A 54,576-nucleotide genomic window follows, 5' to 3' on the forward strand; every position below is an offset into this window, starting at 1 on the left:
GCGGAGTCATCGCCCTGCGCCAGAGGTGCACCGTGGTCGAAGGCACCGACGTCGCTGCGCCGGGTGGCCAGGCGCCCGCCGGTGCCCCGGCTCTTGTCGAAGAGGGTGACGGTCAGCCCCGCCCCGGAAAGGTCGTGCGCGGCGGCCAGACCGGCCATGCCCGCACCGATGACGGCAATGTGTTTCATGGGACCCCAACTAGCGCATCCGCGTTCACCCACAAACCCTTGGCGGGGCGCTTGCAAGGCCCTAGCCTGACTGAACAGATCAGGGAGATTTCCGATGCAGTCATTCAAACGGATCGCGGCGGCCTGCGCCGTCCTGGCCGCGGGCGCCGTGCCCGCACTGGCCGCGCAATGCGGCAACAGCGCGGGCGGCTACGGCGCCTGGAAACAGCAATTCGCGCAGGAGGCCTCCGCCGCCGGTATCGGGCAACGCGGGCTTCAGGCGCTGGCATCGACGTCGTACGCGCAGTCGACCATCAATGCCGACCGCAACCAGAAAAGCTTCCGCTACTCACTGGACCGGTTCATGGAAGTCCGCGGTGCGTCGACCATCGTGCGCCAGGGCCGCCAGCGTCTGGCCCAGAACCCCGGGTTCTACGGCGCGCTGGAGCGTCAATACGGCGTGCCGGCCGGCGTGATCATCGCGATCCACGGGATGGAGACCGGGTTCGGTCGCTTCATGGGCGACAGCAACGTGGTCGCCTCGATCTCGACCCTGGCCTATGACTGCCGCCGCTCGGATTTTTTCACGCCGCACGCGCTGGCCGCGCTCAGGCTGGTGGACCGCGGCGCGATCTCGGCCAACACCCGCGGCGCCAAGCACGGCGAGCTGGGACACACGCAGTTCCTGCCCGGTAATGCCCTGCGCTACGGGGTGGACGCCAACGGTGACGGGCGCGTGGACCTCACGAACATCACGGACGCCCTGGCCTCGACCGCGAATTTCCTGCGGCAGAAGGGCTGGCGCCCCGGGCAAGGCTACCAGCAGGGTCAGCCGAATTTCCGGGTGATCCAGGAATGGAACGCGGCGACGGTGTACCAGCAGGCCATCGCGATCATGGCGGCGCAGATCGACGGCGCGTCGTAAGCATACGGCCCTGCGCGCGGCGGGCTCAGGCGGCGTCGTCGCGCCCACGCCGCGCGCGCTCCCGGCGATCTGGGCAGGCGCCGCGTCCGTCGCCGGGATGCAGGCGGAAGCGGCCCCCGCCCGCCCGTTTCGCCGCGTAAGCGGCCGCATCTGCGGCCGCCAGCAACCGCGCCGCATCGGGCCGGGCATATCGGCACGAAATGGCGCAGCCGAGACTTGCGGAGACGACCCGATCTCGGTCGCTGTCCGGCAGCGGCCGGGCTATTTCCGACAGGATGCGCTCGCCCATCTGGGACACAGCGTCGGGATCCGTCAGCCCCGACGCGACCACGACGAATTCGTCGCCGCCGACCCGCACCACGGTATCGACCGCGCGCACGGCACTGCGCAGTCCGTGGGCCACGTGGCACAGCACCGCATCCCCCGCCGCATGGCCGTAATGATCATTGACCTGCTTGAAGCGGTCGAGATCCAGCTGGATCACGCTGAACCCGGGCCCCTCACCCAGCAAGCGCGCCAGCACGCGGTCCAACGCACGACGGTTGCCAAGGCCGGTCAGCGTATCGGTGAAGGCCTGCCGCTCCGCTGTCGACTTGGCACCGTCGAGACGGGCGATCAGGCGCCGCGACTCGGCCTGGGCGGCGGCGTTGGCCTCGATCAGGTACAGCATGTCCACGGTAGGGTCGGTCGGCGCGAAGTCCCGCGCCGTCAGGGGTGCACCGCCCAGGTCGGGCAGATCCGACAGGGCGAGCGACAGGCTCAGCATGCTGCCGCGAAGCCGATCGAATGTCACCAGCATTCCCTTCAGCCGTACCGGACGGCCCTGGGCGAACTGCAACCGCATGGCCCGTCCCTGCAGTGTCATCATATCGGCCATGGAGGTCACGCCATCGGGCCGCGTGACCCGAAACACACGCGTGACGCGATGCCCGAGCAGAGGCCGCGCGCCCGAAAGCCGCGCGAGACCGGGACCCACATGCAGGATTGTCCCGTCCTCGGCCAGCCGTGCGTGCATCGGCAGAAGCGCGTCGAAGGCTGCGCGCTCGGCCAGGATCGCGGCCTGCTCCGTCATGGTCTTGCCCGCCGCAATTCGAAAGAACGCCCCGGGGTGAAGGCGCTGGACAGAAGCGTGACCCGCACGCCCGCGCCCTTTGAGGCGGGCGCGGCATCGACCATGGCCAGTGCGCCGTAATCGTCGGCCATGGCCCGAAGCGCGCCGGTGAGCAGCGCCGTCAGGTCCATCGCGGCCCAGGCGCAGGAAACGATATAGAGCCCCGGTCCCACCGCCCTGACCTGGATCGCGGGCAGTCCGAGGTCCGGCATCGCCAGGTGCGCGCGGCCCACAAGGTCATCCAGCGACTCGATGAATTCGACGAAATCCGCGCCCCCGAACCGCAATAGGCGCCGGATCCGTCCCATGGACCGATGCGAGACGAGGTATGTCCCCAGATCCTCGAGCAGGCCGTCCACGGGCTTGTCCAAAATCTTGGCCGCGGCCGAGACCGTCCGCGCGAACACGTCGTCGGCATATCGCATCATGGCCTCGACATCCGAGGTGGGCAGATCGGCACGCGCCGCCACGCGCTGCCACTGCGCCGCCCCGTAGACATCGGTCACGAAGCTCTGAACCGATCTGACAATCAACCCGTGCACATACGTCCCCAGTCCCCCGGGCCGGGTGTAGCGCCAAATCGTTAAGGCTGTGTTCGCAGAGGCGGCCCGGTAGGGTGTTTCGCCGCACCCGCCAGTCCGGTCAGGTCCAGTGGACCTGCGCGCCCCCGGGCAGCGCCGCGCGGGCGCGGGCCGGCGCGTCGTAGGGCTGCCCGCGCGCGTCGCAGAACGCCACGATCCACGCGTCGTCCATCATCAGGAAATCAAGCACCGCGCCCAGCATCTCGGGGTCCTCGATGGCCTCGGTCAGCGCATCGCGGCCGATCCCGGTCGACCCGGTGAAGACATCCAGCAACTCGCCCTCGCCGGCGATCCAGGCCAGCGCATCGAGCGCAAGCACCTGTGCTGCATTTACGGCATCGGCGGAGTTTTGCTTCACGTCACTGACTCATAAAAGTCGAAAGGCTTTGTTAACCTCTCCTAATGATAAATGGATTTGATGATCGGGTTTGTCTAGCAAGGAGGGCCCTTTGGCGCGCCGCATTCTGATCGTTGAGCCGACAGCAACGCACCGGATTGCCCTCAAGGCGGCTCTCGTGGCCGCCCACTACGAAGTGCGCGCCGTGGCGACCGGCCAGGAGGGCGTTCGCCACATGCGCGGTGAAATACCCGATGCGCTCATCGTCAACGGATGGCTTCCCGACATGACCGTGGACAATTTCTGCGTCGCGGCCACGGCCCTCGGGAACGAGATCGCGCCGCCGGTGCTGACGATCATCGACGAAAAGACCGACGCCGCGCGGCTTGCGGCCCTGGGAGCGGGCGCCAGCAACGTGCTTGCCCGCCCCGTAGATCGGGGCTGGCTGCTGACCCATCTTCGGGCGTTGCTGCGCTGCCACGAGACCCGGGCCGAGCTGCGCCGCCGCATCGACACGGCGGCGCAATTTGGCTTCGCCGAGGACCCCGGCGCCTTTACCCGCCCGGCGCGACTGGCCATCGTCGGCGGCGACAGCCAGCATAGAACCGCCATGGCCCGCTCGCTGCGGCGGCGCACCGTCGATGAGGTCACGTTGATGACGGCCACGGACGCGATCAATGCGTCGGAACTGGCCGATCGCGGACCCGAGGTCTTCCTGCTCTGCCCCGCCGTCGACAGCGACTCGACCCTGACGCTGATCGCCGAGCTCAGATCCCGACGCGGGGCGCGACGGGCCTCGATCGTGGCGCAGTACGGGCCCGACGACCGCATCTTTGCCGCCCGCGCGCTCGACCAGGGCGTGAACGGCGTCATCCGCTCCGATGCGTCGGTCGAGGAACTGAACCTGCGGATGCTGCGCCACATCCGGATCAAACGGCAGACCGACGCGCTGCGCGACAGCGTGGATGCCAACCTGATGATGGCCGCCCATGACCCGCTGACCGGGCTGTTCAACCGCCGCTACGCGATGCGCTATCTGTTGAACCTCGCCAAGCAGCCCCATGCCGAGGATCGTGGCTATGGACAGCTCGTCCTCGACGTGGACCTGTTCAAGGCCGTGAACGACACCCATGGCCATGCGGCGGGCGATCAGGTGCTACGTCAGATCGCACGGCGCTTGCAGGAGAATGTCCGGGAAGGCGACCTGCTGGCCCGGTACGGGGGCGAGGAATTCCTTGTCGCCCTGCCAGATTGTAACCTGGAAGAAGCGCGGATCACGGCCGAGCGGCTGCGCGCCGCCATCTGCGGCGCGCCCATGAGCCTGCCGGACGGGTCGCACTGCCGGGTCACGCTGTCCGTGGGTGTTGCCTGCGGTCTGGGCGCCCCGGAAGCTCTTTTGGAACGCGCCGACACGGCGCTATACCGGGCCAAGGCCGCGGGGCGGAACCGCGTGGTGCTGGCCGACAGTTCTGAACCTGTCATCGGCGATGCATCCGGCCGGATCGTGCCGCTCGGCTCTCACCGTAACCGCGCGGTATAGCCCGGCGTCGATTGGGCGTGACATGGCGCCGCAAGATTCACGCGGCCCCTACCGTTGAACGCGTCGTCAGGTTACATCAACGCGGGGAACCCGAGGTACGACATGTTCGACGACAGCATCGCCAATCCACAGACCGAACGCAGCCTCAAGCCTGCGCTGCTGCGCGGATTCCGACGGCGGTGCCCGAATTGCGGGTCTGGCCCGATCCTGAAGGGCTATCTGAAGCTGAACAGCCAGTGTTCGGTCTGCGGCGAAAATCTGAGCTATGCCAGGGCGGATGATGCGCCGGCCTATGTCACGATCCTGGTGGTCGGCCACCTGATGGCGCCGCTGCTGCATTGGGGTTTCGTGCGCTTCCGGCCCGACCCGATCGTGCTGGCGGCGGTGTTCTGCGTGGGGTGCGTGGCGCTGTCACTGTATCTGTTGCCGCGGATCAAGGGCATGGTCGTGGGCTTCCAGTGGGCCAGGCGGATGCACGGGTTTTGACGACATCGGTCCCGATCCGCGACGCGGCGACGGTGATCGTGGTGCGGGACCCGGAAGAAAACCCGAGCGTCCTGATGGGCCAGCGCGGCAAATCGGCCGTGTTCCTGCCGGGCAAGGTGGTCTTTCCCGGAGGCAGGGTCGATCAGGGCGACGCGCGGATCGCCATCGGGGGGCAACTGGACGACCGCTGCAGGGCGCGTCTCAGCGGAACTGATCTGCCACGGCCCGAGACGCTGGTCGCCGCCGCCATACGTGAATTGTGGGAGGAGACTGGGCAAATCCTCGGGCAGCCGGGTATGTGGGCCGACGCGCCCACCGACTGGCAGAGCTTCGCGGCCACCGGGCACCGGCCCGACGCGGCGGGCCTGACCTATGTTTTCCGCGCCATCACGCCACCGGGCCGACCGCGCCGCTTCGACGCGCGGTTCTTCACCGTGAATGCCGACAGGCTGGCGGGCGATCCCGACGATTTCAGCCACGCCACTGACGAGCTGAGCCACCTGCGCTGGATCCCGCTGTCGCACGCCCGGCAGGCGGACCTTCCCTTCATCACCCAGGTCGCGCTGGCCGAGGTCGCGGGACGCCTACCCGACCTTTCGCCGCCGCCCAGGGTGCCGTTTTTCCACGGGCACATGGAAGACATCGCCATCGCCGACGCGCATCGCGACTAGCCCACCCAGATCAGCAGCAGGATCGACGCCGTCAGACCGGCGATGGCCCATCCCTCGCGCGCGCGCATCCGTTCGCCGAGCACCAGCGTGGTGACCAGGATGCTCAGGATGACCTCGACCTGGCCCAGCGCCTTGACCAGCGCGGCCGATTGCAGCGCGAAGGCCGTGAACCAGCCGTAGGAGCCCACCAGCGACGTGACGCCCACCAGCGCCGCCACCCGCCAGTGCCGGGCCACGCGTGTCAGCTCGCCCCGCTCGCGAAAGGCCAGCCAGGCACCCAGCACGCAGGTCTGCCACGCGGTGACGCAGGCCAGTGTCAGCCCCGCGCGCAGCAGGACCGGAAGCTCGGGGATCTGCAGCGTGGCACCGCGATAAAGCACGGCCGAGAAGCTGAAGAGCAAGCCGGAACCGAGACCCAGCGCGGTGGCGCGGCTGAGAAGCGCGCCCCACGACCAGCCTCGCGCGTCCTCCTGGCTGAGCAGCAGCAAGGCCAGCACGCCGATGCCGATGGCGATCCAGGCGCCGAGGCTCAGGGTCTCGCCCAGCACGACGATGCCCACCACGCCGGTCAGGACCGCCTCGGATTTCTTGAAGGCGATGCCGACCGCGAAATTCCGAAGCGAGAACATGGCGATGACACAGGCGGTCGCCAGGATCTGCGCGATCCCGCCGGGCAGCGCGAAGGCCCAGAAGTTGGGCGGCGGAACCGGTAGAGGCACCCGGGCCAGCCATGCGCCGGTCACGACGCCCAGCGCCACCAGAGGCGCCGAGAAGACGAAGCGCGAGAAGGTGGCACCGGCGACCGACAGGCCCGTGCGCTTCAGGTGCCGTTGCAGCGCGAAGCGCGCGGTCTGCGCCGCGGCGGCCACCAGCGTCGCGATGATCCAGGGCTCCATTCCTCTGACCTCAGATACGCGTCACGGGCGTTGCCCGACGAAGCGCCCCGCGCCCGCCGGCGCCGCAAGCGCCGCGTGCCCGGCCCCCAGCAGTGCCATGCGCTCGGCCACCGTGCCCTTCGGCGGGCCGGGCCGGCGGGTTTCCAGGTCCACATGCAGGAGGAAATGCTCGCCCGTGGCCAGCAATGTCTCGCCGCGCCACATCTGGTGGAACAGGTGCAGCTTGGCCCCCGCGCTCTGCAGGGCGTGGGTGGTTATGTGGAACACCTCGCCCGCCAAGATCTCGGACAGGTGGCGGATATGAGTCTCGGCGGTGAAGAAGGAGCCGCCGGACGCGATGTAGTCCGGCGTGCAGCCCAGGTCGTCCATCAGCCGCTCGGTCGCGTCGGCAAAGGCCAGCAGGTAGCGCGACTCGGTCATGTGGCCGTTGAAATCCGTCCAGTCGAGCGGCACCGCCCGCCGCGCCGTCTCGACCGGGCGGCTCCAGTCCGGTGCGGGTATGGGCCAGCGCAACTCGTCCGCCTTCAGATGAGCACCCAGCCCGCAATCGGCGTGGCGCAACGCGCGGAGGATGCCGACCAACACCGCATCGCCGCCGGGCTGTGGCGGCGGGCCGTCCGGGACCATGCCCAGTTCGGTCAGCACGGTCGCGGCATGGTCACGCGCGGCCGCATCGGTCGGCGCGATCGTGACCGAGGGCCAAATGTAGACGGGGTCATGGGCTTCGATCCCGACGGTGCCCAGGCGCCGTGGCGCTCCGTTTGCGTCGTGCAGGACCGGCGGCGCTCCCGACCCCTCGACCGATATCAGCGCCGCGGGATCAAAGCTGCCCACGATCACGACCGTATCGGTGGCAGCGTCCATGGCATCGAGTCCCGTCAGTCGCCCCTCGGGCGGCAAGGCCCGGTCGTAGAGCCCGGGCAAGGCCAGCCGCGCGCGTACCAGCACCGCGTCGAAATCGGGTCCGTGCAAGTCTTCGGGCACCGCCACGTCCCATCCCAGGATCAGCAGCCGGGCCGCCCAGCCCGCCGCGCGCGGACAGGTGCCGAGAATAGCGGCGCGCGGGCTCACGGTGCGGCCTGGGGCGTCATCCGCAGGCGCGAGAGGTCATAGCCGTTGAACGACAGGATCCGGCGCGCGGCCTCGAGCCGGTCCGGCGGAATCGTGGGCTCGCGGTTCAGGATCCAGCCGGCGCGCCCCGACGGCACGCCAACCACAGCGGTGCGATAGCCTTCGTCGACCCACAGCACCCAGTAGGGCGCACTCAGGAACGGAACGCTGTCGAACCGCACTTCCAGCCGTCCGGGACCGGCGGGCCTGGCCGTCCCCTCGATGCTGCGCAGGTCACCGTCCGCGTCGAGGCAGGAATTGCGCACGTTGAAGCCGTTGTCGTTGCGGGGCGTGTAGACCGCCTGCGTCTGGCGGCAGCCGTCCTGGAACGGCACCGGGTAGGACGCGATCTCGTACCAGCGCCCGGCGTAGCGGTCGGGCTTGAACGACGCGATCGACCCCATGGAAACAGTGGTGTCGCGGTACACCTCGGCGGGAAACAGCGGCGCCTCGGTCGAGCAGGCGGCGAGGACCAGCGCCAGCGCGGCGATCAGACGTCTTTGCATTCGGTGGCCCTTGTGCCGCTGTCGGTGAGGATCTCGTGGCAGCCCAAAAGCGGCGTGATCGGCGCGCAGGTCCGCGACCGGGCGAGGCAGGCGCCCAGGCAATCGCTCTCGCGGGTGCAGCTCTTGTTGGCGTCGCGCGGGGTGCGGTAGCAGATGAAACCGGACTCGCCGGCCCTGCCCCAGCGTCCGCCATCTTCGGTGCAGGCCCGTTCGGCCGGCGACGGGGTGCGTGCCGGCGGTGTCTGGGGCGTCGCCGTGTCACCGTTCGAAGGGTCATCCAGCGACTGCACACGGACGGTCTTTGGCGCGGCGAGCGATTCAGTCGGCGGCGCGGCGTCACTCGACGCCACAGCCGTTTCCTCAGGCTGAGGCGCGGCTGCGGGCAATTCCAGGCCTTCCGGCGCAGGCCGCACCGTCAGCGTCGGCGCTTCGACCTCTCCACCCCGAGGGTCGAGAGACTCGAGACATCCCGACAGGGCGAGCAGCGCCGCGAAGGCGAGAACCAGCGATCTCATGCCAGCCCCCGGATCACCGGGACCAGCGCGCGGCCCAGCGCGGCGTGGGCGGGCGCGCGGAAATGGACGCCGTCGGCAGGGTCGCATGCGATGACGCCGCCCGCGTCGAAGAAGGCCACACCCTCCTCTGCCGCCACGCGGGCAAGGTGCTCGGGCAAGCTTGCCCCGCGGGTTTCGGCGCCGCGATAGAGCTCACCGTAAAGCCCCGCCGCGTAAGGCTCCGGCGGCGCGATCCAGAGCCGGCGCGCCCCCGGCACGTGGCGCGGGATCTCGGCCAGCAGGCGGCGGGCGCATTCGGACACCTCGAACCCGGTGAAGCCGAACATGGCCTTCAGGTCGTTGGTGCCCAGCATCACCGCCACGATGTCGACGGGAAGGTGCGAGCCCAGAACGGCGGGCAGCACGCGCAACCCGTTGCGCCACGGCCCGGCGGTGGGATCGTCGCTGCAGATCGTGCGGCCGGGCAGCGCCTCGGGCGTCACTTTCCAGTCCGGCCCCAGCGCAGCGGCCAGAACGCCCGGCCATCGTTCGTCGTCGCCCAGACGGGGCAATTCGCCCCAGGCCTCGCGCGGCTGGGTGCCGAAGCTGTTGCTGTCGCCGTAGATCAGAAGATGGGGCATCGCGCGCCTTTCGGTTCTGCGCGCAGATGGCCCGATTTGCGCCGCCGCTTCAAGTCAGTAGGGCATCGGATGGGCCCGGTGGGTGGCGTCGATCTCGTCCATCAGCTCATCCGACAGCGTCACGTCCTGCCCGGCGATGATATGGTCGAGCTGCGCCATGTCGGTGGCCCCGAAGATCGGAATCGTGTTCCAAGGGCGCGCGCGGGTCCAGGCCATGGCCATGTGCACCGGGTCGACGCCGTGGCGGGCGGCCAATGCCTCGTAGGCCGCGACCGCCTCGAAAGCGCGGTCGGTCTTGCGCCCGCCGAGGTCGCCGTTCAACGCCATGCGCGAGCCTTCGGGCACCTGCCCGCCCTGGTATTTGCCGGTCAGCAGGCCCGCGGCCAGCGGCGAGAAGGCCAGCAGCGTCACGTCCTCGTGGTGGCTCATTTCGGCCAGGTCGCTGTCGTACTGGCGGCACATGAGCGAGTACTCGTTCTGCATGGTCGCCACGCGCGGCCCGTCCAGCCGCGCGGCGGCGTCGAGCCATTTCATCGTGCCCCAGGTGCTGTCGTTCGACAGGCCGAAGGACCGGATCTTGCCCTCGGCCACCAGCGCGGCCAGCGCGCCCATGACCTCGTCCACGTGATCCTGCATCTGGGCGGTGTCCTGCCCGGTCGGGTCGAATCCCCAGATCTGGCGGAAATGGAAGGACCCGCGGTTGGGCCAGTGCAGCTGGTAGAGATCGACGTAGTCGGTCCGCAGCCGCCTCAGCGAGTCCTCCAGCGCGCCGCGCAGGGTCTCGGCGGTGATCGGTGCGCCGTTGCGCACCATCTGCGACGGCCCGGCGCATTTCGTGGCCAGCACGATATCGTCGCGGCGGCCGGTTTTGGCGATCCAGTCGCCGATGATCGTCTCGGTGTCGCCGACGGTTTCGGCCAGGACGGGGTTCACCGGGTACATCTCGGCGGTGTCGATGAAGTCGATTCCGGCGTCGAGAGCGCGATCGATCTGGGCATGACCGCCGGCCGCATCGGTCTGCCGCCCCCAGGTCATGCTGCCCAGGCACCAGCCCGATACCTCGATCCCCGTGCGGCCCAGCGTCGTGCGATCCATGTCCCGTCCCTTCCCGTTGCGGCGTTTCGCACAGACCTACCCGGCCCACCGCGATTGACAAGAGGCACGCGCGGAATAGAACATAAAGAGAACAAACCGGAGCCCCCGCCATGACCGCCCTGCCCGCGACCCTGCTGACCCGTGGCCCCCATCGCCCCGACGCGGCGCCGGGGCTGGCGATCGCGGGCGATCTGCGGCTGGCGGCCGGCCGGGTGCACGAGCTTTGCGGGATCTCGCGGCGCATGCTGGCGCTGGCCATCGCGGCGCGGGCCACGGGGCCGGTGCTGTGGATCGCGCCGGGCCACGTGACGGTGCAGCCCAATCCCTGCGGCTTCGCCCCCTGGCTCGACCCCGCGCGGCTGCTGCACGTGCGGGCCGATCATGACCGCGACCTGCTGTGGGTGATGGAGGAATCCCTGCGCAGCGGCGCCGCCCCCACGGTGATCGCCGACCTGCCGGGGCCGCCCGGCCTGACGGCGGTGCGCCGGCTGCACCTGGCGGCCGAGACCGGCAGCAAGGACGGCGCCGCCGCGCCCCTGGGCCTGCTGATGACGCCCGATGGCGGCGCGCCGGGGGTCGAGACGCGCTGGCAGATGACCCCCGATTTCGACGGAGACGGCGCGGGGTGGCGGCTGGACCGGCAGCGGGCGCGGACCGCGCCCCCCCGCAGCGACCGTCTGGGCGCCGCGACACTGCTGGGCCATGCCCCGCTGCGGACGGACCGCCCCCTGGCGCGGGCGCATTGAGCAAGCCGCGCCGCATCCCGCGCCCGAATTATCCAGGATAATTCGCAGGAGATTATCCCAAGATAATCTCGGCCCGATCATCCCGGATGGCCTGGGACGGGACCCCTACTCGCGCGGCTCCCAGGCCGCGCCCGCCAACACCAGCAGCCCGCCCGCCACGGCCCAGTTCTTGACGAAGATGCTCATCTGCCAGCCATCCCCGGGCACGAAGTGGAACAGGCTAGTCACCATGCAATATACTGCCAGCGACAGCGCCACCGGCGCCAGCCGCCAGCCCGCGACCAGTGCCAGCGCACCCGCCGCGTTGAACGCGGCCGCGGGCCAGACCAGCCACACGGGCCAGCCGCGCCCCGCCAGCAGGTCCTGCACCAACTCGGGCGCCGCCAGCTTCTGCGCCGCCCCCGCCGCGAACAGCACCGCCAGCAGAACCCGCCCCACGGCCATCAGAACGCGCTGCAACATCTCTGGTCCTCCGGTCCCGCCCCGTGCATTCTGGCGCCGAACACGCCGCCGGGACCCACGCCCATGACCAACACCATCGCCATCCTGCTGGCCAGCCTGATCGTCACACTTTTCGTGCTGGACCGGGTCCTTGGCGACGGCGCCGGTACGCTCTTCGTGGCGCGCGAGCTGGCCGGTCTGATCGGTTGGCTGGCCTTCTGGCGCTAAGGCGGCGGTTGACCTCGGGGCGCGAATGGCTTTCAAAACAAGGCAATCGGCCCCGTCCACGCGGGCCGCAACCAGATGGAGAGACGACATGACAGTCAAGGTCGGCATCAACGGCTTCGGCCGCATCGGGCGCAACGTGCTGCGCGGCATCATCGAATCGGGCCGCACCGATATCGAGGTCACCCATATCAACGACCTCGGGCCCGTCGAGACCAACGCCCATCTGCTGCGCTATGACAGCGTGCACGGCCGCTTCCCGGCCGAGGTGACCACCGGCGACGACTGGATCGACGTGGGCCGCGGCAAGATGACCGTCACGGCCGAGCGCGACCCCAAGGCCCTGCCCTGGGACGGCGTCGACATCGCGCTGGAATGCACCGGCATCTTCACCAGCGCCGAGAAGGCCGCATGGCACCTCGAGAACGGCTCGGACCGCGTGCTGGTCTCGGCCCCGTGCTCGAACGCGAACAAGACCATCGTCTACGGCGTGAACGAGGGCACGCTGACGTCCGAGGACAAGGTGATCTCGAACGCGAGCTGCACCACCAACTGCCTGTCGCCCGTGGCCAAGGTGCTGAACGACACCATCGGCATCAAGCGCGGCTTCATGACCACGATCCACAGCTATACCGGCGACCAGCCGACGCTGGATACCATGCACAAGGACCTGTACCGCGCGCGCGCCGCGGCGCTGAACATGATCCCCACCTCGACCGGTGCCGCGAAGGCCGTGGGCCTGGTGCTGCCCGAGCTGAACGGCAAGCTCGACGGCGTGGCGATCCGGGTGCCCACGCCCAACGTGTCGGTCGTCGACCTGGTCTTCGAGGCCGACCGCGACACGACGGTCGAAGAGATCAACGATGCCATCCGCAAGGCCGCCGACGGCCCTATGAAGGGCATCCTGGGCTACACGGACGAGATGCTGGTCTCGGGCGACTTCAACCACGACCCGCATTCGTCGGTCTTCCACATGGACCAGACCAAGGTGATGGAGGGCACCATGTGCCGCATCCTGACCTGGTACGACAACGAGTGGGGCTTCTCGAACCGCATGGCCGACACCGCCGTGGCCATGGGCAAGCTCTAGGACCAACACGCGACGCGCGCCGTTCCCATGGGACGGCGCGCGTCATGCTTCCAAGGCGACCGCGTCATTCGGGGTGGATGTCGCGCGATGTGCAGCCCGCCTGGATCACCACAGCGATCCAGTTGACCGGCGCTTCCAGCCCCCTTTCCCGCAACCACTGGTCCTGAAGCCTGTAGGCGGCGAGCTCGGCAGCCTCGGGGCAGTAGAAATGCGCCCCGGCCTGGCGGTGGTGCACCAGTTCGTGCAGCAGAACGCTGGCATCCAGCGTCCTGTCCTGCCGCCAAGGCGCGACCAGAAGCACACGGGCCCGATCCTCGTCGTAAAGACCGCGAAGCTTGCCGTGGCCTCGGACGGCCGGACCGTGCAGGGCCTGCGCCTCGCCCGATGCGACGAGCGAAATCGACAGCGGATCGGGGTTACGCGGCAGGTCGCTGTGGGTGTCGAGCCAGGCTTCAAGCGTTTCGCGCAGGGCCGCGACATCCTCGGCGTGGCGCCATGCCGGGTCGGGATCGAAGCGCAGGTTCGGCGCGGCACCGGCCGAGGCCAGCGGCAGCATCAGCGAAAGGGCAAGGATCAGGGCACGACAACGGGAGCGGGCAAGGACCGGCATGGCAACCTCCTGGGCGTCTCGATTTTGGATTTCCTGCGATCGATGCTAGGCTGCGTGCCATTGAAGCTGCAAAAGACGGTTTTTCATGCCGGCATGCGGAAAATTCATCCCCCCAGGACGTGCCTGCCATGGGACGTAGGCTGCCCCCCTTCGCCGCGATCCGCGCGTTCGAGGCCGCGGCACGCCATCTGTCCTTCACCAAGGCCGCGGACGAGCTGTGTCTTTCGCCCTCGGCGATCAGCCACCAGATCCGCGCGCTGGAGGACTTCCTGGACACGAAGCTGTTCGAACGGCGCGCCAACCAAACGCACCTGACCCTCACGGGGCGCGGTTACGCGCGCCGGATGACCACGCTGCTCGACCGGCTCGAGGCCGACACGGCGTCGATCCTGACCCGCGCGGACCGCACTCTGCGCGTCCTGTGCACGCCCGGTTTCGCGGCCCGCTGGCTGGTGCCCCGCCTTGACCGGTTCGAGCATCCCGAGGCTGTTCGGCTGCGCGTGTCGACCGGCGCGCCCTCGACCGACTTCGCCAGCAACGACGCCGACGTGGTGATCGGATGGACCGAACCCACGGTCCCCGACGCCGACGTGGTCCCGCTCATGCGGTCCGGGCGGTATCCGGTGGCCTCGCCCTCATTCCTGGCCGCCAATCCGCTGAACCGCCCCGAGGACCTGTGCAACGTCACGTTGATGCACGACGAGACGATGGACCAGTGGAACGAATGGTTCGCGGCTGCCGGTGTCGCCGCGCCGCGCCTGCCCCGCGGCCCCGCCTTCCCGAATTGCGAGCTGGCCACCTCGGGCGTCGAGCAGGGACTGGGCGTCAGTCTCGGCTACGACATGATGGTGCGCGACACGATCAAGGCGGGGCGATTGGTGCGCCTGTTCGACACCGTGACCATGCCCTTCGTCATCTATTCGTTCATCTGCCAGAGCCACCGCGCGGACGAACAGATGATCTCGGCCTTCCGCGCCTTCCTGACGCGCGAGATGCGGGCGAGCGGCGACGCGGCCTTCGAGCTGGTCGCCGAGTAGACACCGCGCGCGGCCCGCGTCGTGCAAATCGCCGGTCCGCGACGTCTTGCCCTTGTCGCGCGGGCAGCCGATATCCCTGCCCATGACAGACCGGACCAACACCACCGCCCCGTCCCCGATGCGCGCCCGCGTGGGCCGGTTCCTCGACCGCACCGCGGTTCAGAACACCGTGCTGGGCGTGATCCTGTTCAACGCCATCGTGCTCGGGCTGGAAACATCGGACGCGGTCATGGCCGAGGCCGGGCCGCTGATCGTCGCGCTGGACACCGCGTGCCTGACCATCTTCGTGATCGAGATCGGGCTGAAGCTTTATGCCCGCGGGCTCGACTTCTTCCGGCGCGGCTGGAACATCTTCGACTTCGTGATCGTCGGCATCTCGCTTGTCCCGGCCGCGCAGGGGCTGACCGTGTTGCGCGCGCTGCGGATCCTGCGCCTGCTGCGCGTGGTGTCGGTGGCGCCGTCGCTGAGGCGCGTGGTCGAGGGGCTGGTGAACGCCCTGCCCGGCATGGGGTCGGTCTTCGTGCTGATGGGCATGATCTTCTATATCGGCGCGGTCATGGCGACCAAGCTCTTCGGCAGCGCCTTCCCCGACTGGTTCGGCACGCTGGGGCGGTCGGGCTACACGCTGTTCCAGATCATGACGCTGGAATCGTGGTCCATGGGCATCGTGCGCCCGGTGATGGAAGTCTATCCCTACGCCTGGCTGTTCTTCGTCACGTTCATCATGGTCACCACCTTCGCCGTGGTGAACCTTCTGGTGGGCCTGATCGTGAACTCGATGCAGGACGCCCACCACGAGGAGACGAACGAGGCCACGGGCACCTATCGCGACGAGGTGCTGGCCCGGCTGGCGGCCATTGAGGAGCGTCTGAGCGAGCGCGAGCGCGGCGGGAAATAGCCAGCCTCGCGTTGCGTTTTCTGCAACGCAGCATTGCAGGAACGACCGCTAGGCAGCAGGCTTATCCGGTTGCACCTTGGGGGTGTCCGCCGCGCGGGATGCGTGGCGGTTCCACGGCAACCAACGAGACCCCTCCATGACGATCTTCAACGACCTGCGGCTGCGCGCCCGGCGCCGGGCCGAATACCGCCGCACCCTGCGCGCCTTGCGCGCCCTGCCCATCGACACCGCCCTGGATCTCGACATCTACCACGGCGACGCCAAGACCATCGCCCGCCAGGCCGTCTATGGTCCGACCGGCGCGCAACACTGATCCAAGGGACACGCCGTAGTTAATTGTTTCGGAACAATTATTGCCTTGCACCCACCGCATAGCGGGCTTGCCGCAACGGCGATTGTGGTGCGCTAACAATGCCCCATATCCGTGGTGTAGCCGATGAGGCCACGACCCGAAACGCACCGACGAAGGACAGACACATGACCCTGATCGAACAGATCCGCAAAACCATCGAACAGCGCGCGCAATACGCCCGCACCCGCGACGCCCTGCGCGCCCTGCCCCTGCAGACCCAGATCGACCTCGACCTGAACGCACGCGACACCGACGCGATCGCGCACCGGGCCGTCTATGGACACTGATCCCTCGACAGCCTCGACCCTCTGAAAGGCGCAGCCACCGGTTGCGCCTTTCGCATTTGCAGCATCCCGCGAGGCACCCACACCTTGCCCGGCCCCGCCCGGCGGCGTATCAGCCCGGCAATTGTCGCTGACCCGCAGGTGCCGCCCATGATCCCCCGTTACGCCCGCCCCGAGATGACCGACATCTGGGAGCCCGCCACCAAGTTCCGCATCTGGTACGAGATCGAGGCGCATGCCTGCGACGCCATGGCCGACCTGGGCGTCATCCCGCGCGAGAACGCCGAGGCCGTCTGGAAGGCCAACGACGTGGAGTTCGACGTGGCCCGCATCGACGAGATCGAGGCCGTCACCAAGCACGACGTCATCGCCTTCCTGACCCACCTGGCCGAGCACGTGGGCAGCGAGGAGGCCCGCTTCGTCCACCAGGGCATGACCAGCTCGGACGTTCTGGATACCTGCTTCAACGTCCAGCTCGTGCGCGCCGCCGACCTGCTGCTGGCGGACCTGGACAAGCTGCTGGCCGCGCTCAAGAAACGCGCGATGGAGCACAAGATGACCGTGCGCGTGGGCCGCAGCCACGGCATCCACGCCGAGCCCACGACCATGGGCCTGACCTTCGCCCGCTTCTACGCCGAGATGGACCGCAACCGCGCGCGCCTTCAGGCCGCGCGGGCCGAGGTCGCGACCGGCGCCATCAGCGGCGCGGTCGGCACCTTTGCCAATATCGACCCCCGCGTGGAAGAGCATGTCTGCGCCAAGCTGGGCCTGACGCCCGAGCCGATCAGCACGCAAGTCATCCCGCGTGACCGGCACGCCATGTTCTTCGCCACGCTGGGCGTCATCGCCTCGTCCATCGAGAACATCGCGGTCGAGATCCGGCACATGCAACGGACCGAGGTGCTGGAAGGGGCCGAGTTCTTCTCGCTAGGGCAGAAGGGCAGCTCGGCCATGCCGCACAAGAAGAACCCCGTCCTGACGGAGAACCTCACGGGCCTCGCCCGGCTGGTCCGCATGACCGTGACTCCCGCGATGGAGAACGTGGCGCTCTGGCACGAGCGCGACATCTCGCACTCCTCGGTCGAGCGGGGCATCGGCCCCGACGCCACCGTGACGCTGGATTTCGCGCTGAACCGGCTGGCGGGCGTCGTCGACAAGATGCTGATCTTCTCCGACAACATGCTGGAGAACATGAACAAGTTTCCCGGCCTGGTGATGTCGCAACGGGTGCTCCTGGCCCTGACCCAGGCGGGCGTCAGCCGCGAGGACGCCTATTCCATGGTGCAACGCAACGCGCTGAAGGTGTGGGAAGAGCGGCTCGACTTCCGCGAGCTGCTGCTGGCCGATGCCGAAGTCGTCGCCGCCCTGGGCGAGGACGGCATCAACGAAAAGTTCGACATGGACTATCATACCAAGCATGTGGACACGATCTTTGCCCGCGTTTTCGGCGAAACCTGACCTGTTCCGATCTGTCGCAGGCAAAGGCGGCTTCCGGCGGTGACTTTACGTGGGGTCATGATACCTTGCTTCCTATCGCAACAGACAGGATCGGAGCATGATCATGACCCTCAAGATTGCCCTGACCACGGCCGTTCTGGCCATCGCCCCCGGACTGGCGGTGGCTCAATGCGAATGGTCGAAACAGGTCTCGATGACCTGCGCCGCCGGCACGGTCTACGACAGCGAATCGCAAAGCTGCGTCCCGGTGTCGAGCTGACCACCCGTCCGCGCGTTCCGCGCGGAATGGTATCGAAATGGCCCGCCGCGGTTCTCGTGGCGGGCCTTTTGCTGTGCGCCGCCACGCCAGGCGCCGCGGCGCGGGACACGCCCGCACATCTTGCGCAGGCGGTTGCCCTGATCGAAGACGGCGATGCCGAGGCAGCGCAGGCGATCCTGTCCGACACCGTGTCCGCGTCGCCCGATGACTTGCTGGCACGCGCCCACCTGGGCCGCGCGTTCATCGCGCTTGGAGACATCGAAGCGGCCCGCGGCCAACTGACCGAGATCCGGCGCCGGGGCGGCCGCGCCAGCTGGCCCGAGTTCCTGCTGCGCAGCGCCTTGGGCAACGGACCCAGCGCGGGCTACTGACCGGCCCGTCGTTACCGTTCCGTTTACCCCGGTGGCCTAGGGTGCCCGTCGTGACAGCCCAGCCACCGGAGCCCGCCATGGACGGACAGATCGCGCTCAGGCCCGAACCTCCAGACCCCGGCCTGCCCCGCCGGATCCCCGGCATGATCGACCCGCGCACCCTGACCCGCCGCCAGAAGGCGGCCATCGTCGTGCGCCTGCTGCTGGCCGAGGGCGCGACCCTGCCGCTGAGCGAGCTGCCCGAGCCGTTGCAGGCCGAGCTGACCACCCAGATGACGCAGATGCGCTTCGTCGACCGCGCCACCCTGCGCGACGTGGTCGAGGAATTCGCCTCCGAACTCGATTCGATCGGGCTCAGCTTTCCCGGCGGGCTGGAAGGCGCCCTGGGCATCCTCGAAGGCGCGATCAGCCCCGAGATCGCCGCACGGCTGCGCAAGCAGTCCGGCGCCATCTGGACCGACGACCCGTGGGAGACCATTGCCGAGTTCCCGCCCGAGAAGATCATGCCGCTGCTGCAACGCGAAAGCCCCGAGATCGGGGCGGTGATCCTGTCGAAGCTGAAGGTCGCCAAGGCGGCCGACCTGCTGTCGAAACTGCCCGGCGCCCTGGCCCGGCGGCTGACCCTGGCGGTCTCGGAGACCGCCGATATCGCGCCCTCGACCGTGCGCCGCATCGGCGTGGCGCTGGCCGCTGAGCTGAAGGCCGAACCGCCCCGCGCCTTCCCCGCCGCGGCGGTGGAACGGCTGGGGGCGATCCTGAACGTGTCGACCTCGGTCACCCGCGAAGAGGTCCTGGAAGGGCTCGACGCCGAGGACGCCGAACTGGGCAGCCAGGTGCGCAAGGCGATCTTCACCTTCGAGAACATCCCCGATCGCGTGGCCGCGCGCGATGTGCCGGTGGTGGTCAAGGGCGTGGACCAGGACATCCTGATCCTGGCCATCGCCGGCGCGACCGAGAAGACGCAGGCGACGGTGGACTACCTGCTGGCCAACATGTCCCAGCGCCTGGCCGACACCATGCGCGACGAGGCGGGCGAGTTGGGCAAGATCGCCCCCGCCGAAGTCGAGCGCGCCGAAACCGCCGTCGTCTCGGCCATCCGCGAGGCGGTCGATGCCGGCGAGATCAAGCTGATCGCCGAGGACGAGGAGTAGCGCGCCCCGTTGTGATCGGGCTGCACGCCGCGTATGTCGAAGGCGATCCGTTCCTTGCGAAAGCGCCCGAAGGTGTCTGCCACGAAACCGCCCAGCCCCCTACACAAGATCCAGAACCTTGTGATCCGTGGGCTGCTGGGGGTCGTCCTGGCGTTGCCCTATCGCACGCGGGTGCGCACCATGGGCTGGATCTGCGCCCACATGATCGGCCCCGCCGTGGGCTGGCGCAAGCGCATCCGCAAGAACCTGGCGCTGGTCTGCCCCGACATGCCCGCCGCCGAGGTGAAACGGCTGGAACGGGCGGTGGCGAACAACGTGGGCCGCACATTGATCGAGATCTACTCGGGCGCCGAGTTCAAGGATCACGTGCGCGGCACGCCCCTGGCCGGCCCGGGGCTGGAGCCGTTCCTGGCCGCCCGCGCCGAGGGCCGCCCGGTGGTGCTGGTCACTGCGCATCTGGGCAATTTCGACAGCCTGCGCGCGACCCTGTTCCACGAGGGCCACGGCCTGGGCGCCCTGTATCGCCCGATGAAGAACGCGGCCTTCAACGACCACTACGTCCGCGCCCTGACTCAGATCGGCGCGCCGCTGTTTCCGGCGGATCGCAAGGGCATCACCGGCTTCGTGCGTCACCTGGCCGACGGCGGCATCATCGGCATCCTGACCGACGTCTATTCCATGAGGGGCGCCGACGTGACCTTCTTCGGTCAGCCCGCGCCTACCGCCGTGTCGGCTTGCGAATGGGCGGTGAAGTTCGACGCGCTGGTGATCCCCTGCTACGGAATCCGCCGGCCCGACGGGCTGAACTTCGATATCCATCTCGAGGCGCCGATCCCGTCGGGCGACCCGGTCGAGATGACGCAGGCGATCAACGACAACCTGGAAGGCTGGGTGCGGCGGCACATGGACCAGTGGTTCTGGATACATCGCCGCTGGAAGCCCGAGCGCAAGCGCGCCGTCCCGACCGAAAGCTGACGTTGCGCGGGCGCCGCTCTCAGTCCACGCGGGCGGCGGCGACGATCTCGCCCGGGCCCTGCCGTTGCAGGATGATCGCGGCGGGCGGCGTGGCGGTGGTGGTCAGGTTCAGCGGCGCCTCGCCCGTCCATTCGCCCACCGTGCGCCAGGTCTTGACGATGTTGTGGTATTCGAATGTATGGCCGGCATTCTCGCCCCGCTCGATCGAGACCGTTTCGGCCGGCGTGTATTCGACGACCTGCACAAGCGCGGGCCGCTCGAACGCCCCGGCGGCGGGGGCCTGGATGGTCAGGCTGTCGCCGTCGCGCAGGACCGTCAGCGCGACCGGATCGGCGCGGTCACGATGCTTGTCGATCAGCTCCATCACCTGCAGTGGCCGGTTGCCCACCACGTGATCGACGCCGCCCACGACCATCTGCGGGGTATAGATCGTGCGCTGCGCGGCGGCGCGGGCGTAGCCCTTCTGCCGCTTGGTGAAACCGGGCTGGGCGAACCTGTCCTTCCAGCCGATGTAGTCCCAATAGTCCACGTGCAGCGCCAGGGGCAGCACGCCCTCCATCCGGGCCAAGCGACCCATCAGCTCGTCGGCGGGTGGGCAGGCCGAGCAGCCCTGCGAGGTGTAGAGTTCGATGACGACGGGCTGTTCCTCCGCCTCCGCGACCATGGGCGCAAAACAGGCCGCCAGCGCCAGTCCACGGATCCATCGAAGCATGCGTCGTCCTCTCGTCGTTGCCCTGATCCTCCTATAGAGACGAAGGTCCCAAAGCCAATCAAGGAATTGCGACTGGCCGAAACATGCGGTTTGCATACATATGCATACCGACATTGACAGCCGCCCCCACCAGCCCTATTACGTTGGATCAATCGCGACACAAATGTCAGTTGATCCCTTTCCCTTTTCAAGGAGACCGCCATGCCCATCGAGGTTGGACAGGACACCAATAAAACCCGCAAGACGCTCGAAGTCGGCGGCAGTTCCTATGCCTATTATTCCATCGACGCGGCCTCGCAGGCGGGGCTTGGCGATTTCTCTCGCCTGCCGGTGTCGCTGAAGGTGCTGCTTGAGAACCTGCTGCGCTTCGAGGACGGCAACACCGTCACCACCGACGACATCAAGGCCTTCGCCGACTGGGCCGAGAACGGCGGCAACACCAACCGCGAGATCGCGTACCGCCCCGCCCGCGTGCTGATGCAGGACTTCACGGGCGTGCCTGCCGTGGTCGACCTGGCCGCCATGCGCGACGGCATCGTCAGCCTCGGCGGCGACGCGCAGAAGATCAACCCGCTGAACCCCGTGGACCTGGTCATCGACCACTCGGTCATGATCGACGAGTTCGGCAACCCGCGCGCCTTCCAGATGAACGTGGACCGCGAGTACGAGCGCAACATCGAGCGTTACCAGTTCCTGAAATGGGGCCAGAAGGCGTTCGAGAACTTCCGCGTCGTGCCGCCCGGCACCGGCATCTGTCACCAGGTGAACCTGGAGTACCTGGCCAAGACCGTGTGGTCCGACAAGGACCAGAACGGCGACATGGTGGCCTATCCCGATACGTTGGTGGGCACCGACAGCCACACCACCATGGTCAACGGCGCGGCCGTCCTGGGCTGGGGCGTGGGCGGCATCGAGGCCGAGGCCGCCATGCTGGGCCAACCCGTGTCGATGCTGATCCCCGAGGTCGTGGGCTTCAAGCTGACCGGCGCAATGCCCGAGGGCACCACTGCCACCGACCTCGTGCTGAAGGTCTGCGAGATGCTGCGCGAAAAGGGCGTGGTTCAGAAATTCGTCGAATTCTACGGTGACGGTCTGGACAACGTTCCGCTGGCCGACCGCGCGACCATCGGCAACATGTCACCCGAGTTCGGCGGCACCTGCGCCTTCTTCCCCATCGACGACGAAACCCTGCGCTACCTGACCCAGACGGGCCGCGACGCCGAGACCATCAAGCTGGTCGAAGCCTACGCCAAGGAGCAGGGACTGTGGCGCACCCCGGGCGCCGAGCCGGTCTTCACCGACACGCTCGAGCTGGACATGTCCACGGTGAAGCCCGCCATCTCGGGGCCGAAGCACCCGCAGCAGCATATCGATCTCGACAAGGCCGCGACGGATTTCCACGCCTATATCGACGGCCAACGCAAGAACGGCGAAGGCCAGAAGCGCGCCGAGGTCCGGTGGGAAGCCGAGGGCGGCCAGCCGGCGCCGAAAGAGATCCCCGGCAACACCGGCAAGCACAAGCGCGCGCACGTCACGATGAAGGACATCGACGGCGAGGAGAAGACGTTCGAGCTGCACGACGGCTCGATCGTGATCGCCTCGATCACGTCCTGCACCAACACGTCGAACCCCTACGTGATGATCGGCGCCGGCCTCGTCGCCCGCAAGGCCCGCGAACTGGGGCTCGATCGCCAGCCCTGGGTCAAGACCTCGCTCGCCCCGGGCAGCCAGGTCGTGTCGTCCTACCTCGAGCAGACGGGCCTGCAGGAAGACCTGGACGCCATCGGCTTCAACCTGGTGGGCTATGGCTGCACCACCTGCATCGGCAACTCGGGCCCCATCGCCGACGAGCTGTCGAAGGCCATCGCCGAGAACGACCTGATCGCCTGCTCGGTCCTGTCGGGCAACCGCAACTTCGAGGGCCGGATCAGCCCCGACGTGCGCGCCAACTACCTGGCCTCGCCGCCGCTGGTCGTGGCCTACGCCCTGGTCGGCGACATGAACGTGGACATTACGCGCGAGCCGCTGGGCCAGGACAAGGACGGCAACGACGTCTACCTCAAGGACCTGTGGCCCTCGCAACAGGAGATCGCCGAGCTGGTCGAGAAGACCGTCACGCGCGAGATGTTCCAGGAGAAATACGCCGACGTCTTCAAGGGCGACGAGAAGTGGCGCGAAGTCGAGACCACCGACAGCGAGACCTACAACTGGCCGGCCGCGTCGACCTATGTCCAGAACCCGCCCTACTTCCAGGGCATGGACACCGAGGCCGGCACGATCAGCAACATCGACGGCGCGCGGATGCTGGCGCTGCTGGGCGACATGGTAACCACCGACCACATCAGCCCCGCCGGGTCGTTCAAGGAAACCTCGCCCGCGGGTGAGTACCTGACCGAGCGGCAGGTGCAGCCGCGCGAGTTCAACTCGTACGGGTCGCGCCGCGGCAACCACGAGGTGATGATGCGCGGCACCTTCGCCAACATCCGCATCCGCAACGAGATGCTGGACGGCGTGGAAGGCGGCTTCACCAAGGGCCCCGATGGCGAGCAGATGTCGATCTACGACGCCGCGATGAAGTACCAGGAGCAAGGCACGCCGCTGGTCGTGATCGCGGGTGAGCAGTACGGCGCCGGCTCCAGCCGCGACTGGGCCGCCAAGGGCACCGCGCTTCTGGGCGTGAAGGCCGTGATCGCGTCCAGCTACGAGCGGATCCACCGTTCGAACCTGGTGGGCATGGGCGTCCTGCCCTTCGAGTTCACGGGCGGCGACGACCGCAAGAGCCTGGAACTGACCGGAGACGAGACCTTCGCGATCCACGGTCTCGAGGACGACTTCAAGCCGCAGGCCGAGGTGCCCTGCACCATCACCTATGCCGACGGTTCGACGAAGGAGATCACGCTGAAGTCGCGCATCGATACCGCGATCGAGATCGACTACGTCAAGAACGGCGGCGTGCTGCACTACGTGCTGCGCCGCCTGGCCGACACGGCAACGGCCGCCTGAGGCGTCGGACAGACAGGAATAAGGGCCGGTGGCACCACGCCACCGGCCCTTTTCTTTTGGGGGTGTCCGCATTTCGTGTTGGCCACGTCGCTTCAGACGGACGAGCCTGCGCTCACCGGAGTTGTCCAGCCGCTTCTTCGATGATGTCCCGCGCATGGCGCGCCCTCGCCGACAAGCAGCGGCCGCGGCGCATGACGAGCCAAAGGTCGTGCCAACGGCGCTTCGGAAGCTGAAAGACGGAGAGGCTCGCCTTGTTGACGAAAGCTTCCAAGCCACTTCGGGGTAGAAGTGTGTAGCCGACCCCCTCGGCCACGGGGGCAGGGATCTGGCCGATCTGGTTGACCGAACCGCGCAGCCTCAGCTGGTCAGCACCAGGATAGTCGTCCGGGAAATTCAATCGCAGCAAGTCGTCGGCATAGCCGTAGCCGTCTGGGTGAGCAATGAAACCACGCGCATCGAGGTCGGCGAAAGACATGGGCGTGTCGGCTGCGTGCGCTGGAAGGACAAGACACAGCTCCTCCCGTCCGATGTGCCTGGCCTCCAGCCGCACGTGGTCCGGGTCCGCCCCCAGCACACCCAGGTCGAAACGTCCTTCCAGCAGCCCGGCCAGGATCTCGGCCTGCGGAGCCGCCTTCAGGTGGACACTCAGGTCGGGCGCGGCGCGCATCCAGGGCAGCAGCGTGGGGTAGAGTAGCATCGCGAAGCTGCCAGAGCAGGCGAAATGAACCGGCCCCGCGTCCCGATCATCCGTCTCGATGTCGTCGCGCAGGCGCTTTTCTTCGGCCCGGCGGGACAGGCCAAGGCCGAAGACCGCCTCGCCCGCTGGAGTGAGGGTGAAGCTCTTACCCTGTCGGCTGATCAGCGCCTGTCCGACCTGCTGTTCGAGCTTCCGGAGATGCTGGCTCACGCCGGGTTGTGTCATGTTCAGACGCTCCGCGGCGCGGGTGAAGTGCCCGGTTTCGCACAGTGTGGTGAAGGTCTCGAGCCAAGTTGCGTTGAGCATCGTATGATAACGCTATGTTATTACTTCTATCCCAAACGATAATTTCACAAAGCGGCATCCAAAGTCCATATCGGCTCCGACGTAACCCGAATGGAGATATGACATGACCCGGACACCCCGCACCTTTTCCCACATCGGCCTGTCCGTTCCGGACCTCGACGCTGCCGTGAAATTCTACTCGGACGTGCTTGGCTTTTACGTCGTGATGGCGCCTTCCGAGGCGGTCGAGGACGACAGCGCCATCGGCGTAATGTGCACGGACGTGTTCGGCCCCGGATGGGGCTCGCTCAGGATCGCGCACCTGTCGACCGCTGATGGCATAGGTATCGAGATCTTTGAGTTCCCCGGCAACTACGCGCCGGAAGACAATCTCGAGCACAAGCGCCATGGCACCTTCCACTTCGCGGTGCAGGACCCGGACATCGAAGGCCTGGCACAACGCATCGTCGAATCCGGCGGGCGACAGCGGATGCCGGTGCGCGAATACTTCCCAGGGAGCAAGCCCTACAAGATGGTCTACGTCGAAGACCCGTTCGGCATTGTCTTCGAGCTTTACAGCCACAGCTACGAGCTCACTTATTCCGCGGGTGCCTACGAATAGTCGACCGCGCCGGCTTCGTGTGACCCGGGGCCGGCACAATCCGGCACCACATTGGCCTGGGGCGGCCCGCAATCACGACGAACTGAGTATGTCCGCAGGCGGCACCCCAGCCAGTCGGACCTCAAGCCACCGAATGTAGCCGTTGAGGTTCTTCGTAGCCGGTCCGCAGAAGGGCTTGATGAACCTCTTGTAGCAGGCGTGGAGCGAGTTGACATTCTGGATGTGATAGCAGCCCGCCGCGACGCGCGTGCCCGGCTTGCTCCCGACAACGAAGTGCTTCAGGCCGTGGGCCGCCGCGAGATCTGCGTAGCCGTTGCCTCCGTCCGAACAGAGCACCGCGTCAGCAGGCACCAGGGGTGTCATGGCGCGCTCCGCGGTTGCGCTCCTGCGGTTCGGCGGTCTTCGGAAGAGGCGGGACCCGCCGCGATCAGCGACGGTCAGAACGGGAAGCGCGGGCGTCCTTGATCTGGGCCGAATTCAGCTTGCCGAGGGCATCGAGAAAACGGCGAAAGTCGTGGTGTAGCAAGGGCGTCCTCCGCGGGAAAAGCGGAGTAACATAGGCGCGTTCGTGAAATCACGAAGCGCACCAGCACGGCTTGCGACCCCCCCCTTTTCTTTTGGGGGTGTCCGCATTTCGTGTTGGTCACCAACAACGGGCTTTCCACCAGAGCGCCCAGAGGTGCTGAACTCTGATTGACCCGTCGAACAACGCTCTGGGCAAACAATCAAGCAGCGTTCATCATCTGGATCAGCATGGACAAGGAGAGGACTTGGATGGCGGATGTCGACGCATTGATCGGTTCGTGGCGCATGGACGCGCACATCGGTGGAGACGGGCGAAACCACTGATGCCCTGGGAGCCTCTCCTGTTGGCTATATCGCGTATCATCGCTGTGGACGGATGATGGCATCTGTCTTCCGACGTGATCGTATTCCGCCGAAAGGCCAAGCATGGAGTGAAAAGGAGAAGGCGGAGCTATTAGACGATATGCTCGCCTATGTCGCCTCCTACCGCATCGAGGGTAATCGAGTGATCCACGAGGTTGATGGTTCGTGGAACCCGAACTGGCAGGGCGCTCTGGAACGTCCGTTCACGCTGGAAAACAACCGCCTGGTCATCAGCGGGGCTCCCGGCACCGACCCCACCACAGGCGAGGAAGTGGTCTACCGGATGGAGTTCACCCGGGACTGATCCATGGAAGCGCGGCAAGGTCACCCCCGACCGAAGTGGTGTGAACCAACACGGTTTGCGGACACCCCCTTCTTTCTAGCGGAGACGCGGTCTCAGCGCGGGCGCGACAGCGCCTCGGGGCCGACCGCGTCGAAGGATCCGGCGCCCAGCTGTCCCAGCGCGCGTTCCAGCTCCAGCCGCAGGATATCCAGCGCCCGCTCGGCGCCCTTGGCCCCGCCTGCGCCCACGCCGAAGGCCAGTGCCCGGCCCGTGAGGCAGAAATCGGCGCCCAGCGCCTTGGCGCGCAGCAGGTCGGCGCCGCGGCGGATGCCGCTGTCGACCAGCACCGCCATGCGGCCGGCCACCCGGTCCGCGATGGCCGGAAGCGCCTCGATCGTGGGCGGCCCGAAGGCCACCTGCCGCCCGCCGTGGTTCGACACCACGACGCCGTCACAGCCCAGCTCGGCGCATTTCGCGGCGTCTTCGGCGTGCAGGATGCCCTTCACCAGCAGCTTGCCCTTCCACCGCGCGCGCAGACGCTTCAGGTCCTCCCAGTCGAAACTGGGGGTGATCAGCGTCTTCTGCACGTCGGCATAGGACGTGGCCGCCTTCAGCAGGTCGGCGTAATTGGCGATGTTGGGCTTGCCATGCGCGGCGCTTTCCAGCGACCAGCGCGGGTTCTTGGCCAGCTGCACCATGACCTCGGGCGTGAACTTGAACGGCACGGCCAGCTGGTTGCGAATATCGCGGTCGCGCTTGCCGGCGGCGGGCACATCCGCCGTGACCATCATCACCGGGTAACCGGCGGCCTCGGCCCGGTCGACCAGGCCGTCGGTCACGCCCTGGTCGGCCGAGACGTAAAGCTGGAACCAGCCGTTGCCGTCCGCGGCCTCGGCCAGACGCTCCAGCGTGGTCGAGGCGGCGGAACTGGCGACGTAGGGCATGTTCGCCCGCTTGCACAGCCGCGCGAGCGTCACGTCGGCCTCGGGCCAGAATGCGTTCAGCATCCCGATGGGCGCCATTCCGAACGGCAGGTCGAAATCCTGCCCCAGCACGCTGGCGCGCGTGTCGATCCGGCCCACGTCGGTCATGTAGCGGGGCGTCAGCTCGATCTCTTCGAAGGCTTCCGCGTTGCGCCGCATGTTCCGCTCGGATTCGGCCCCGCCATCCACGAGGTCGAAGGCGAAACGCGGGATCCGGCGCTTGGCCATGGCACGCAGGTCGTCGATCGAGGCGGCCCGGTCCAGTCGCATCAGATGGACCACCCGCCATCGATGGCGAAGGCCTGCCCGGTGGTGAAGGCCGACATGTCGCCGGCGAGATAGCACACCATCTCGGCGATCTCGTCGGGCTGGCCCAGCCGGCCCATGGGCTGGCGTGCGGTGAAATCCCGGTGCGCCTTCTCGTAGTCGCCGGTATCGGCCAGCCGCTGTTGCAGCGACGGGCTTTCGACCGTGCCGGGACAGATCGCGTTGCAGCGGATGCCCTGCTTGACGAAATCGGCGGCGATGGACTTGGTCATGCCGATGATCGCGGCCTTGGACGACCCGTAGGCAAAGCGCGTCGGCGCGCCCTTCAATGACGACACGACCGAGGCAATGTTGACGATCGAGCCCTGCCCCGCCTCGAGCATCCCCGGCAGGACGGCGCGGGTGATCCGGTAGGTGGCCTTGGCGTTGAGTGCGAAGGACCGGTCCCAAGCGTCCTCGTCACAGTCGAGGATGCTTCCGGTATGCACCCAGCCCGCGCAGTTCACCAGCACGTGCACCGGCGCGATCTCGCCCACCAGCGCGGCGACCGCGTCGGCATCCATCACGTCCAGCTTGCGGGCGGTGATCCGGTCGGAGGTGGCGGCCAGGTCCTCGACGGCAGCGCCGTCAATATCGGTGGCGATGACGCTCGCCCCGCGCGCGGCCAGCGCTTCGGCCGAGGCGCGGCCGATGCCCGCCCCCGCGGCCGTGACCAGCGCGGTCTTGCCTGTCAGTGTCTGATCCATCGAATAGCTCCTTCAGCGGGCCAGCCAGCCGCCATCCACCGTCACGACGCTGCCATGGCAGTAGGCGGCTGCGTCGGAGGCAAGGAAGACGGCGGCACCGGCGATCTCGGACGGCTCGGCGAAGCGGCCCGCCGGGATCCGGTCGAGCAGCGCCTTCGACCGGTCCGGGTCATCGCGCAGGGCCTGGGTGTTGTCGGTGGCGGTATAACCGGGCGCGATGGCGTTCACGTTCACGCCCTTCCCCGCCCATTCGTTGCACAGCGCCCGGGTCAGCCCGAGCACCGCGTGCTTGCTGGACGCGTAGCCCGGCACGAACAGCCCACCCTGCGAGCTGAGCACCGAGGCCACGTTGACGATCTTGCCCGATCCCTGCGCCACCATGTGACGTCCCGCCGCCTGGCACAGCAGCCAGACGGAATCGAGGTTCACCGACAGCACCCGCCGCCAGTCTTCCAACGGCATGTCGGTCGATGCTTCGCGGTGGATGATGCCCGCGTTGTTCACCAGGATATCCAGTCCGCCCAGCGCGTTGGCGGCGAAGGATACGACCTCGTCCGCCTGCGCCTGGTCCATGCCGGCGAAATCGGCGCGCACGGCGGCGGCCTTCACCCCGTGCGCCCGGATCCTGTCGAGCGTCTCGTCCGGTTCGTGGCTGCGATAGGTCAGCGCCACGTCGGCGCCGGCGGCGGCAAGGCCGAGGGCAATGCCCTCGCCGATGCCGGTCGCCCCGCCGGTCACAAGTGCTTTTCGCCCGGTCAGATCGAAGGGGTTGGTCATGGGTCAGTACCTGTTTGCAATGGGCAGTTCCTCGGCCGGGAACAGGCTGATCACTTCGCATCCATCCTCGGTCACCACGACCTCTTCCTCGATGCGCGCGGCGGAATATCCGTCGGCGGCCGGGCAATAGGTTTCAAGCGCGAAGACCATGCCGGTCTGGATCTCCATGGGGTGATCCATGGACACCGCCCGGCTGATGATCGGCCGCTCGTGCAGCGCCAGCCCCAGGCCGTGTCCGAATTGCAGGCCGAAGGCCGCGTCCTCGTTGGGGAAACCCAGCGACTCGGCCGTGGGCCAGACCTCGGCCACCTTGTCGGTGGACACGCCCGGCTTGATCATCGCGATCGAGGCATCGATCCATTCCCGCGCCTTCACGTAGGCATCGTTCTGCGCCGGGGTGGCGCGGCCGATGTTGAAGGTCCGGTAATAGCAGGTCCGATAGCCCTGGTAGGATTGCAGGATGTCGAAGAACGCCTGGTCACCGGGGCGGAAATACCGGTCGGTGAAGTTGTGGGGGTGCGGATTGCACCGCTCGCCCGAGATGGCGTTGATCGCCTCGACGTCGTCGGAGCCCATCTCGTAGAGCATCTTGTTCGACAATGCGACGATGTCGTTCTCGCGGATGCCGGGTTTCAGCTCTTCGTAGATCATGTGGTATACGCCATCGACCATCGAGGCGGCCTGCGTCAACAGCTGGATCTCGTCCCAGTTCTTGATCTCGCGCGCGGCAAGCATGATCTGCTGGCCGTCGACCACGTTGATCCCCTCTTCCTTCAGGGCATGGAACATCGCGGTCTCGGCATAGTCGACGCCCACCGGCATGTTCGCCATGCCCGCGTCCTTGATGAGCTGGGCGATCATCTTGGCGTATTTGCGCATGAGCCCGAACTCGGGCGGGATGGTCCCGCGCATGCCGACGACGCCCGCAAGGCAGTGGTCGGGTTCCAGCCAGTCCGAGTATTTCTGGTGGTGCACCGCGGCCGAGCCGAAGTCCCAGACATAGGGCGAGTCGTCGCCGGTCAGCAGGCAGAAGCGGCACATCTTGTCCCGTTCCCATTCGCCGATCTTGGTGGCGCTGACGTAGCGGATGTTGTTCACGTCGAACAGCAGCAGCGAGCCCGCGTTCGAGTTCTTGAGCGACTGGCGCGTGCGGGCCAGGCGATAGCGGCGCAGGCGGTCGTGGTCGATTCGGCGTTCGAAATCCACCGACATGTGACCCGAGGCGGGCAGCTTGCCCTCCCAGCGCCAGTTCGGCTCGAGATCCTGCGGCGTCAGCAAGTTGGGCATCAGGGCGCGTGACATGGTGTTCTCCTTCCGGGCGCGCATGGCAGCGGCGCCCATGATTTGTGGTGGGGGATCGACGGGGGTGCGGCGTTACTTCGTGACCCAGCCGCCATCGACCGAGATCATCTGCCCGGTCATGTAGTCGCTGTCGTCGCTGGCCAGGAACGAGGCGGTGCCGACGATGTCCTTCGGGTAGGACACGCGCTTGATGACCAGGTTGTTCTCGACGATGTCGTCATAGGCCTGGCCCGCGCGCTCCTTGAAGCCGATCTCGACCAGGTCCTTGTCCAGCTGCTCCCACAGCGGCGTGACGACGACGCCGGGGGCGTAACCATTTACGGTGATGTTGTGCTCGGCCAGGCCCAGCGCGCCGCATTCGGTCAGGGCGAGGCAGCCGTATTTCGACGTGCAGTACACGGTCACGTCCACCAGCGGCTTGCGCGACGCGATGCTGCCCACGTTGATCAGCTTGTAGGGGTGATTCTCCATGGGCCCCTGCGCGATCATCTGCTTGGCGGTCTCCTGCATGCCAAGCCACATGGCCTTGGTGTTCACGTTCATGATGAGGTCCCAATTGTCCTCGTCGATGTCCATGAAGAAGCGCGGCTTGTTCAGGCCGGCATTGAAGAGGCCCACGTTGATCGAGCCGAAGGCGTCGACCGTGGCCTTCACGGCGGCGGCGTTGTCCGCGCGCTTTGTGACGTCCATCTTCACCGCGATCGCCTTGCCGTTGCCGGCGCTGTTGATCCGCTCGGCGACCTTCTGCGCTTCGGCCTCGTCCAGGTCGCCCAGCGTGACGTTCGCGCCCTGCGCGGCAAAGCTTTCGGCGTTCGCGGCACCCATGCCGCGGGCGGCGCCGGTGATCAGGATGTTCTTTCCCTTCAGGCGGTTGGGGTCCATGGTGTCTCCTCCTCGATGAGTCGTTGTTCAGCGTTTCAGCAAGTCGTCCGCGCGGGCCTGGGCCGCGCGCAGGGCGGCGCGCGGCGATTGCACCCCGCGCAGCATGTCGTGGAATTCCTCGCCGCAGATCTGGAAGATGCCCGAGATCTCGGGGACCGGCGGGCGCGGCCAGAATTGCAGCTCGTCGCGCCAGGACATCTCGTCCACCGCCTCGAAGATGGTGGAAAGACGGCGCACCTCGGGGTCGGCCGCGACGGTGTAGCGGGGGTTGGTGCGGCTGCCGTTCTGGACGTACAGCTTCTGCGCCTCGGGCGAGGTGAAGACGCACAGCGCCTCGGCCGCGGCGGCGATCCGTTCCCGCGGCAGGTTGGCAGGGATGCCCAGCGCGTAGCCGCCCACATGGGCGATGGGCCGCCCGCCGCGCACCGGCGGATGCGGAAGGTAGCCGGTCTGGCCGTACGCGGGTGAACTCGGGTCGTTCTCGAAATACGGCGCAAGCAGGGTATAGCCATAGGCCATCGCCGCACGGCCCGCCGCGTAGGGGCGGATCCGCTCGTACCAGGACATCGACAGGATGTCGGGCGGCGAGTAGTCCAGCAGCTGCATCAGGAACTCGGCCGCGGCCAGGCCGGCCGGCGTGTCGATGGTGGCGCGGTAGTCGTGCCGCGCCAGCGACGCGGTGTCGAAGCCGCCCGCGATCTCGGGCATCGAGACGACGGGCTGGCCGAAATCGGCCATGGTCATCAGCACCGTATGCCCCAGGGCCGTGCCCCGCGCCGCGTTCCACGCGATGCCGTACCGCCCGCGCTGGGGTTGATGCAGCGTCCGCGCGGCGTCGAGCAGGTCGTCCGTCGTCTCGGGCGGGCGCAGCCCGGCCTCGGCGAATAGGTCGCGGCGATAGAACAGAAGCTCGGGCGTGGTCTGCGCCGGCACGCTGTAGGCGATGCCGCCCCAGTGCGTCGCGCTCCAGCCAGCCGTATGGAAATCGGCCGGGTCCAGCCGCGCGATGTCGAAGGCCCGCTCCAGCGGCATCAGCACGCCCGCCTCGGCGAATTCACCCATCCACGGCAGGTCGACCGCGATGATGTCATAGCGGCTGGTGGGACGTGCGGCGTTGCGCAGCGCCTCGGCCCGCAGCCGGTCGATCGAGAAGGCGCGCTGTTTTATCGGGACGCCGATGGCCTGCTCGAACTGGCGCTTGAGATTGACCATCACCATGAAGGTCGGATCGCCATGCACCAGGACCCGCAGGCCCGACGCCAGCTTCAGCGGATCGGTCCGCACCGGCAGCGGCGGGATCGAGCGGGCGGCGCTGTAGCTGCCGCCGAAGAAGTAATCCTGCGACTCGGCGCCCTGCCCGCCCCGGCCGAACTGCTGTTCACACAGCCGGCGCACGCGGCCCGACATCTGCATCCATTGCGACAGGAGCCGGTCGCTGGGATGCATGGAAAAGCTCTTGCCGGTGGCGGTGCGGGGACGCTGTTCGATCAGGCCCGCCGCGACCATGTCCTTCAGCCGCCGGTTCGCCGTGGCGTAGGGCACGCGGCTGGCGCCGATGACCGAGGTGGGCGTGACCACCCGCGCCTCGAAATGGCCGCGCAGCAGGTGCAGTGCCATGCGGAAATGCGGCTCGGGCGTGACCATGTCGAAGCCGTCTTCGATCTCGTCGCTGAATTCCTCGAGAAACGTCAGAATGGACAAGGCATCGTCGGGCGCCGCGCGTGGCGCGACCTCGTCCTGCCTATGCCCAACCATCGAATTCATTGCAGACGTGCCTTCCTCCCCGCGGCGTGACGCCGCTGGCAAAACACCCCTCAATCTGGACATTTTGTCGCGCTTCACGTTCGCACCTCTTGAAATTGTCCAACCTGGAAGGGCGATCATACGCGCAATTCATCCACTCCGGATAATATTTTATCCACATTGGACATCTTTCCGGCATTCGGGTGGGAACCGATCTCTCATATTGATCACGATCATTCGGTGGTTCGAATGATGGCGGGTGGGGCGAACCGGCCCGCTGAGAGGAATTGAACCAACATCTCTTACGTTTCGGGAGGAACGAAAATGAACCTTCGCAGCACCTTCGCCGCCACCACTGCGGCCACCGCGATGCTGGCCGGCGCCGCCTTCGCGGGCGAGCATGGCGGCACCATGCGCATCGGCATCACTCAGAACAACGTGGGCGTCGACAGCTACCAGACCACCTACGAGCAGGCCTTCATCGCCGCCGCCGAAGAGAACGAGAACGTCGAAACGGTCGTCCTGGACGCCGGCGGCGACGTGGCCCGCCAGATCGCCCAGATGGAAGACCTGATCCAGCAGGACGTCGACGCGATCATCATCTGGCCGACCAACGGCGAAGCCGTGATCCCCGCAGTGCGCAAGGCCGCGCAGGCCGACATCCCGGTGATCGTCACCAACTCCAACATCGCCGAGCAAGGCTTCGACTTCGTGGCCAGCTTCTCGGGCCCCGACAACATCACCCAGGGCGCACGCTCGGCCGAGATCATGTGCGACAAGTTCAAGGAAGAGGGCATCGAGGGCGAGGCCCGCGTCGTACAGATCAGCGGTCAGCCCGGCTACACCACCGCCATCGAGCGCGCCAAGGGCTTCGAGGATCGCCTGCCCGAGGTCTGCCCGGACGTCACGCTGGTCGAAACCCAGCCCGGCGACTGGAACCGCGAGAAGTCGCAGCAGGTCATGGAGGCCTTCCTGGTCAAGTATGACGACATCGACGGCGTCTATGCCGGCGACGACAACATGGGCGTGGGCGCCCTGAACGCCGCCAAGGCCGCGGGCCGCGACGGGATCATCTTCGTCGGCGCCACAAACTTCGCCGTGGGTTACGAGGCCATGGCGGCGGGCGATTACTGGGGCTCGATCTACCAGTCGCCGGTCGATGACGCGGAAGCCGCGCTGCAGACGGCCATCGACATCCTGAACGGCGAGGAAGTGCCCTTCCTGAACTACTTCGACACGCCGAAGATCACCCAGGACAACATGGACGAGTTCTCGAAGCCCGTCTTCTAAGACTCCTCCCGACGGCGGGGCGCGCGTGACTGCGGTACGCGCGCCCCGCACCTTTCAGACTACGGTAGAAGACGAACCCGGGGGGAGACATGGGACGCGTCGAAGGACGGGTATGCATCGTGACCGGTGCCGCACGCGGTATTGGACGCGCCATCGGCGAAGCGCTGGTGGCCGAGGGTGCCAAGGTCTGTTTCGCAGACATCAACGGCGATCAGGCCGCCGAAGTGGCCGAGGTCAGTGGCCGGAACGGCCATGCCGACGCCGTGACTTCCGCCAGGGTGGACGTGACCGACCGCGAGGCGGTGCGCGCCATGATCGCCCACACGGTCGAAAAATTCGGTCGGCTGGACGTGAAGTTCAACAACGCGGGCGTCAACAAGCCCATGAACTTCCTCGACGTGACCGACGACAACTGGAATTTCATCATGGGCGTCAACGGCCTGGGCTGCATGATCGGCATGCAGGAAGCCGCGCGCCAGATGATCGCGCAGGGCAAGGGCCCCGACGGCATCGCCGGCAAGATCATCAACACCGCCTCGATCGCGTCGCGGCAGGGCTTCGACAACGTCGCCCCCTACTGCGCGTCGAAATGGGCCGTCGTGTCGCTGACCCAGTCGGGCGCGCGCGGACTGGCCGAGCACGGGATCCCCGTGACCGGCTTCGCCCCCGGCGTGGTAGCCACCGAGATGTGGGAAGAGGTCGACCGCGACCTTCTGGAAATCGGCGCATCGCAACGGCCCGGCCAGGCGATGGAAGAGTTCTCGGCCGAGATCCTGAAGGGCCGCGTGGCCAAGCCGGACGACATCACCGGCACCACGACCTTCCTGGCCTCGAGGGACAGCGACTACATGACCGGCCAGATCGTCATGATCGACGGTGGCATGACCCTGGTTTGATTTCAGCGGACGGATCGCGGGCCGGACGGCCCAGCGCCCGAGGAGGAGCTATGGCGACACTTTCCAAGCAGAAGATCGGCAGCGTTCTGGCGAAACAGGGCATCCTGATCGCCTTTGCCGTGTTCATCGTGGCCTTCACACTGGCCAACAACAAGTTCCTCACCGTCGACAACGTCTTCTCGGTGGTGCGGTCCTCGGCTATCCTGGGGGTCATGGCGCTCGGCGTCACCTTCGTGGTGATCTCGGGCAACCTCGACCTGTCGGTGGGCTCGATGATGAGCTTCTCGACCATCGTGGTGCTGGATCTGCACGACAAGATCGGGCCGTTCCTCGCCATCCCGGCGATGTTCGCGATGACGCTGTGCCTCGGGGCCTTCATCGGGATACTCGTCGGGTATCTCAGGCTGAATTCACTGATCGTCACGTTGGGGATGCTCTCGGCGATCCATGGTCTGACGCTGACCTATTCGGGCGGCCAGAACATGGACATCGCCGACAAGGAAGGCACCTGGTTCAGCGTCTTCGGACAGGGCACTGCCCTGGGCATCCCGGTGCCGATCCTGATCTTTGCCCTGCTGGCCGCGGTGCTGGGGCTGATGCTGTCGCGCACGCCCTTCGGCCGCAAGGTCTATGCCGTGGGCGGCAATGGCACGGCCGCGACCTTCTCGGGCATCCGGCGCGCGCGCACGGTCTTCATGTGCTACATCCTGTCGGCCTTCTGCGTCGCCACCGCCGGATTGATCCAGGCCAGCCGCAGCCTGGGCTCGCAGAACACCGTGGGACAGGGCCTGGAGCTCGAGGTGCTGGCCGCCGTGATCCTGGGCGGCGCGTCCCTGATGGGCGGCTCGGGCACGATCTTCAAGACCGTGATCGGGGTGCTGATCCTGGGCTTCATCCAGAACGGGCTGCTGCTGCTCGGCCTGCAATTCTACGTCCAATACGTCGTGACCTGGGTGATCATCATCCTGGCCGTCTGGCTCGACATTGCCGCCAAGCGTGGCCGGCTCTGGTCGCCCATCGCCTGAGGAAGGAGCAAGACCATGCAACCTGGTGCACTGTCCAAGGCGCTGAAGAACGGCGCGATCTGGGGCTTCATCGTGCTCGAGCTGATCTTCTTCTCGGTCGCGGGAGAGTTCATGTCGCTCAGCGACACGGCCTTCATGGACTGGGAGAACATGCTGCTGCTGCTCAAGCAGTCGGCCCCCATCGGCATCATCGCGATGGGCATGACCATCGTGATGGTGAACGGCAATATCGACCTGAGCGTCGGGGCCACCTTCGCCATCGCCGCGATCATCCTGCTCGACAGCATGACATGGCCCTTCATGGCCGCCATGGGCGACTGGGCTATCCCCTTCGCGTGGCTGTTCGCGCTGATCGTGGGCACCCTGCTGGGCGCGCTGAACGGTCTGCTGGTCTGGAAGACCGGCGTCGACGCATTCATCGTCACGCTGGGGTCGATGCTGGGCTATCGCGGCATCGTCTTCATGTTCAACGGCGAGAACCCGACCAGCCACCTGAACTGGACCCTCGTGGACTTCGCCGAGGCCGAGTTCCTGGGGATCGCCACCGCGTCGTGGTTCCTGCTGGCCGCCACGGGGGCCATGTGGTTCCTGATGACCAAGACGGTCCACGGCCGAAACGCCTATGCCATCGGCGACAACCGCGAGGCGGCGGTGAACGCGGGCATCCGCGTCGGGCCGCACATGATGATCAACTTCGCGATCATCGGCTTTCTGGCGGCCCTGTCTGCGGTGGTCTTCTACTCGGAATCGGGGTCGGTAAACCCCAATGACGGCCAGCTCTACGAGTTGTGGGTCATCACCGCCGTCGTGCTGGGCGGCACCAAGATCACCGGCGGCGCGGGCAGCGTCATCGGCACCTTCGGCGGTGTCATCGCCATCCAGCTGTTGCGCAAGGGGCTGGGCCATATCGGCGCCGATACGTCCACGGTGAACCTCGTGATCGGCCTGATCCTGATCGCCGTGCTGTTCCTCGACCGTCAGCTGAACGTGAAGGGCAAGGAGGCCTTGAAGGTATGACCGATACGAAACCGATCCTGCGGCTCGACGGCATCGTCAAGACGTTCCCCGGCGTGCGGGCGCTCGACGGCGTGTCCTTCGCCGTGATGCCCGGCGAGGTCCACGCCCTGATGGGCGAGAACGGCGCCGGGAAATCCACCCTGATGAAGGTGCTGGGCGGCATCCACCAGCCCGATGGCGGGGCAATCTACATGGGCGACGAGCAGGTCGTCATGTCCGGCCCGCTGGAAGCCAAGGCCAAGGGCATCGTCTTCATCCACCAGGAGCTGAGCCTGGCCGAGGAGCTGACGGTGGCCGAGAACATCTACCTGGGCGAGCTGCCGCGCAAGAGCTTCGGCCGGGTCGACTGGAAGACCCTGGCCGAAAAGACCAACGCGATCCTGAAGAAGCTGCGGGTAGGCTTCGACGCCCTGACCCGGGTGGGCGACCTGTCGATCGCCAACCAGCAGATGGTCGAGATCGCCCGCGCCCTGACCGTCGACGCCAAGGCCGTGATCTTCGACGAGCCCACCGCATCGCTGACCGACGCCGAGAAGGTGGTGCTGTTCGACGTCATCAGCGACCTCAAGGCCGACGGCGTGGGCATCATCTATATCAGCCACCGGATGGAAGAGATCTTCAAGATCACCGACCGGATCAGCGTCCTGCGCGACGGTCAGTACCAGGGCACTGTCGCCACGCCCGAGACCGACGAGGAACGCGTCACCCAGATGATGATCGGCCGCAAGCTGGACCTGACGCGCAACGCGTCGCACCACGAACTGGGCGACGTCGCGCTCGAGGTGCGGGGCCTCAGCTGCGGCAAGCTCTACACCGATATCAGCTTCGAGGTGCGCCGCGGCGAGGTCGTGGGCTTCTACGGGCTGGTCGGCGCGGGCCGGACCGAGATCGCCGAGACGCTGTTCGGCCTGCGCGATCCCTCGGCCGGGCAGATCCTGCTCGACGGCGAAGAGGTCCGGCTGAACTCGCCCGTCGACGCCATCGCCCGCGGCATCAGCCTGGTCCCCGAGGACCGCAAGGGCCAGGGCCTGGTCCTGGGCATGAACTGCCGGGACAACATGACCCTGCCCCAGGTGGACGATTTGACCGCCGGTCCCTTCGTGGCCGAGGGCGCCGAGGTCGCCATCTTCGACCAGTATCGCGACCAGCTGGACATCCGCACGCCGGGCTGGCGGGCCCGGGTCGGAAACCTGTCGGGCGGCAACCAGCAGAAGATCGTCATCGGCAAGTGGCTGTCCATGCATCCCAGCCTGCTGATCGTGGACGAGCCCACGCGCGGCATCGATGTCGGAAGCAAGTCCGAGATCCACAAGCTGCTGCGCGGCCTCGCGGCCAAGGGCTATGCCGTCATGGTCATCAGCTCGGAAATGCCCGAGGTGCTGCACGTATCGGATCGGATCGTGGCCATGTATTCCGGCCGGATCATGCGGACCTTCACCTCGGACGAGGTGACCGAGGACAGCCTGATCCAGGCGATCTCGGGCCTGGGCGGTGACGGCAAAGCCGCCTGAGCCCCTGCCCCTTTTTCAGACGCGTGCGCGGGCGCCCTGCCCGCGCCGCCCTTCCGACCAGCAACCTGTGAGGACAGCATGAAACTGCTCCGCCATGGCGCGCCCGGCGCCGAGAAACCGGGCCTGCTCGACGACGACGGCCGCGTGCGTGACCTGAGCGGCGTCGTCACCGATATCGCGGGAGAGACCCTGCACCCCGAAGGCTTGGCCAGGCTGGCCGCGCTGGATCCGTCCGACCTGCCGCTGGTCGACGGCACGTCGCAGGAGGATCTGCGCCTTGGCCCCTGCGTGGGCGGCATCGGCAAGTTCATCTGCATCGGCCTGAACTACGCCGACCACGCCGAGGAAGCCGGCATGCCGATCCCGGCCGAGCCCATCATCTTCAACAAGTGGACCTCGGCCATCCAGGGGCCGGACGACCCCATCCAGATCCCCAGGGGATCGACCAAGACCGACTGGGAGGTCGAGCTGGGCGTCGTGATCGGCAAGCCGGGTGCCTATATCGACCAGGCGGACGCCATGGATCACGTGGCGGGCTTTTGCGTCATCAACGACGTGTCCGAGCGGGAATACCAGCTCGAACTGGGCGGGAGCTGGGACAAGGGCAAGGGCTGCGATACCTTCGGCCCCATCGGACCGTGGCTGGTCACCCGCGACGAGGTCGCCGACGTGAACGCCCTGGAGATGTGGCTGGACGTGGATGGCGAGCGGATGCAGGCGGGCAATACATCGACCCTCATCTTCGACGTGCCGCACCTGGTGTCCTATTGCAGCCGCTTCATGAGCCTGCAGGCGGGCGACGTGATTTCGACCGGGACGCCGCCGGGCGTGGGGATGGGCTTCAAGCCGCCGCGTTTCCTGTCGGGCGGCGAGACCATCACTCTGGGCATCGCCGGGCTGGGCCAGCAGACCGCGAAAGTGCTTCCGGCACAGTGACCGCTGCGTCGGGGCCTGGAAACCGCCACGGCCCCGACGATTGCGACCTTCGGACACGGTGTCCAGCACAGGAAACTTGGCGCCCACGCTGGAAGCTCTCAGTTTGAGCGATACCTATTGTTGACGGAACGGCAATTTCGGCCGGTCCGGATGGTCGAGAAGCCACCCCGGTTTCGCGGCAAGGCCCGCCATACCAGCGTTTCCCCCACCCGACAGGCGCGGGTGGCGGGCCGCCAAGGCAGCTAGGCTCGCTCCAACACCAGCGGAAGGCTCTCCAATCCCCGCACCGATAGCCCCGGCTTGAAGCGCAAGTTGTCCCCGGCCAGCGCGATCTGCCGGTATCTGCGGTGCAGCGCGGTGAAGACCAGCTCCATGCTCATCCGCGCAAGGTGGTTGCCGAGGCAGAAATGTGCGCCACCCCCGAATGCCACGTGCCGCGCCCGGGGACGGTGGATGTCGAAGATGTCGGGCCGTTCGAACCGGCCGGGGTCGCGGTTGGCCGCGCCGTACAGCAGGCCGAACCGCGTGCCCGCCGGGAAATCCCGCCCGCCGACGGTGCAATCGGCGGTGGCGAAGCGGTGGAAATAGGGCAGCGGCGGATCGAAGCGGAACATCTCGTCGATCGCGGGGCGCAGCAGGCCCGGGTCGGCGCGCAGGTCGGCATCGGCCTGCGGAAAGCGCAGCAGCGCCAGCAGCCCGGTCCCCAACACGTCGATGGTCGATCCATGGCCCGCCATGAGGATCAGCATGACCGTCGCGATCAGCTCGTCCCGGCTGAGGTCGCCCTCGCCGTGACGCGCCAGCAGCCCGGTCAGCAGGTCGTCCTCGGGCACCGACGCGCGGCGGTCCAGCAGGTCGACAAGGTAGTCGTGGAAGGCGCGGGTGGCGTGCTCGGCGCGGGCCTTGTCGGCGTCGTCGCGCCCCGGGTCGAAGAAGCGCACGACCTCCTCGGACCAGAACCGCAGGCGCGGACTATCCGCGTCCGGAACGCCCAGAAGCCGTCCGATCACGACGCCAGGGACATGGGCGGCCACGTCCTCGATGAAGTCAATCCGCGGCTGGCCCGCGACCGTTTCCAGCAAGCCCTCCACATGCGCGGCGATGGCCGGGCGCAGGCGGTCGACCGCCTTGGGCGTGAAGGCCCGGGCCACCACGGCGCGCAGGCGGTCATGCTCGGCCCCGTCCGATTCCAGCAGGTTGGTCTGCACGAAGCGCTGGTGATAGGGCATGTCGTGCCAGTTCATCCGGCGCCGCCGCGCCTCGGCCTCCTCGGGGGAGGCGCCGTCCTCCAGCGCGCGCACCATGGAACGGTCCAGCACCACCCGCTCGACATCCGCGATGCGCGTCAGCATCCATGTGTCGGTCTCGGCGTGGAACCACGGCCCTTGGGCGCGCATCCTGGCATAGACGGCGTAGGGGTCGGCGGCGAATTCCGGCGCATGCGGGTCGAGGACGATCTCGGTCACGGGCGGGGGGCTCCTGTCATGGGACCGGGTGCGACCCTGCCCCGCGCGGGCGCGAAGGTGGGCACGGCCAAGCGGCGGTCATTCTGCAGCAGCTAGCGCGGCGCCATCCGGATCGCGCCGTCCAGCCGGATGACCTCGCCGTTCAGCATGGGGTTCTCGACGATATGGCCCACCATGGCCGCGAATTCGCCCGGGTCGCCCAGGCGCGACGGGAACGGCACCTGCGCGCCCAGCGATTGCTGCACCTCGTCGGGCAGCCCTTGCAGCAGCGGCGTCAGGAACAGGCCCGGCGCGATGGTGCAGACGCGGATGCCCTTGTCGGCCAGGTCGCGCGCCATGGGCAGGGTCATGCCCGCGATGCCGCCCTTGGACGCGGCGTAGGCCACCTGCCCCACCTGCCCGTCGAAGGCCGCCACCGACGCGGTGTTCACGATGACCCCGCGCGCATTGTCGAGCCCCACCGGATCCAGCGCGGCCATGCGGGCGGCAGCCTGGCTGGCGGCGTGGAAGCTGCCCAGCAGGTTCACCCGCACCACCTTGTCGAAAAGCGTCGGGTCATGGGGCTGGCCCCGCGACACGGTCTTGGCCGCCGGGCCGATCCCCGCACAATTGACCAGCACCCGCGGCGCGCCCAGCTGCCCGACCACGTCGTCCATAGCGGCAGCGACGCTGTCGGGGTCCGAGACATCGCAGGCGGCGTGGTGCCCGCCCACCCGTTCGGCCTGGGCCGCCGCCGCGTCGCCGTCGAGATCGAGGATCGCCACCTTCATCCCCCGGCCCGCCAGGTGCAACGCCGTCGCGGCGCCCAGCCCCGATGCGCCCCCGGTGACGATCGCCACCGATCCGGTCCAGTCCTGCATTTTCTATCCTCCCTCATGTCCAAGCGCGGCGCGGTATTGCGCCGGCGGATCGGGCAGCGCCCGGGCGCTGCCCGTATTGCCGTCGATCACGATCAAGTCGTCCAGCGCGGCGCCGATCAGCCGCCCCGCCTGCCCCGGCGCGCGCAGCAGATCCGCGGGCCGCGATGTCGCCATGGCCAGTGCCTCGGAGAAATCCGCGCCGCCCGCGCTTTGCATGATCGCGACCGCGCGCGCCATGTCCAGGTCGGCCCCCGCCAGCGTACCGTCCTCCAGCCGCAGACAGCCATCGGCGCGCAGCACCCGGCGCGCGCCCAGCCGGAAATCGGTGGCATCGGTGCCCGCCGGCGCCATGGCGTCGGTGACCAGGAACAGGCCCCCCGGCGCCGCCTTGGCGGCGCGGGCGACCCGCAGGCTCGCGGGATGGACGTGGTGGCCGTCGGCGATGATCCCGGCCGAGACGCGCCCGTCATCGAGCGCCGCACACACCAACCCCGGGGCGCGGTTGGCCATCTGGCTCATGGCGTTGAAAAGATGCGTCACGCAGCGCGCGCCCGCGTCGATGGCCGCGCGGGCGCTCTCATAGGTGCAATCGCCATGGCCGAGCGAGACGAGGATGCCCGCCTGCGCCAGCCGCGCGATCCGGTCGTGCGCGACGGCATCGGGGGCCAGCGTCACCTTCAGGTTCGGCAGGCGCCGCGCGGCGTCCAGCAGCACCGCCTCGTCCGCGTCCTCCATGGGGCGGATCAGGCGCGGGTCATGGGCACCGTGGCGCGAGGGGTCCAGGTGGGGCCCCTCCAGGTGCAGGCCCAGCACGCCCGGAACCCGCGCCGCGATGGCAGCCGCCACGGCGTCGATGGCCGCGCGCGTGGCAGCGGGCGTGTCGGTGATGAGCGTCGGCAGCAGCGCGCGGGTGCCCATGGCGCGGTGCGCCGCCGCGATCCGCCCAATATCGTCGACCGTCGCACCCGCCCCCAGCATCACGCCGCCGCCGCCATTGACCTGGAGATCGACGAAACCGGGCGACAGGACCCCCTCCAGCGCCAGGCGCGGCACATCCGGCGGAATCTCGGTCAGGGCAACCACGGCCTCGGCCCGCGCGTCGTCCACCAGCACCGCGGCGTCCGGGTGCAATCTCGTGCCATCGAAGATCGCGGCGGCGGTCAGGGCCAGCCGGCTCATCGCGCCTGCGCCATGGCCAGCGACAACGCCCCGTCCAGCGCGGATCCCCGCGGTGGCGCCAGGACCGCTTGCAGGTCGTCGGGCAACCAGCCCGCGTAGTGAGACCCGACCCCGCCCGCGAGGCACAAGACACCGCCGCGCGGAATACCGAGCGCCCGCACGGCACGGTCGATGTAGTCCGCACCGCGCCGCATCAGGTCGCAGGCGATGTCATCCCCCGCCGCGGCGGGGGTCACGACCAGCGGCGCCAGTGCGGCGTAGTCAGCGGGCGTGGCGCGCGCGGCGAAGGCGACGATGCCCGCCGGATCGCCCCCCATGCGGGCCATCAATTGATGCCCGAGGTCCGAGCCGGAACGCAGGCCGTCATGCGCCAGCAGCGTCTCGGACAGGGCCGCACGGCCAAGCCACGCGCCCGACGCCTGGTCCGACACCTGCAGGCCGTAGCCGCCGATGAACCGCGCCTTTCGCCCGTCCCACCGCGCCGCGATGGTGCCGGTGCCCAGCCCAATCAGCACGCCGCGCGTGTCGCCCAAGGCGCCCGCCACGAAGGTGCGGCGGTCGTCGCTAACCCGCGCGCGAAACGGCAGGTCGGCCGCGACCTGCCGGGCCATGGGCAGATCCATGATACCGGCGAGCCCCACATGGGCGGTGGTGCTGGCCAGAACGTCACGCTCCAGCCCCGCGGCGCTCACGGCCTGGTACACGGCGTCGGCGGCGTGGAGCGTCGCGAGAACGAGGTCGGTGGTGGCGTTCGCAGGACCCGCATCGCCCCGACCCAGGACGCGGCCCGTCGCGTCGGCGATCACGGCGCGGCACCCCGATCCGCCGCCGTCGACCCCCACGAAATAGCTTGGCGCGTCGTCATCCATGACACGCTTCTAAGCCGGCCGCGCGGCCGCCGAAAGCCCCGGTTGCGCACGCTCTGGCCCCGCTTGATCCGTGCGTCTAGGATCACGCCGACCATCGCCGCGAGGAAAACCACCGCCATGCCAGCCCCCTGCATCATCTGCGTCGCGATCACCGGCAGCGTGCCGCAGAAATCCGACAATCCCGCCGTGCCGATCACGGTGACGGAGCAGATCGAGTCGACCCACGCCGCGTTCGAGGCGGGCGCCGCGATCTGCCACGCCCATGTGCGCGAGGACGACGGCACGCCGACCTCGGACCCCGACCGGTTCGCCGCACTGAAGGAGGGGATCGAGAAACATTGCCCCGGCATGATCGTGCAGCTTTCGACCGGCGGACGGTCGGGCGCGGGGACGGCACGTGGTGGAATGCTGCCGCTGGCGCCCGACATGGCGTCGCTGTCGGTCGGGTCGAACAATTTCCCCACCCGGGTCTACGAGAACCCGCCCGACCTTGTGGACTGGCTGGCGGCGGAAATGTTGAAGCATCACGTGAAGCCCGAGATCGAAGCCTTTGACCTTTCGCATATTTTCCAAGCCAAGAAGATGGCCGATGACGGGCGCCTGGCCGACCCGCCCTACGTGCAGTTCGTCATGGGCGTGAAGAATGCCATGCCGGCGGACCGCGAGGTCTTCGATTTCTACGTCGCCACCACGCGGCGCCTGTTCGGCCCCGACGCGCCGTGGTGCGCGGCGGGCGTCGGGCGCAACCAGGCGGTGGTGAACGACTGGGCGATCGCCGCCGGGGGCCACGCGCGCACCGGGCTCGAGGACAATATCCGCCTGGACGCACAGAGCCTCGCGCCATCCAACGCGGCCCTGGTCGCGCGCACCGCCGAGATCTGCGCGCGGCACGAAAGGCCCGTTGCCACACCGGCCGAGGCGCGGGCGATCCTGGGCCTGCGCCCCGCCTGAGCGGCCCCAAAGCAGGAAATTCCAAAGGATGCGTGGCCTTACCCCGCTTCGACCGCTACAACATCGGGTGCGGCAGGTCTTTGCCGCGCGCAATTTACCCGCGCAGGCGGTGCCCCGCGCCCACCCGGACCGGCCCCCGCGCGCACCAGAAGGAGGAGCCTTATGACCAGCGTTCTCGACCAGCTGCGCGAGATGACGACCGTCGTCGCCGATACCGGCGAGGTGGCGGCCGTCAAGAAATACAAGCCCGTCGACTGCACCACCAACCCGTCCCTGGTGCTGGCCGCGATCAACGACGAAGCGTCGGAAGACCTGATCGCGCGCGAGATCCAGACCGGCCGGACCAAGGGCATGTCGGCCGAAGAGATCACGGCCACCCTGACCGTGGCCGTGGGCGCCGAACTGACCAAGATCGTGCCCGGCCGCGTCTCGACCGAGGTGGATGCCCGGTTGTCCTTCGACACCGACGCCTCGGTCGCCCGCGCGCGCGAGATCATCGCCGACTACGAGCACCGCGGGGTCGAGAAGGACCGCATCCTGATCAAGCTCGCCTCGACGTGGGAAGGCATCCGCGCGGCCGAGATCCTTCAGAAGGACGGCATCGACTGCAACCTGACGCTGCTGTTCTCGATGGCGCAGGCCGTGGCCTGTGCCGACGCCAAGGCGTTCCTGATCTCGCCTTTCGTGGGCCGGATCACGGATTGGTACAAGAAGGCCGAGGGCAAGGACAGCTACGCCCCCGACGAGGATCCCGGCGTGAAATCAGTGCGCGACATCTACGACTACTACAAGTCGAACGGGATCGAGACCGTCGTCATGGGCGCCTCGTTCCGCAACACCGACCAGATCAAGGCGCTGGCGGGCTGCGACAACCTGACGATCTCGCCCAAGCTGCTGGATGAGATGGCGAACGAGGACGCGCCGCTCGAACGCAAGCTGTCGCCCGACGCGGCCAGCGGCGTGGCGCCGATCAAGATGGACGAATCCACCTTCCGCTGGCGGATGAACGCCGATGCCATGGCGACCGAGAAGCTGGCCGAGGGTATCCGCAATTTCGACAAGGACCACCAGAAGCTGATCGAACTGGTGGCCAGCAAGTAGACGACGACACTTGGATGACAGAAGGCCCGGCAGCGATGCCGGGCCTTTTTCGTTCGGGCGGTCGCCGAAAAGAAGAAGGGCGCGCACCCTGCGATGCGCGCCCCGAAGGTCTCTCAGATGGGAGAGATCACTGCTGCCAGGACTGGACCAGCTCGTCGTAGCCGACGGTCTGGGGCTCTTCGTCCTCGTTCTCGAGCGCGGGCTTCGGCGCGCCCGGCTGCTCCAGCCAGTACTCCGGATCCCGCTCTTCGTTCAGGACCGGCCCCAGGTCACCCTGGACGCCCGCCCGCTCGAGCCGGGACATCACGTCTTCCATGTCCGAGCACAGCGTATCCAGCGCCTCTTGCGTGGACTTCGCACCCGACATGGCGTCACCGATGTTCTGCCACCACAGCTGCGCGAGCTTGGGGTAGTCAGGCACGTTGGTGCCGGTGGGCGACCAGCGGACGCGGGCCGGCGAGCGATAGAACTCGACCAGTCCGCCCAGGCCGTCGGCGCGATCGGTGAAGTGGTCCGAATTGATCGTCGACTCGCGGATGAAGGTCAGGCCGACGTCGGATTTCTTGACGTCCACGGTCTTCGAGGTGACGAACTGCGCATAGAGCCACGCGGCCTTGGCGCGGTCGACCGGGGTGGAGTCGAGGATGGTCCACGAGCCCACGTCCTGATAGCCGACCTTCATGCCCTCTTCCCAGTAGACGCCGTGCGGCGACGGGGCCAGGCGCCATTTCGGCGTGCCGTCCTCGTTCATCACGGCCTCGGACTCCACCAGCGGCGGAACGAAGGTCGTGTACATGAACATCTGCTGGGCGATCTGACCCTGCGCCGGGACCGGACCGGCCTCGGAGAAGGTCATGCCGGCGGCGGCGGGGGGCGAGTACTTTTCCAGCCACTCGATCGCCTTGTTGACGGCATAGACCGCCGCGGGCGAGTTGGCCGCACCACCACGGTCGACGCAGGCGCCGACGGGCTGGCTGTTCTCGTTCACGCGGATGCCCCATTCATCGACCGGCAGGCCGTTCGGCTCGCCGGTGTCGCCCATGCCGGCCATCGACATCCACGCATCGGTGTAGCGCCAGCCAAGCGACGGGTCCTTCTTGCCGTAGTCCATGTTGCCGAAGACTTCGCCCTCGACGCCCATGTGGCTCAGGTCACGGCCGGTGAAGAACTCGGCGATGTCCTCGTAGGCCGCCCAGTTGACCGGAACGCCCAGCTCGTAGCCGAACTGCTCCTGGAAATCGGCCTGGTTCTTCTCGTCGTTGAACCAGTCGTAGCGGAACCAATAAAGATTCGCGAACTGCTGGTCGGGCAGCTGGTACAGGTTGCCATCGGGCCCGGTGGTGAACTGGGTGCCGATGAAATCATCCAGGTCCAGCGTCGGCGAGGTGACGTCGGCCGCCTCGTTCGCCATCCAGTCGGTCAGGTTGCGCGCCTGGCCATAGCGCCAGTGGGTGCCGATCAGGTCGCTGTCGTTGACGAAGGCGTCATAGACGTTCTGGCCCGACTGCATCTGCACCTGCAGACGCTCGACCACGTCGCCCTCGCCGATCAGGTCGTGGGTGACGTTGATGCCGGTGATGGCGGTGAAGGCCGGGGCCAGCACCTGGCTTTCATACTCGTGCGTGGTGATGGTTTCCGACACCACGTTGATGTCCATGCCCTGGAACGCCTCGGCGGCGTCCACGAAGAACTGCATCTCGGCTTCCTGTTCCTCGCGGCTGAGCGTGCTCATGCCGTTGATCTCGTTGTCGAGGAACTCCATCGCCTCTTCCATGCCCGCGATGGCGGGGGTGGAAAGCAGCCCCAGCGCCATCGCCAAGGCGGTGGTCGATCTGAGTGAACGGTTCATTTCATCCTCCCTTTCGGATTTTATCGTTCTTTCGTTGGTAACGCGTCACGCGTAGCGGAAGATGCCGCCCGCGATGACAAGACTGACGACAAGCGCCAGGTACTGGGGCCCGATTTCCAGGCCCAGCCATGCGAGGTTCAGGAAACCCGCAATCAGAAGCGAGATGAACAACCTGTCCCCCCGCGTAGTCTCGATCCCCAGAATGCCGCGCTTGGGCGTCTCGGGGAAACGGATGGCCAGGATCGAGAAGGCGATCAGGATGCCCGCCACGACCCAGAAGAACGTCGCAGTGGGGAACACCCAGGCCATCCAGCCGCCGGGATTGAGCGACTCGGTCCACAGGATCTCGCCCTCGTCGCGGGGGATCTGGAAGAAGACGTAGATCCCCACCAGCACCCACGGCACGATCATGGCCGCGAAGGCGATGTTCTGCTTGCGCGTCAGGTCGGATTTGGCTGTTTCGCTCATGCCAGGCCTCGCCGGAGCTGAATGTTTCGGGTCCGCGCCGTCATCACACCCGTCCCAGGGCAAAGCCCTTGGCGATGTAGTTGCGCACGAAGAAGATCACCAAGGCGCCGGGCACGATGGTCAGCACGCCTGCCGCCGCCAGCACGCCCCAGTCGACGCCCGCGGCCCCCACGGTGCGGGTCATCGTGGCGGCGATGGGCTTCGCATCGACCGAGGTCAACGTGCGGCTGAGCAGCAGTTCGACCCAGCTGAACATGAAGCAGAAGAAGGCCGTCACCCCGATGCCGGACGCGATCAGCGGCATGAAGATCTTCACGAAGAAGCCGCCGAAGGAATAGCCGTCGATATAGGCGGTCTCGTCGATCTCCTTGGGCACGCCGCGCATGAACCCTTCGAGAATCCAGACCGCCAGGGGCACGTTGAACAGGCTGTGCGCCAGCGCTACGGCGATATGGGTGTCGAACAGCCCGACCGAGCTGTAGAGCTGGAAGAACGGCAGCGCGAAGACCGCGGGCGGCGCCATGCGGTTGGTCAGCAGCCAGAAGAACAGGTGCTTGTCGCCCATGAAGTTGTAGCGCGAGAAGGCATAGGCCGCCGGCAGCGCCACGGTGATCGAGATCACCGTGTTCATCACCACGTAGATCAGCGAATTGACGTAGCCCATGTACCAGGTCGGGTCCGTCAGGATCGTCTCGTAATTGGCCAGCGTCAGGTTCTGCGGCCAGAGCGAGAAGCCCCCGAGGATCTCGGAATTGGTCTTCAGGCTCATGTTCAGCAGCCAGTAGATCGGCAGCATCAGGAACAGCAGATACAGCACGAGAACGACGGTCGATCCGTTCAGCCGCGACGACGACTTGGCCTTCGCATTGGCGTCCCGCGCGGTCACGTCGCCGGGCAGGTGGTCGGCGGCCCCGGGGGCGGTGGCGGTCTGATCGCTCATTTCCCGTCCTCCTTATCCAGGTTCGTCATGACGATGTAGAACACGTAGGAGATCACCATGATCACCAGGAAATACATCAGGCTGAAGGCGGCGGCGGGGCCCAGGTCGAACTGCCCCAGCGCCATCTTCACCAGGTCGATGGACAGGAACGTGGTCGAGTTGCCCGGACCTCCGCCTGTCAGAACAAAGGGTTCCGTGTAGATCTTGAAGCTGTCCATGAAGCGCAGCAGGATCGCGATGGTCAGCACGCCGCGCATCTTCGGAAGCTCGATATAGCGGAACACGGCCCAGCGGCTCGCCTGGTCGATCCGCGCCGCCTGGTAGTACGCGTCGGGGATGGATTGCAGGCCGGCATAGGCCAGCAGCGCCACCAGCGACGTCCAGTGCCACACGTCCATGGCGATGACCGTCACCCAGGCGGCATAGAACCCCTGGGTGTAGTTGTAGTCGATCCCGAGGCTGTCGAGCGTATAGCCCAGCAGGCCGATATCGCTGCGCCCGAAGATCTGCCAGATGGTGCCGACCACGTTCCACGGGATCAGCAGAGGCAGCGACATCAGCACCAGCACGACCGAGGCCCAGACGCCCTTCTTGGGCATGTTCAGCGCCACGAAGACGCCCAGCGGCACCTCGATGGCCAGGATGATCCCCGAGAAGGCCAGCTGGCGCCACAGGGCGTCCCACATCCGCTCGGATTCGAGCTGGGTCTTGAACCACTCGAGACCGGCCCAGAAGAACTGGTTGTTCCCGAACGTGTCCTGCACCGAGTAGTTGACCACGGTCATCAGCGGGATGACGGCCGAGAAGGCCACCAGCACCAGCACCGGCAGAACGAGGAACCACGCGCGTTGATTGTCTGTCTTCATCAGGCGGCGTCCTTGGTGTTTTGTTCAAGCGGCGGCTCGCCATCCGCGGGCGGCACGCGCCAGTCGTTCTCGTAGACGTTCACGCCGCCCTCGACGAACTGCACGTGGGTGCCGCCCGACGGAATCTGGGCGCCCTCGCCTGCGACGGCGGCGACCTCCTGCCCGCCCAGGTCCAGCCGGACGATCTTGTGGCGGCCCACGTCCTCGACCCGCTTGACCCTGGCCGGAAGACCGTGATCGCCCAGGCGGATATTCTCGGGGCGCACGCCGATCTTGGTGCTGCCGCCGTTCAGCTTGTAGCCCGTCTTGAGGTCGAACCGCGTGCCGGCGATCTGCGCCTTGCTGCCGTCGATGCGCGCGTCGAAGACGTTCATGCCGGGCGAGCCGATGAAGTAGCCCACGAAGGTGTGCGCCGGACGCTCGAACAGCTCGACCGGCGTGCCCATCTGCACCACGCGGCCGTCATACATGACCACGACCTTGTCGGCGAAGGTCAGCGCCTCGGTCTGGTCGTGGGTGACGTAGATCATGGTGTGGCCGAAATCGCGGTGCAGCTTCTTCAGCTGGGTCCGAAGTTCCCACTTCATGTGGGGGTCGATGACGGTCAGCGGCTCGTCGAACAGAAGGGCGTTCACGTCGTCGCGCACCATCCCCCGGCCCAGGCTGATCTTCTGCTTGGCGTCGGCGGTCAGGCCGGCGGCGCGGCGGTCCAGCACGTCGGTCATGCCGATCATGTCGCCCACGCGGCTGACCCGATCCTGCACCTCGGACGCGGGAAGGCCGCGGTTGCGCAGGGGGAAAGCCAGGTTCTCGCGCACGGTCATGGTGTCGTAGACCACCGGGAACTGGAACACCTGAGCGATGTTGCGGTCGGCGGTGGGCAGGTCGGTCACGTCCTTGCCGTCGAACAGCACGCGGCCGTGGCTGGGGATCAGCAGCCCCGAGATGATGTTCAGAAGCGTCGACTTGCCGCAGCCCGACGGGCCCAGCAGGGCGTAGGCCTCGCCGTCGTTCCAGTCGTGGTTCAGCTCCTGCAGCGCGAAATCCTCGGGCGATTGCGGCTCGTCCAGGTAGGTATGCGCCAGTGATTGCAGGGTGATCTTGGCCATCACGCGGCCTCCGCATAGGGGGCCGGCCGCACCAGGGCGCCCGACGTGTCGAACAGGTAGATGTGGCGCGGATGCAGGTGCACGGTGACCTTCTGGCCCGGCTCGAGCGTGTGCACGCCGTGCACCAGCCCCACCCAGTTGGCGCCGTGATGCTCCATGTGCAGGAACGTCTCGGAGCCGGTGATCTCGGTCACGCTGAGCGTGGCATCGAAATCCATGCTGCCCTCGGAGCCGTGCAATTCCAGGTGATTGGGGCGGAAACCAGCGGTGTAGGTGCCGTCAGCCACGTCTCCGCCCAGAACGCTGGCGGGCCGCTCGGTCCCGTCGCCCAGCTTGAGCGTGTCGCCCGTCTTCTCGATCTCGAGGAAGTTCATCGGCGGATCGGAAAAGACGCGCGCGGTGGTGGTGTCGGCGGGGCGGCGATAGACCCGTGGCGTGGGGCCGAACTGGGTCACCTTGCCCTGCCACAGCGTGGCGCAGTTGCCGCCAAGAAGCAGCGCCTCTTCCGGCTCTGTCGTGGCATATACGAAGATGCTGCCCGACGCCTCGAAGATGCGCGGGATCTCGGCGCGCAATTCCTCGCGCAGCTTGTAGTCGAGGTTCGCCAGCGGCTCGTCCAGCAGGACGAGACCCGCGTTCTTCACCAGCGCCCGCGCCAGCGCGCAGCGCTGCTGCTGTCCGCCCGAAAGCTCCAGCGGCCTGCGCTCGAGCTGGGGGGTCAGCTGCATGAGCTCCGCGGTCTCGCGCACGCGGCTGTCGATGGTGTCCTTGTCCAGCCCGCTCAGCCGCATGGGCGAGGCGATGTTGTCGTACACGCTCATGGTCGGGTAGTTGATGAACTGCTGGTAGACCATGGCGACCTTCCGGTCCTGCACACGCTCGTCCGTGACATCCTTGCCATGCCAGTGCACCCGCCCCTGCGTGGGCTTGTCGAGACCGGCCATCAGCCGCATCAGCGACGTCTTGCCCGCCGAGGTCGGACCCAGGAGCACGTTCATCGTTCCGGGCTCGAGCGTCAGGTCGGTGGGGTAGATATGGGTCTTGCCCCCGACGACCTTGGACACGTTTTCAAGCTGCAGCGTCATCCGCTTCCGTCCCCCCTGGTGCTGCGTTGGCCGCGGCAATTATGGCCCGAGTCCACGCGCGAGTGATGATAGCGCGGGTCGCCCCCTTGGTGACAAGCCCGAAGACCTGGTGAGGTGGCCATTGTTCGATTTGCGCAAACCGTAGAGAAGCCCGTCGGATTCGCAAGCCGGTATTTTCGTTTTCTTTCCTTTTCCCCAAGGTCAGGCACGCGTATCCCCCAATTTTTTCGTTGCTTGATGCCATGTCAGGCAATGCGAAGATCATCGGCGTTGCCAAAACGCGCGAATTTGACAAAACTCGAAGAAAAGCGAAAAGGGCCCGCGCATGTCGCAGACGATCCGGCACCCCGAGATTATCGAGATCGCGCGGCGCGATGGCAAGGTCACCGTCGACGGTCTGGCCTGCCACTTCGGTGTGACCCTGCAGACAATCCGGCGCGACCTGGCGGACCTGGCCGATGCGGGCCGGCTCGAGCGGGTGCATGGCGGCGCGGTCCTGCCGTCGGGCACGACGAATATCGGCTACGAGGATCGCCGTGCCCTGAACGCCGAGGCCAAGGCCGCCATCGGCGCGGCCTGCGCGGCGGCGATCCCCAACGACTCGTCGGTCTTCCTGAACATCGGGACGTCGCCCGAGGCGGTGGCGCGACGGATGCTGGGGCACCGCGGCAACCTGGTGGTCACCAACAACATGAACGTAGCCACCATCCTGGCCGACAACCCCGACTGCGAGATGGTTGTCACCGGCGGCAGCCTGCGCCGGTCCGATGGCGGCCTGATCGGGGATGTCACGACGGAAACCATCCGCCGGTTCAAGTTCGACATTGCCGTCATCGGCTGCTCGGCGCTGGACGATACCGGGGACCTGCTGGATTTCGACATGCGCGAGGTGGGCGTCACCCGTGTGATCCTGCAGCAATCGCGGCGGGTCTTCCTGGTGGCCGACCATTCCAAGCTGTCGCGAAAGGCGCCGGTTCGCGTGGCGCAGCTGGACGATCTGGACTGCGTCTTCACCGACCGCCCCCTGCCCGACCACCTGCGCGCCCGCTGTGCGGAACGCGGCGTTCAGGTCACGGTCAGCGATGTGGCACAAGACCCGTGATCGCGGCGCGTCAAACGGATCGCGCCTGATTCGACGCGCTGCCGGATTCTTGGGCGACATAGGCGGGGCAACCCCGGCGACCGGCAAATCACCGCGCAGCCACCCGCGCCAATTTGCCGATCTCACCCACCCGTGTCTTGTTATTTCAGCGGGTTTCCTACCTTAACCTGTTGAATGGATGGACAGGATCGCACCCCGTCGCGCAGCTTCAATGTCGCGCCGCAGCACCGGTTTTCCCGGCGTGGGATTCTGCGCACTCTACTCGCGGCCAGCCTGACCCCCGGCATCGCCCGCGCACAGGCGGACGCAGAGGATGCGACACCGTTCTCTTTCGACATCCTGGCCGAAAAGATGCAAGCCCGCGCATCGCGCGCCTACCGGCCGCCCCAGCGCATCGGCGGCGGCGCAG

At 67.2% G+C, this 54,576-nt stretch carries 60 protein-coding genes (2 of these 60 only partly in view); 29 read left to right on the forward strand and 31 right to left on the reverse strand.

The window, feature by feature from the left end:
• Positions 1-188, reverse strand: partial view of an NAD(P)/FAD-dependent oxidoreductase gene (locus tag BMX96_RS19755; RefSeq protein WP_091845811.1) — the beginning only. It extends 685 nt beyond the left edge of the window; the window shows 188 of its 873 coding nt (coding positions 1-188); its start codon is at positions 186-188; the stop codon falls past the left edge of the window.
• A 94-nt stretch (positions 189-282) separates the two neighbouring features.
• Here BMX96_RS19755 and BMX96_RS12570 point away from each other — a divergent pair, with 94 nt between their 5' ends.
• Entirely contained in the window at positions 283-1,092 is an 810-nt protein-coding gene (locus BMX96_RS12570) for a lytic murein transglycosylase (protein WP_091845812.1), read from the forward strand.
• A gap of 25 nt (positions 1,093-1,117) precedes the next feature.
• Here BMX96_RS12570 and BMX96_RS12575 read toward each other — a convergent pair whose 3' ends face one another.
• The 3 genes from BMX96_RS12575 to BMX96_RS12585 all read right to left on the reverse strand — a co-directional run bounded on the left by BMX96_RS12575 (position 1,118) and on the right by BMX96_RS12585 (position 3,142).
• Positions 1,118-2,164: a GGDEF domain-containing protein gene (locus BMX96_RS12575; protein WP_091845813.1), complete on the reverse strand. Its 1,047-nt coding sequence runs from the start codon at positions 2,162-2,164 to the stop codon at positions 1,118-1,120.
• On the reverse strand, positions 2,161-2,745 hold the full coding sequence (locus BMX96_RS12580) for a heme NO-binding domain-containing protein (protein ID WP_269085884.1): 585 nt from the start codon (positions 2,743-2,745) through the stop codon (positions 2,161-2,163). Before BMX96_RS12580 ends, BMX96_RS12575 begins: the two co-directional genes overlap by 4 nt.
• Positions 2,746-2,845: 100 nt before the next feature.
• Positions 2,846-3,142, reverse strand: a complete 297-nt coding sequence (locus tag BMX96_RS12585) for a DUF3572 domain-containing protein (RefSeq protein ID WP_091845815.1) — start codon at positions 3,140-3,142, stop codon at positions 2,846-2,848.
• Positions 3,143-3,233: 91 nt separating this feature from the next.
• On the opposite strand from BMX96_RS12585, the gene BMX96_RS12590 reads away from it, so the two are divergent.
• The 3 genes from BMX96_RS12590 (at position 3,234) to BMX96_RS12600 (ending at position 5,818) form a co-directional block, all read left to right on the forward strand.
• A complete protein-coding gene (locus tag BMX96_RS12590) occupies positions 3,234-4,661 on the forward strand; it encodes a diguanylate cyclase (protein ID WP_175481734.1) in 1,428 nt (475 codons plus the stop codon).
• Between the two features lie 102 nt (positions 4,662-4,763).
• Entirely contained in the window at positions 4,764-5,147 is a 384-nt protein-coding gene (locus tag BMX96_RS12595) for a DUF983 domain-containing protein (protein ID WP_091845817.1), read from the forward strand.
• A complete protein-coding gene (locus BMX96_RS12600; RefSeq protein WP_091845818.1) occupies positions 5,144-5,818 on the forward strand; it encodes an NUDIX hydrolase in 675 nt (224 codons plus the stop codon). The genes BMX96_RS12595 and BMX96_RS12600 overlap by 4 nt, the downstream gene beginning before the upstream one ends.
• On the opposite strand, the gene BMX96_RS12605 is transcribed toward BMX96_RS12600, so the two are convergent.
• The 6 genes from BMX96_RS12605 to BMX96_RS12630 are packed head-to-tail and all read right to left on the reverse strand — an operon-like array spanning position 5,815 to position 10,560.
• A complete protein-coding gene (locus BMX96_RS12605; RefSeq protein WP_091845819.1) occupies positions 5,815-6,714 on the reverse strand; it encodes a DMT family transporter in 900 nt (299 codons plus the stop codon). The genes BMX96_RS12600 and BMX96_RS12605 overlap by 4 nt on opposite strands.
• 21 nt (positions 6,715-6,735) lie before the next feature.
• Positions 6,736-7,785: a thioesterase family protein gene (locus BMX96_RS12610; RefSeq protein ID WP_139210088.1), complete on the reverse strand. Its 1,050-nt coding sequence runs from the start codon at positions 7,783-7,785 to the stop codon at positions 6,736-6,738.
• Complete coding sequence (locus tag BMX96_RS12615; protein WP_091845820.1) at positions 7,782-8,330, reverse strand: lipocalin family protein; 549 nt, start codon at positions 8,328-8,330, stop codon at positions 7,782-7,784. Before BMX96_RS12615 ends, BMX96_RS12610 begins: the two co-directional genes overlap by 4 nt.
• A complete protein-coding gene (locus BMX96_RS19345; RefSeq protein WP_139210090.1) occupies positions 8,315-8,845 on the reverse strand; it encodes a hypothetical protein in 531 nt (176 codons plus the stop codon). The genes BMX96_RS12615 and BMX96_RS19345 overlap by 16 nt, the downstream gene beginning before the upstream one ends.
• Positions 8,842-9,465 carry a GDSL-type esterase/lipase family protein gene (locus tag BMX96_RS12625; protein ID WP_091845822.1) on the reverse strand — a complete coding sequence of 208 codons (624 nt, stop codon included), beginning with the start codon at positions 9,463-9,465 and terminating at the stop codon, positions 8,842-8,844. The genes BMX96_RS19345 and BMX96_RS12625 overlap by 4 nt, the downstream gene beginning before the upstream one ends.
• Before the next feature lie 54 nt (positions 9,466-9,519).
• Entirely contained in the window at positions 9,520-10,560 is a 1,041-nt protein-coding gene (locus tag BMX96_RS12630) for an aldo/keto reductase (protein WP_091845823.1), read from the reverse strand.
• Between the two features lie 110 nt (positions 10,561-10,670).
• Between BMX96_RS12630 and BMX96_RS12635 the strand changes: the two genes are divergently transcribed.
• Positions 10,671-11,306: an ImuA family protein gene (locus BMX96_RS12635; RefSeq protein WP_175481735.1), complete on the forward strand. Its 636-nt coding sequence runs from the start codon at positions 10,671-10,673 to the stop codon at positions 11,304-11,306.
• A 105-nt stretch (positions 11,307-11,411) separates the two neighbouring features.
• Here BMX96_RS12635 and BMX96_RS12640 read toward each other — a convergent pair whose 3' ends face one another.
• Entirely contained in the window at positions 11,412-11,768 is a 357-nt protein-coding gene (locus BMX96_RS12640; RefSeq protein WP_091845824.1) for a DoxX family membrane protein, read from the reverse strand.
• Positions 11,769-11,831: 63 nt separating this feature from the next.
• Here BMX96_RS12640 and BMX96_RS12645 point away from each other — a divergent pair, with 63 nt between their 5' ends.
• Positions 11,832-11,975 carry a glyceraldehyde-3-phosphate dehydrogenase gene (locus BMX96_RS12645; RefSeq protein WP_073129676.1) on the forward strand — a complete coding sequence of 48 codons (144 nt, stop codon included), beginning with the start codon at positions 11,832-11,834 and terminating at the stop codon, positions 11,973-11,975.
• Between the two features lie 88 nt (positions 11,976-12,063).
• Positions 12,064-13,062: a type I glyceraldehyde-3-phosphate dehydrogenase gene (gap, locus tag BMX96_RS12650; protein WP_073129677.1), complete on the forward strand. Its 999-nt coding sequence runs from the start codon at positions 12,064-12,066 to the stop codon at positions 13,060-13,062.
• 64 nt (positions 13,063-13,126) lie between these two features.
• On the opposite strand, the gene BMX96_RS12655 is transcribed toward gap, so the two are convergent.
• Complete coding sequence (locus BMX96_RS12655) at positions 13,127-13,672, reverse strand: DUF6647 family protein (RefSeq protein ID WP_091845825.1); 546 nt, start codon at positions 13,670-13,672, stop codon at positions 13,127-13,129.
• 128 nt (positions 13,673-13,800) lie between these two features.
• Here BMX96_RS12655 and BMX96_RS12660 point away from each other — a divergent pair, with 128 nt between their 5' ends.
• From BMX96_RS12660 to BMX96_RS12685, 9 genes are all read left to right on the forward strand, one after another.
• The gene (locus BMX96_RS12660; protein WP_091845826.1) at positions 13,801-14,709 is read left to right on the forward strand and encodes a LysR substrate-binding domain-containing protein; all 909 of its coding nucleotides are present in this window, start codon (positions 13,801-13,803) and stop codon (positions 14,707-14,709) included.
• A gap of 82 nt (positions 14,710-14,791) precedes the next feature.
• Complete coding sequence (locus BMX96_RS12665; RefSeq protein ID WP_236737054.1) at positions 14,792-15,607, forward strand: ion transporter; 816 nt, start codon at positions 14,792-14,794, stop codon at positions 15,605-15,607.
• Positions 15,608-15,743: 136 nt separating this feature from the next.
• The gene (locus BMX96_RS19655) at positions 15,744-15,920 is read left to right on the forward strand and encodes a hypothetical protein (protein WP_175481736.1); all 177 of its coding nucleotides are present in this window, start codon (positions 15,744-15,746) and stop codon (positions 15,918-15,920) included.
• Between the two features lie 164 nt (positions 15,921-16,084).
• A complete protein-coding gene (locus tag BMX96_RS19660; RefSeq protein ID WP_175481737.1) occupies positions 16,085-16,246 on the forward strand; it encodes a hypothetical protein in 162 nt (53 codons plus the stop codon).
• 147 nt (positions 16,247-16,393) lie between these two features.
• Positions 16,394-17,701, forward strand: a complete 1,308-nt coding sequence (gene purB, locus BMX96_RS12670) for an adenylosuccinate lyase (RefSeq protein WP_091845828.1) — start codon at positions 16,394-16,396, stop codon at positions 17,699-17,701.
• A 97-nt stretch (positions 17,702-17,798) separates the two neighbouring features.
• Positions 17,799-17,960, forward strand: a complete 162-nt coding sequence (locus tag BMX96_RS19350) for a carbohydrate-binding module family 14 protein (protein WP_236737055.1) — start codon at positions 17,799-17,801, stop codon at positions 17,958-17,960.
• 26 nt (positions 17,961-17,986) lie between these two features.
• Positions 17,987-18,331 (forward strand): tetratricopeptide repeat protein, encoded by a 345-nt coding sequence (locus BMX96_RS12675; RefSeq protein ID WP_175481738.1) that lies wholly within the window; start codon positions 17,987-17,989, stop codon positions 18,329-18,331.
• Positions 18,332-18,408: 77 nt separating this feature from the next.
• A complete protein-coding gene (locus BMX96_RS12680; protein WP_236737056.1) occupies positions 18,409-19,482 on the forward strand; it encodes a flagellar motor switch protein FliG in 1,074 nt (357 codons plus the stop codon).
• A 72-nt stretch (positions 19,483-19,554) separates the two neighbouring features.
• A complete protein-coding gene (locus BMX96_RS12685) occupies positions 19,555-20,457 on the forward strand; it encodes a lysophospholipid acyltransferase family protein (RefSeq protein ID WP_236737057.1) in 903 nt (300 codons plus the stop codon).
• A gap of 19 nt (positions 20,458-20,476) precedes the next feature.
• On the opposite strand, the gene BMX96_RS12690 is transcribed toward BMX96_RS12685, so the two are convergent.
• Positions 20,477-21,169 carry a DUF1223 domain-containing protein gene (locus tag BMX96_RS12690; protein ID WP_175481739.1) on the reverse strand — a complete coding sequence of 231 codons (693 nt, stop codon included), beginning with the start codon at positions 21,167-21,169 and terminating at the stop codon, positions 20,477-20,479.
• 201 nt (positions 21,170-21,370) lie between these two features.
• Between BMX96_RS12690 and acnA the strand changes: the two genes are divergently transcribed.
• On the forward strand, positions 21,371-24,172 hold the full coding sequence (acnA, locus tag BMX96_RS12695) for an aconitate hydratase AcnA (protein WP_091845831.1): 2,802 nt from the start codon (positions 21,371-21,373) through the stop codon (positions 24,170-24,172).
• Positions 24,173-24,284: 112 nt separating this feature from the next.
• Here the strand turns inward: acnA and BMX96_RS12700 are convergent, their stop codons facing one another.
• Positions 24,285-25,175: a LysR family transcriptional regulator gene (locus tag BMX96_RS12700; RefSeq protein WP_091845832.1), complete on the reverse strand. Its 891-nt coding sequence runs from the start codon at positions 25,173-25,175 to the stop codon at positions 24,285-24,287.
• 103 nt (positions 25,176-25,278) lie between these two features.
• Between BMX96_RS12700 and BMX96_RS12705 the strand changes: the two genes are divergently transcribed.
• Positions 25,279-25,776: a lactoylglutathione lyase family protein gene (locus tag BMX96_RS12705; protein WP_091845833.1), complete on the forward strand. Its 498-nt coding sequence runs from the start codon at positions 25,279-25,281 to the stop codon at positions 25,774-25,776.
• Positions 25,777-25,848: 72 nt separating this feature from the next.
• Here the strand turns inward: BMX96_RS12705 and BMX96_RS12710 are convergent, their stop codons facing one another.
• Entirely contained in the window at positions 25,849-26,139 is a 291-nt protein-coding gene (locus BMX96_RS12710) for a hypothetical protein (protein ID WP_091845834.1), read from the reverse strand.
• Between the two features lie 463 nt (positions 26,140-26,602).
• Between BMX96_RS12710 and BMX96_RS12715 the strand changes: the two genes are divergently transcribed.
• Positions 26,603-26,968, forward strand: coding sequence for a lipocalin-like domain-containing protein (locus BMX96_RS12715; RefSeq protein WP_139210094.1), 366 nt, complete (start codon positions 26,603-26,605; stop codon positions 26,966-26,968).
• 92 nt (positions 26,969-27,060) lie between these two features.
• Here the strand turns inward: BMX96_RS12715 and BMX96_RS12720 are convergent, their stop codons facing one another.
• From BMX96_RS12720 to BMX96_RS12745, 6 genes are all read right to left on the reverse strand, one after another.
• Positions 27,061-28,200 (reverse strand): alpha-hydroxy acid oxidase, encoded by a 1,140-nt coding sequence (locus BMX96_RS12720; RefSeq protein ID WP_236737058.1) that lies wholly within the window; start codon positions 28,198-28,200, stop codon positions 27,061-27,063.
• The gene (locus BMX96_RS12725) at positions 28,200-28,943 is read right to left on the reverse strand and encodes an SDR family oxidoreductase (protein WP_091845836.1); all 744 of its coding nucleotides are present in this window, start codon (positions 28,941-28,943) and stop codon (positions 28,200-28,202) included. Before BMX96_RS12725 ends, BMX96_RS12720 begins: the two co-directional genes overlap by 1 nt.
• A gap of 12 nt (positions 28,944-28,955) precedes the next feature.
• Positions 28,956-29,720 carry a glucose 1-dehydrogenase gene (locus BMX96_RS12730; RefSeq protein WP_091845837.1) on the reverse strand — a complete coding sequence of 255 codons (765 nt, stop codon included), beginning with the start codon at positions 29,718-29,720 and terminating at the stop codon, positions 28,956-28,958.
• A 3-nt stretch (positions 29,721-29,723) separates the two neighbouring features.
• Positions 29,724-31,022: a M24 family metallopeptidase gene (locus tag BMX96_RS12735; protein ID WP_091845838.1), complete on the reverse strand. Its 1,299-nt coding sequence runs from the start codon at positions 31,020-31,022 to the stop codon at positions 29,724-29,726.
• A gap of 72 nt (positions 31,023-31,094) precedes the next feature.
• Complete coding sequence (locus BMX96_RS12740) at positions 31,095-31,904, reverse strand: SDR family NAD(P)-dependent oxidoreductase (protein WP_091845839.1); 810 nt, start codon at positions 31,902-31,904, stop codon at positions 31,095-31,097.
• 27 nt (positions 31,905-31,931) lie between these two features.
• Positions 31,932-33,668, reverse strand: a complete 1,737-nt coding sequence (locus tag BMX96_RS12745; protein ID WP_091845840.1) for an ABC transporter substrate-binding protein — start codon at positions 33,666-33,668, stop codon at positions 31,932-31,934.
• 303 nt (positions 33,669-33,971) lie between these two features.
• Here BMX96_RS12745 and BMX96_RS12750 point away from each other — a divergent pair, with 303 nt between their 5' ends.
• The 6 genes from BMX96_RS12750 (at position 33,972) to BMX96_RS12775 (ending at position 40,322) form a co-directional block, all read left to right on the forward strand.
• The gene (locus BMX96_RS12750) at positions 33,972-34,937 is read left to right on the forward strand and encodes a sugar ABC transporter substrate-binding protein (RefSeq protein ID WP_073129705.1); all 966 of its coding nucleotides are present in this window, start codon (positions 33,972-33,974) and stop codon (positions 34,935-34,937) included.
• Positions 34,938-35,026: 89 nt separating this feature from the next.
• Entirely contained in the window at positions 35,027-35,833 is an 807-nt protein-coding gene (locus BMX96_RS12755; RefSeq protein ID WP_091845841.1) for an SDR family NAD(P)-dependent oxidoreductase, read from the forward strand.
• 50 nt (positions 35,834-35,883) lie between these two features.
• Positions 35,884-36,858 (forward strand): ABC transporter permease, encoded by a 975-nt coding sequence (locus tag BMX96_RS12760; protein WP_091845842.1) that lies wholly within the window; start codon positions 35,884-35,886, stop codon positions 36,856-36,858.
• A gap of 15 nt (positions 36,859-36,873) precedes the next feature.
• Positions 36,874-37,875, forward strand: a complete 1,002-nt coding sequence (locus tag BMX96_RS12765; RefSeq protein WP_073129712.1) for an ABC transporter permease — start codon at positions 36,874-36,876, stop codon at positions 37,873-37,875.
• Positions 37,872-39,386: a sugar ABC transporter ATP-binding protein gene (locus BMX96_RS12770; protein WP_091845843.1), complete on the forward strand. Its 1,515-nt coding sequence runs from the start codon at positions 37,872-37,874 to the stop codon at positions 39,384-39,386. The genes BMX96_RS12765 and BMX96_RS12770 overlap by 4 nt, the downstream gene beginning before the upstream one ends.
• A gap of 78 nt (positions 39,387-39,464) precedes the next feature.
• Positions 39,465-40,322 (forward strand): fumarylacetoacetate hydrolase family protein, encoded by an 858-nt coding sequence (locus BMX96_RS12775; RefSeq protein WP_091845844.1) that lies wholly within the window; start codon positions 39,465-39,467, stop codon positions 40,320-40,322.
• Positions 40,323-40,564: 242 nt separating this feature from the next.
• On the opposite strand, the gene BMX96_RS12780 is transcribed toward BMX96_RS12775, so the two are convergent.
• From BMX96_RS12780 to BMX96_RS12795, 4 genes are all read right to left on the reverse strand, one after another.
• A complete protein-coding gene (locus tag BMX96_RS12780; protein ID WP_214606848.1) occupies positions 40,565-41,788 on the reverse strand; it encodes a cytochrome P450 in 1,224 nt (407 codons plus the stop codon).
• Between the two features lie 92 nt (positions 41,789-41,880).
• Complete coding sequence (locus BMX96_RS12785) at positions 41,881-42,648, reverse strand: SDR family NAD(P)-dependent oxidoreductase (protein ID WP_091845845.1); 768 nt, start codon at positions 42,646-42,648, stop codon at positions 41,881-41,883.
• A 3-nt stretch (positions 42,649-42,651) separates the two neighbouring features.
• A complete protein-coding gene (nagA, locus tag BMX96_RS12790) occupies positions 42,652-43,827 on the reverse strand; it encodes an N-acetylglucosamine-6-phosphate deacetylase (RefSeq protein ID WP_091845846.1) in 1,176 nt (391 codons plus the stop codon).
• Positions 43,824-44,696: a glucosamine kinase nucleotide-binding domain-containing protein gene (locus BMX96_RS12795; protein WP_091845847.1), complete on the reverse strand. Its 873-nt coding sequence runs from the start codon at positions 44,694-44,696 to the stop codon at positions 43,824-43,826. Before BMX96_RS12795 ends, nagA begins: the two co-directional genes overlap by 4 nt.
• Before the next feature lie 117 nt (positions 44,697-44,813).
• Here BMX96_RS12795 and BMX96_RS12800 point away from each other — a divergent pair, with 117 nt between their 5' ends.
• Together BMX96_RS12800 and tal are read left to right on the forward strand one after the other, a co-directional pair.
• The gene (locus tag BMX96_RS12800) at positions 44,814-45,647 is read left to right on the forward strand and encodes a 3-oxoadipate:acetyl-CoA acetyltransferase (RefSeq protein WP_091845848.1); all 834 of its coding nucleotides are present in this window, start codon (positions 44,814-44,816) and stop codon (positions 45,645-45,647) included.
• A gap of 162 nt (positions 45,648-45,809) precedes the next feature.
• The gene (gene tal, locus BMX96_RS12805) at positions 45,810-46,748 is read left to right on the forward strand and encodes a transaldolase (protein ID WP_073129731.1); all 939 of its coding nucleotides are present in this window, start codon (positions 45,810-45,812) and stop codon (positions 46,746-46,748) included.
• 127 nt (positions 46,749-46,875) lie between these two features.
• On the opposite strand, the gene BMX96_RS12810 is transcribed toward tal, so the two are convergent.
• Genes BMX96_RS12810 through BMX96_RS12835 form a run of 6 tightly spaced genes read right to left on the reverse strand, consistent with a single transcriptional unit; the run spans position 46,876 to position 53,065 of the window.
• Positions 46,876-48,597 (reverse strand): ABC transporter substrate-binding protein, encoded by a 1,722-nt coding sequence (locus tag BMX96_RS12810; protein ID WP_091845849.1) that lies wholly within the window; start codon positions 48,595-48,597, stop codon positions 46,876-46,878.
• Between the two features lie 45 nt (positions 48,598-48,642).
• Complete coding sequence (locus BMX96_RS12815; RefSeq protein ID WP_236737059.1) at positions 48,643-49,065, reverse strand: DUF2160 domain-containing protein; 423 nt, start codon at positions 49,063-49,065, stop codon at positions 48,643-48,645.
• Between the two features lie 43 nt (positions 49,066-49,108).
• Complete coding sequence (locus tag BMX96_RS12820; RefSeq protein ID WP_175481740.1) at positions 49,109-50,005, reverse strand: carbohydrate ABC transporter permease; 897 nt, start codon at positions 50,003-50,005, stop codon at positions 49,109-49,111.
• Positions 50,002-50,874, reverse strand: coding sequence for a carbohydrate ABC transporter permease (locus BMX96_RS12825; RefSeq protein WP_073129738.1), 873 nt, complete (start codon positions 50,872-50,874; stop codon positions 50,002-50,004). Before BMX96_RS12825 ends, BMX96_RS12820 begins: the two co-directional genes overlap by 4 nt.
• Positions 50,871-51,980 carry an ABC transporter ATP-binding protein gene (locus tag BMX96_RS12830; RefSeq protein ID WP_073129741.1) on the reverse strand — a complete coding sequence of 370 codons (1,110 nt, stop codon included), beginning with the start codon at positions 51,978-51,980 and terminating at the stop codon, positions 50,871-50,873. Before BMX96_RS12830 ends, BMX96_RS12825 begins: the two co-directional genes overlap by 4 nt.
• Complete coding sequence (locus tag BMX96_RS12835) at positions 51,980-53,065, reverse strand: ABC transporter ATP-binding protein (protein ID WP_091845850.1); 1,086 nt, start codon at positions 53,063-53,065, stop codon at positions 51,980-51,982. The genes BMX96_RS12830 and BMX96_RS12835 overlap by 1 nt, the downstream gene beginning before the upstream one ends.
• 325 nt (positions 53,066-53,390) lie before the next feature.
• On the opposite strand from BMX96_RS12835, the gene BMX96_RS12840 reads away from it, so the two are divergent.
• Together BMX96_RS12840 and BMX96_RS12845 are read left to right on the forward strand one after the other, a co-directional pair.
• Entirely contained in the window at positions 53,391-54,167 is a 777-nt protein-coding gene (locus BMX96_RS12840) for a DeoR/GlpR family DNA-binding transcription regulator (protein WP_091845851.1), read from the forward strand.
• Positions 54,168-54,341: 174 nt separating this feature from the next.
• Positions 54,342-54,576, forward strand: partial view of an OpgD/OpgG family glucan biosynthesis protein gene (locus tag BMX96_RS12845; protein ID WP_091845852.1) — the 5' end (the start) only. The gene runs 1,361 nt beyond the window's last position; 235 of the gene's 1,596 nt are visible here — the first part of the coding sequence; it begins with the start codon at positions 54,342-54,344; its stop codon lies off the right edge, out of view.

The sequence above is a fragment of the Palleronia pelagia genome, assembly GCF_900110115.1.
GTDB classification, from domain to species: domain Bacteria; phylum Pseudomonadota; class Alphaproteobacteria; order Rhodobacterales; family Rhodobacteraceae; genus Palleronia; species Palleronia pelagia.

Bases quoted from the DNA above. Each gene is read 5' to 3' on its own strand.
- BMX96_RS12705 (WP_091845833.1), top strand. From the start codon at position 25,279: ATGACCCGGACACCCCGCACCTTTTCCCACATCGGCCTGTCCGTTCCG.
- BMX96_RS12810 (WP_091845849.1), bottom strand. From the start codon at position 48,597: ATGAACCGTTCACTCAGATCGACCACCGCCTTGGCGATGGCGCTGGGG.
- BMX96_RS12645 (WP_073129676.1), top strand. From the start codon at position 11,832: ATGACCAACACCATCGCCATCCTGCTGGCCAGCCTGATCGTCACACTT.
- gap (WP_073129677.1), top strand. From the start codon at position 12,064: ATGACAGTCAAGGTCGGCATCAACGGCTTCGGCCGCATCGGGCGCAAC.
- BMX96_RS12755 (WP_091845841.1), top strand. From the start codon at position 35,027: ATGGGACGCGTCGAAGGACGGGTATGCATCGTGACCGGTGCCGCACGC.
- BMX96_RS12700 (WP_091845832.1), bottom strand. From the start codon at position 25,175: ATGCTCAACGCAACTTGGCTCGAGACCTTCACCACACTGTGCGAAACC.
- BMX96_RS12835 (WP_091845850.1), bottom strand. From the start codon at position 53,065: ATGACGCTGCAGCTTGAAAACGTGTCCAAGGTCGTCGGGGGCAAGACC.
- BMX96_RS12575 (WP_091845813.1), bottom strand. From the start codon at position 2,164: ATGACGGAGCAGGCCGCGATCCTGGCCGAGCGCGCAGCCTTCGACGCG.
- BMX96_RS12660 (WP_091845826.1), top strand. From the start codon at position 13,801: ATGGGACGTAGGCTGCCCCCCTTCGCCGCGATCCGCGCGTTCGAGGCC.
- BMX96_RS12665 (WP_236737054.1), top strand. From the start codon at position 14,792: ATGACAGACCGGACCAACACCACCGCCCCGTCCCCGATGCGCGCCCGC.
- BMX96_RS12815 (WP_236737059.1), bottom strand. From the start codon at position 49,065: ATGAGCGAAACAGCCAAATCCGACCTGACGCGCAAGCAGAACATCGCC.
- BMX96_RS19655 (WP_175481736.1), top strand. From the start codon at position 15,744: ATGACGATCTTCAACGACCTGCGGCTGCGCGCCCGGCGCCGGGCCGAA.
- BMX96_RS19350 (WP_236737055.1), top strand. From the start codon at position 17,799: ATGATCATGACCCTCAAGATTGCCCTGACCACGGCCGTTCTGGCCATC.
- BMX96_RS12745 (WP_091845840.1), bottom strand. From the start codon at position 33,668: ATGAATTCGATGGTTGGGCATAGGCAGGACGAGGTCGCGCCACGCGCG.
- BMX96_RS12635 (WP_175481735.1), top strand. From the start codon at position 10,671: ATGACCGCCCTGCCCGCGACCCTGCTGACCCGTGGCCCCCATCGCCCC.
- BMX96_RS12750 (WP_073129705.1), top strand. From the start codon at position 33,972: ATGAACCTTCGCAGCACCTTCGCCGCCACCACTGCGGCCACCGCGATG.
- nagA (WP_091845846.1), bottom strand. From the start codon at position 43,827: ATGAGCCGGCTGGCCCTGACCGCCGCCGCGATCTTCGATGGCACGAGA.
- BMX96_RS12630 (WP_091845823.1), bottom strand. From the start codon at position 10,560: ATGGATCGCACGACGCTGGGCCGCACGGGGATCGAGGTATCGGGCTGG.
- BMX96_RS12680 (WP_236737056.1), top strand. From the start codon at position 18,409: ATGGACGGACAGATCGCGCTCAGGCCCGAACCTCCAGACCCCGGCCTG.
- purB (WP_091845828.1), top strand. From the start codon at position 16,394: ATGATCCCCCGTTACGCCCGCCCCGAGATGACCGACATCTGGGAGCCC.
- BMX96_RS12625 (WP_091845822.1), bottom strand. From the start codon at position 9,465: ATGCCCCATCTTCTGATCTACGGCGACAGCAACAGCTTCGGCACCCAG.
- BMX96_RS12655 (WP_091845825.1), bottom strand. From the start codon at position 13,672: ATGCCGGTCCTTGCCCGCTCCCGTTGTCGTGCCCTGATCCTTGCCCTT.
- BMX96_RS12595 (WP_091845817.1), top strand. From the start codon at position 4,764: ATGTTCGACGACAGCATCGCCAATCCACAGACCGAACGCAGCCTCAAG.
- BMX96_RS12785 (WP_091845845.1), bottom strand. From the start codon at position 42,648: ATGCAGGACTGGACCGGATCGGTGGCGATCGTCACCGGGGGCGCATCG.
- BMX96_RS12570 (WP_091845812.1), top strand. From the start codon at position 283: ATGCAGTCATTCAAACGGATCGCGGCGGCCTGCGCCGTCCTGGCCGCG.
- BMX96_RS12765 (WP_073129712.1), top strand. From the start codon at position 36,874: ATGCAACCTGGTGCACTGTCCAAGGCGCTGAAGAACGGCGCGATCTGG.
- BMX96_RS12710 (WP_091845834.1), bottom strand. From the start codon at position 26,139: ATGACACCCCTGGTGCCTGCTGACGCGGTGCTCTGTTCGGACGGAGGC.
- BMX96_RS12820 (WP_175481740.1), bottom strand. From the start codon at position 50,005: ATGAGCGATCAGACCGCCACCGCCCCCGGGGCCGCCGACCACCTGCCC.
- tal (WP_073129731.1), top strand. From the start codon at position 45,810: ATGACCAGCGTTCTCGACCAGCTGCGCGAGATGACGACCGTCGTCGCC.
- BMX96_RS12795 (WP_091845847.1), bottom strand. From the start codon at position 44,696: ATGGATGACGACGCGCCAAGCTATTTCGTGGGGGTCGACGGCGGCGGA.
- BMX96_RS12720 (WP_236737058.1), bottom strand. From the start codon at position 28,200: ATGCGACTGGACCGGGCCGCCTCGATCGACGACCTGCGTGCCATGGCC.
- BMX96_RS19345 (WP_139210090.1), bottom strand. From the start codon at position 8,845: ATGAGATCGCTGGTTCTCGCCTTCGCGGCGCTGCTCGCCCTGTCGGGA.
- BMX96_RS12615 (WP_091845820.1), bottom strand. From the start codon at position 8,330: ATGCAAAGACGTCTGATCGCCGCGCTGGCGCTGGTCCTCGCCGCCTGC.
- BMX96_RS12675 (WP_175481738.1), top strand. From the start codon at position 17,987: ATGGTATCGAAATGGCCCGCCGCGGTTCTCGTGGCGGGCCTTTTGCTG.
- BMX96_RS12770 (WP_091845843.1), top strand. From the start codon at position 37,872: ATGACCGATACGAAACCGATCCTGCGGCTCGACGGCATCGTCAAGACG.
- BMX96_RS12800 (WP_091845848.1), top strand. From the start codon at position 44,814: ATGCCAGCCCCCTGCATCATCTGCGTCGCGATCACCGGCAGCGTGCCG.
- BMX96_RS12840 (WP_091845851.1), top strand. From the start codon at position 53,391: ATGTCGCAGACGATCCGGCACCCCGAGATTATCGAGATCGCGCGGCGC.
- BMX96_RS12830 (WP_073129741.1), bottom strand. From the start codon at position 51,980: ATGGCCAAGATCACCCTGCAATCACTGGCGCATACCTACCTGGACGAG.
- acnA (WP_091845831.1), top strand. From the start codon at position 21,371: ATGCCCATCGAGGTTGGACAGGACACCAATAAAACCCGCAAGACGCTC.
- BMX96_RS12735 (WP_091845838.1), bottom strand. From the start codon at position 31,022: ATGTCACGCGCCCTGATGCCCAACTTGCTGACGCCGCAGGATCTCGAG.
- BMX96_RS12740 (WP_091845839.1), bottom strand. From the start codon at position 31,904: ATGGACCCCAACCGCCTGAAGGGAAAGAACATCCTGATCACCGGCGCC.
- BMX96_RS12775 (WP_091845844.1), top strand. From the start codon at position 39,465: ATGAAACTGCTCCGCCATGGCGCGCCCGGCGCCGAGAAACCGGGCCTG.
- BMX96_RS12725 (WP_091845836.1), bottom strand. From the start codon at position 28,943: ATGGATCAGACACTGACAGGCAAGACCGCGCTGGTCACGGCCGCGGGG.
- BMX96_RS12730 (WP_091845837.1), bottom strand. From the start codon at position 29,720: ATGACCAACCCCTTCGATCTGACCGGGCGAAAAGCACTTGTGACCGGC.
- BMX96_RS12760 (WP_091845842.1), top strand. From the start codon at position 35,884: ATGGCGACACTTTCCAAGCAGAAGATCGGCAGCGTTCTGGCGAAACAG.
- BMX96_RS12690 (WP_175481739.1), bottom strand. From the start codon at position 21,169: ATGCTTCGATGGATCCGTGGACTGGCGCTGGCGGCCTGTTTTGCGCCC.
- BMX96_RS19660 (WP_175481737.1), top strand. From the start codon at position 16,085: ATGACCCTGATCGAACAGATCCGCAAAACCATCGAACAGCGCGCGCAA.
- BMX96_RS12640 (WP_091845824.1), bottom strand. From the start codon at position 11,768: ATGTTGCAGCGCGTTCTGATGGCCGTGGGGCGGGTTCTGCTGGCGGTG.
- BMX96_RS12605 (WP_091845819.1), bottom strand. From the start codon at position 6,714: ATGGAGCCCTGGATCATCGCGACGCTGGTGGCCGCCGCGGCGCAGACC.